Annotated in this window: 33 protein-coding genes and 1 tRNA gene (1 of these 34 only partly in view); 21 read left to right on the forward strand and 13 right to left on the reverse strand. The window is 37.8% G+C overall.

Annotation, left to right across the window (positions count from 1 at the left end; all coding sequences use genetic code 11):
* The 3 genes in view from HND50_19890 to HND50_19900 are tightly spaced (at most 20 nt apart) and all read left to right on the forward strand, a layout consistent with a single transcriptional unit that may run on beyond the window.
* Positions 1-588 carry the 3' portion of a hypothetical protein gene (locus HND50_19890; GenBank protein ID NOG47511.1) on the forward strand. Its footprint begins 69 nt before the window's first position, so 588 of the gene's 657 nt are visible here — the last part of the coding sequence; its start codon lies off the left edge, out of view; its stop codon occupies positions 586-588.
* A gap of 17 nt (positions 589-605) precedes the next feature.
* On the forward strand, positions 606-1,262 hold the full coding sequence (locus HND50_19895) for a class I SAM-dependent methyltransferase (GenBank protein ID NOG47512.1): 657 nt from the start codon (positions 606-608) through the stop codon (positions 1,260-1,262).
* A 20-nt stretch (positions 1,263-1,282) separates the two neighbouring features.
* On the forward strand, positions 1,283-1,969 hold the full coding sequence (locus HND50_19900) for a DUF1295 domain-containing protein (protein ID NOG47513.1): 687 nt from the start codon (positions 1,283-1,285) through the stop codon (positions 1,967-1,969).
* Positions 1,970-2,012: 43 nt separating this feature from the next.
* Here HND50_19900 and HND50_19905 read toward each other — a convergent pair whose 3' ends face one another.
* Both HND50_19905 and HND50_19910 read right to left on the reverse strand, forming a co-directional pair.
* Positions 2,013-2,375 carry a hypothetical protein gene (locus HND50_19905; protein ID NOG47514.1) on the reverse strand — a complete coding sequence of 121 codons (363 nt, stop codon included), beginning with the start codon at positions 2,373-2,375 and terminating at the stop codon, positions 2,013-2,015.
* Positions 2,376-2,641: 266 nt separating this feature from the next.
* A tRNA-Leu gene (locus HND50_19910) sits at positions 2,642-2,725 on the reverse strand.
* A gap of 235 nt (positions 2,726-2,960) precedes the next feature.
* Here HND50_19910 and HND50_19915 point away from each other — a divergent pair.
* The 16 genes from HND50_19915 to HND50_19990 all read left to right on the forward strand — a co-directional run bounded on the left by HND50_19915 (position 2,961) and on the right by HND50_19990 (position 22,694).
* Positions 2,961-4,286, forward strand: a complete 1,326-nt coding sequence (locus tag HND50_19915) for an NADH dehydrogenase subunit (GenBank protein NOG47515.1) — start codon at positions 2,961-2,963, stop codon at positions 4,284-4,286.
* A gap of 10 nt (positions 4,287-4,296) precedes the next feature.
* Complete coding sequence (locus HND50_19920; protein ID NOG47516.1) at positions 4,297-4,491, forward strand: hypothetical protein; 195 nt, start codon at positions 4,297-4,299, stop codon at positions 4,489-4,491.
* A 2-nt stretch (positions 4,492-4,493) separates the two neighbouring features.
* A complete protein-coding gene (locus HND50_19925) occupies positions 4,494-4,949 on the forward strand; it encodes a hypothetical protein (GenBank protein ID NOG47517.1) in 456 nt (151 codons plus the stop codon).
* A gap of 9 nt (positions 4,950-4,958) precedes the next feature.
* Positions 4,959-5,507, forward strand: coding sequence for a BMC domain-containing protein (locus tag HND50_19930; protein ID NOG47518.1), 549 nt, complete (start codon positions 4,959-4,961; stop codon positions 5,505-5,507).
* Positions 5,508-6,001: 494 nt separating this feature from the next.
* Complete coding sequence (locus HND50_19935) at positions 6,002-7,867, forward strand: 2-oxoacid:acceptor oxidoreductase subunit alpha (protein NOG47519.1); 1,866 nt, start codon at positions 6,002-6,004, stop codon at positions 7,865-7,867.
* Between the two features lie 66 nt (positions 7,868-7,933).
* Positions 7,934-8,899 carry a 2-oxoglutarate oxidoreductase gene (locus tag HND50_19940; GenBank protein NOG47520.1) on the forward strand — a complete coding sequence of 322 codons (966 nt, stop codon included), beginning with the start codon at positions 7,934-7,936 and terminating at the stop codon, positions 8,897-8,899.
* A gap of 13 nt (positions 8,900-8,912) precedes the next feature.
* Positions 8,913-11,462: a ferredoxin gene (locus HND50_19945; protein ID NOG47521.1), complete on the forward strand. Its 2,550-nt coding sequence runs from the start codon at positions 8,913-8,915 to the stop codon at positions 11,460-11,462.
* A 94-nt stretch (positions 11,463-11,556) separates the two neighbouring features.
* The gene (locus tag HND50_19950; protein ID NOG47522.1) at positions 11,557-12,387 is read left to right on the forward strand and encodes an RnfABCDGE type electron transport complex subunit B; all 831 of its coding nucleotides are present in this window, start codon (positions 11,557-11,559) and stop codon (positions 12,385-12,387) included.
* A 62-nt stretch (positions 12,388-12,449) separates the two neighbouring features.
* A complete protein-coding gene (locus tag HND50_19955; protein NOG47523.1) occupies positions 12,450-16,919 on the forward strand; it encodes a 4Fe-4S binding protein in 4,470 nt (1,489 codons plus the stop codon).
* 128 nt (positions 16,920-17,047) lie between these two features.
* Positions 17,048-18,400, forward strand: a complete 1,353-nt coding sequence (gene rsxC / locus HND50_19960) for an electron transport complex subunit RsxC (protein ID NOG47524.1) — start codon at positions 17,048-17,050, stop codon at positions 18,398-18,400.
* A gap of 158 nt (positions 18,401-18,558) precedes the next feature.
* Positions 18,559-19,569 carry an RnfABCDGE type electron transport complex subunit D gene (locus HND50_19965; GenBank protein ID NOG47525.1) on the forward strand — a complete coding sequence of 337 codons (1,011 nt, stop codon included), beginning with the start codon at positions 18,559-18,561 and terminating at the stop codon, positions 19,567-19,569.
* A 164-nt stretch (positions 19,570-19,733) separates the two neighbouring features.
* On the forward strand, positions 19,734-20,426 hold the full coding sequence (locus HND50_19970; protein NOG47526.1) for an FMN-binding protein: 693 nt from the start codon (positions 19,734-19,736) through the stop codon (positions 20,424-20,426).
* Between the two features lie 111 nt (positions 20,427-20,537).
* Positions 20,538-21,194 carry an electron transport complex subunit E gene (locus HND50_19975; GenBank protein NOG47527.1) on the forward strand — a complete coding sequence of 219 codons (657 nt, stop codon included), beginning with the start codon at positions 20,538-20,540 and terminating at the stop codon, positions 21,192-21,194.
* Positions 21,195-21,230: 36 nt separating this feature from the next.
* On the forward strand, positions 21,231-21,815 hold the full coding sequence (locus HND50_19980; GenBank protein NOG47528.1) for an RnfABCDGE type electron transport complex subunit A: 585 nt from the start codon (positions 21,231-21,233) through the stop codon (positions 21,813-21,815).
* Entirely contained in the window at positions 21,815-21,991 is a 177-nt protein-coding gene (locus HND50_19985; protein NOG47529.1) for a hypothetical protein, read from the forward strand. Before HND50_19980 ends, HND50_19985 begins: the two co-directional genes overlap by 1 nt.
* A 199-nt stretch (positions 21,992-22,190) precedes the next feature.
* Positions 22,191-22,694 carry a response regulator gene (locus tag HND50_19990; GenBank protein ID NOG47530.1) on the forward strand — a complete coding sequence of 168 codons (504 nt, stop codon included), beginning with the start codon at positions 22,191-22,193 and terminating at the stop codon, positions 22,692-22,694.
* A 4-nt stretch (positions 22,695-22,698) separates the two neighbouring features.
* Here HND50_19990 and HND50_19995 read toward each other — a convergent pair whose 3' ends face one another.
* From HND50_19995 to uvrA, 11 genes are all read right to left on the reverse strand, one after another.
* Positions 22,699-23,553 (reverse strand): PHP domain-containing protein, encoded by an 855-nt coding sequence (locus HND50_19995; GenBank protein ID NOG47531.1) that lies wholly within the window; start codon positions 23,551-23,553, stop codon positions 22,699-22,701.
* On the reverse strand, positions 23,553-23,747 hold the full coding sequence (locus HND50_20000) for a hypothetical protein (GenBank protein NOG47532.1): 195 nt from the start codon (positions 23,745-23,747) through the stop codon (positions 23,553-23,555). Before HND50_20000 ends, HND50_19995 begins: the two co-directional genes overlap by 1 nt.
* A gap of 128 nt (positions 23,748-23,875) precedes the next feature.
* On the reverse strand, positions 23,876-25,186 hold the full coding sequence (locus HND50_20005; GenBank protein ID NOG47533.1) for a nucleotide sugar dehydrogenase: 1,311 nt from the start codon (positions 25,184-25,186) through the stop codon (positions 23,876-23,878).
* Positions 25,187-25,198: 12 nt separating this feature from the next.
* Positions 25,199-26,524: a UDP-glucose/GDP-mannose dehydrogenase family protein gene (locus HND50_20010; protein NOG47534.1), complete on the reverse strand. Its 1,326-nt coding sequence runs from the start codon at positions 26,522-26,524 to the stop codon at positions 25,199-25,201.
* Between the two features lie 101 nt (positions 26,525-26,625).
* A complete protein-coding gene (locus tag HND50_20015) occupies positions 26,626-28,890 on the reverse strand; it encodes a polysaccharide biosynthesis tyrosine autokinase (GenBank protein ID NOG47535.1) in 2,265 nt (754 codons plus the stop codon).
* A gap of 224 nt (positions 28,891-29,114) precedes the next feature.
* Positions 29,115-29,747 carry an outer membrane lipoprotein carrier protein LolA gene (locus tag HND50_20020; GenBank protein NOG47536.1) on the reverse strand — a complete coding sequence of 211 codons (633 nt, stop codon included), beginning with the start codon at positions 29,745-29,747 and terminating at the stop codon, positions 29,115-29,117.
* Between the two features lie 70 nt (positions 29,748-29,817).
* On the reverse strand, positions 29,818-32,220 hold the full coding sequence (locus tag HND50_20025) for a DNA translocase FtsK (protein ID NOG47537.1): 2,403 nt from the start codon (positions 32,218-32,220) through the stop codon (positions 29,818-29,820).
* 110 nt (positions 32,221-32,330) lie between these two features.
* Complete coding sequence (locus HND50_20030) at positions 32,331-33,038, reverse strand: hypothetical protein (protein ID NOG47538.1); 708 nt, start codon at positions 33,036-33,038, stop codon at positions 32,331-32,333.
* Between the two features lie 10 nt (positions 33,039-33,048).
* Positions 33,049-34,119, reverse strand: a complete 1,071-nt coding sequence (gene gcvT / locus HND50_20035; GenBank protein ID NOG47539.1) for a glycine cleavage system aminomethyltransferase GcvT — start codon at positions 34,117-34,119, stop codon at positions 33,049-33,051.
* 42 nt (positions 34,120-34,161) lie between these two features.
* The gene (locus HND50_20040) at positions 34,162-34,719 is read right to left on the reverse strand and encodes a hypothetical protein (GenBank protein NOG47540.1); all 558 of its coding nucleotides are present in this window, start codon (positions 34,717-34,719) and stop codon (positions 34,162-34,164) included.
* Positions 34,720-34,784: 65 nt separating this feature from the next.
* Complete coding sequence (gene uvrA, locus HND50_20045) at positions 34,785-37,610, reverse strand: excinuclease ABC subunit UvrA (GenBank protein ID NOG47541.1); 2,826 nt, start codon at positions 37,608-37,610, stop codon at positions 34,785-34,787.
* A 371-nt stretch (positions 37,611-37,981) separates the two neighbouring features.
* Between uvrA and HND50_20050 the strand changes: the two genes are divergently transcribed.
* Positions 37,982-40,150, forward strand: coding sequence for a S8 family serine peptidase (locus HND50_20050; protein ID NOG47542.1), 2,169 nt, complete (start codon positions 37,982-37,984; stop codon positions 40,148-40,150).
* A 96-nt stretch (positions 40,151-40,246) separates the two neighbouring features.
* The coding region (locus HND50_20055; protein NOG47543.1) for a S8 family serine peptidase at positions 40,247-42,419 on the forward strand (2,173 nt) is incomplete at its 3' end.

A 42,419-nucleotide genomic window follows, 5' to 3' on the forward strand; every position in this document is an offset into this window, starting at 1 on the left:
GCTATCATTTTTCTACTTTTATATTCTTTGGCTTTTAGCCAAAATATTCAACTAGACTCTACTTCGGTCCAAACAGAAAAGAAGCATTTTATTGGAAGTTCGCTTTTTTTACTAGGCAATTTTGTACCGGGAGACCCGCCCAATTATTTTCAATTAAACTATGGATACCAAATCACACCAAAGGATTTTATTTTAGTTGAAGCAATTACCTGGACATATTATGAGCCTTTAGGGACATATGGCTCGTCAGATGATTTATATCCAGGGAAAATAAGGGCCATTGGAGTTGGTCTGGGTTATCAACATTTTTACTGGAAAGGCTTATACAATACTATTGAAGCGACTCCTTTTCTTCAACAATTTTATGATTCAGAAAACCAAAAAACCCAAAAAGGGTTTCAGTTATATCTTCAGCTAATCATGGGTTATCGATTTGAATTCTTTGAGAAACGCTTTTTTATCGAACCTGCTTATGCACTTAAATATTGGCCTGTTAACACCAACTTTCCAAAGACTTTTGCAGATATTGAACGAGGAAAACCAAAACACATATTTGAACCCAGTTTCCATTTTGGTTTTAGGTTTTAACAGGCCGGGTTGATAGAATGATCAAAATAAAATCTGAAAAGATAAAATATACGGATACTTCAAAAATTGAACCTGGCTATACTGAAAAAATGAACCATGCATATAACTGGATGGCCAAAGGATACGATGTATTTATGCTACTATTCCCCTTGTGGAAAAAATGGATCAAAAAAGTTATACCATATATCAAAGGCAGGAAAATATTAGAAGTCTCCTTTGGTAATGGTTATTTGATGACTCAATATGCAAAAAATGATTTTGATATTTACGGAATTGACTATAACAAAAAGATGCTGGAAATAACTACAAAAAAACTACTGTCAAAAAGCATAAATGCAAACCTATCCAAAGCAAATGTAGAAAAACTTCCATTTCCGGATAATACCTTTGATACAATAATAAATACTATGGCTTTTACCGGCTATCCGGATGGTGATAAAGCAATATTGGAAATAAAGAGAGTTTTAAAAAAAGGTGGCATGCTTCTTCTTGTTGATATTGATTATCCGAACGACAAAAATTTTATTGGATATCAAATCGTTAAGTTATGGGAGAAACTTGGTGACATAATTAAAGACATAAATTCTCTCCTGGCAAAATACGGTTTTGAATACCAAGATATTCCTGTAGGAGGATTTGGGAGTGTTCATTTGTTTATCGCAACAAAAAAATAAACCTATTAATGGAGTCACAAATGTTGTATGAAGATGATTATAAAAAATCGTTTTTACCCAAAATTGTGTTTATGGGCGCAATCTCTTTCGCGTCACTTTTAGCCGGCTACCTAATGTTCACAGACGAAGTAAACCTACTCTCCGGCCTTAAAGCTTTTTCTATCAATGGTGATTTTGTACGCCAGGTTATTGTTTTCTCATTCTGCCTGATTTATGTCCTACGTTTATTCATGACAGTATTTATTTTTATGAAACGAAAGTGGTATTGGCGTGAAGCGCTCTTTGTATCTTGCTTGATGTCTTTAGCGTTGTTTGCCTTTGCAAAAGCAGGCGGTAACAGCTTTCAGCCAGTCGGAGCTTTGGATTATTTTGCCATTTTTTTGTTTCTGCTTGGGTCTTGGCTTAATACTTATTCAGAATATCGGCGAAATGTGTGGAAAAAAAATGACTCTAATATGGGGCGTCCATACACTGAAGGATTGTTTAAACATTCGATGCACATCAATTTTTTTGGTGATATTGTCCTTTTTACAGGTTTTGCATTAATAACCAGAAGTTTTTCGCTCTTAATAGTTCCATTAGCCATGGCCTTAATTTTCATCTTTTTTATAATTCCAAGATTAGATAAATACCTGGCAGGTAAATACGGTACGGAATTTAAAGAGTATGCCGGAAGGACTAAGAAATTAATTCCCTGGATTTATTAAGACCCATTTGAATTAGCCGGAAAAATGTTTTGCAGGGCATCTTTTAATAAAGCACGTTTATTAAATATCTCCAAACTAAAAATACAATCACTAACAATATGTAAGTAGTAGGAATAAACAGGCTAAATATCTTAAATCCACCCAAACCCCAGGACACCCAACTTTTTTTATTTGGCCAATCTTTACGGAAAAGGTAAAAAGAAATATCCTCCATTAGTAACAATAATGGTAAATGATAAAACTCCTCACCAGCCAAATAAATCACATTAACAAAAGTACTCAACATCACTACATGGTACGTGGCGAAGTGTCCAAATATCCACTTTTTACCACTGGTACAGCATTCACCCTTTAACAATCTTTGTTCTATATAACCATACAAAACAGGAAATATATAAAGCATCATTTATGCCTCCTCCACATACAAACCCATTGCAAATTTGTAGCAGACAAACCAAAAGAAAAAAGTAAACAATGCAAAATGCCAGTGAATAAATAATTCAATAATTAAAGACAATGTAATCCGGGGATCAATACTAAAAAAAAATGATATTCATCATCAAAGGTTTCTGGCAGTTAAAATAATAGATGTTTTTTTGAATAAGATGGAATTTACTAGTAGCGATGGACAAAAAAAGCCCCGCAAACATTTAGTTCACGGGGCTATCAACGTACGAAGGGAGAGACTCGAACTCTCACGCCCGTAAGGGCACTAGATCCTAAGTCTAGCGCGTCTACCAATTCCGCCACCCTCGCAAGAGCTGAGAAATATAAATAGTTTTTTTTTGATAAGCAACATAACTTCACAATATTTTTTTCCGCCTTCGATTTGAAAAGTATTATTTATTTTTTGCCCAACTCTTTTTATCTTAATCACTTCTCAAACAAACTCATATTCATGTTGATTAAACCATTCTTCTTTTTAATAGAATTAATTTTGAGAATTTATTGTTAGAGAAAGAAGAACAGAGAATTCACTTTATTTGAAATTATGAAAAATCTAATTGAATTAGTTAAAAATGCCGGAGTTGTAGGTGCCGGTGGTGCCGGATTTCCCACTTATCAAAAAATAAGCACTGAGGTTGAAATTGTCATTGCAAATGGTGCGGAATGCGAACCACTTCTTTACAAAGATGTAACCTTGATGGAAAATTACCCACAGGAAATCATCAACGGTATGCTTGCAGTAATGAAACACGTAAAAGCAGAGCGCGGTATTTTTGCAGTAAAAGGAAAAAACAAAAAAGCCATTGAGGCGATCTCAAATTGGCTTCCTGCAAATATCAGCCTTTTTGAAATGGAAGATGTTTATCCTGCCGGTGATGAATATGAGGTTGTTTATCACAGTACCGGGCGGCGTATTCCTGCTGGTGGTTTTCCTTTTCAAATTGGTATTGTGGTTCAAAACGTAGAAACTTTTTTCAATATTTATCAGGCCCAAAAAGGCAATCCAGTTACCCATTCCATCTTAACAGTTCATGGCGACGTAAAAAAACCTATCACGGCATGGTTTCCGATTGGTATGTCTTATGCCGATGTTTTAGAGGCAGCCGGTGGCGCAACAATCGATGATTATGTTTTAATTGATGGAGGCCCGATGATGGGCAAGGTTGTGACAGATTTATCAACTCCTGTAACAAGAACTTCCGGTGGTTTTTTAGTCTTATCAAAAGAAACACACCTGGCAATGCGCAAATCGCAGAGTGAACAATCATATAAACGTGTTGGCAAATCGGCTTGCGACCAGTGCAGTCTGTGTACAGAAATGTGCCCACGTTATTTGATGGGATATCCTATAAAACCACATTTGGTAATGCGTTCATTACTTACTACCGGCGAGTTAAGTGAATCATTAACATATTGGGCTCAGGCTTGCTGCGAGTGCAACATTTGTTCTTTATGGGCCTGCCCGGAAGAACTAGATCCACGCAATATTTGTGTAACAACAAAACGCGATGCAAGAAAAAACAATATGTGGCTTTCAGCAGATCAGTTACAGGAATTGGCAACTGATCCTCACCCTTTAAAAGAATATCGTGGCGTTCCAACAAAAAGACTTGTAAGAAAACTGGGTTTACAGGGTTATACAAAACCGGCTGAATTTATCAAAAATATTTCCGAACCAAAATCAGTTTCAATCCCTTTACAGCAGCACATTGGCGCTTTACCCGAAATCATCGTGAAAAAAGGCGAGAAAGTACAAAAAGGACAAATCTTAGCAGAAGCAAAAAATGGTGAATTATCTGTACCTATCCATGCCAGTATTGATGGAGTTGTTACAGCTGTTGGAGAAAGTGTTGAGGTAACTAAGAAGTAGGAAGTGAGAAGTGAAAAATAAAACTGTAAAAATATTTTCTTCTTTTGAAGAGGAAAATGAAGCAGAACAAAAACGCCGAAGGCAAATGACGTCTGAGGAGAGAATGCGCGAGTTTTCTGTTTTGATGGATCGCAGATGGGGAAAAGACTGGCATTCAAAGCCCATTAAAAAAATCGTTTCTTATGAAAAAATAGAAAATGATTAATAATGTTTTTTTCTAATGACATGAAAGACCTGATTAACCTGTTTAGAAAACATGATGTAAAATATGCATTAGTCGGTGGATTTGCTGTAAATTATTATGGTTATGCCCGTACAACACAAGATATTGATTTTCTTCTTTATCCATCCAAACAAAATGCAAAAAAAATTATGAACGCCTTGACAGATTTTGGGTTTGGCAAAGCTGGAATCCCACAAAAATATTTTGAAGAATCTGGAAATGCAATTCATTTAGGAGCCGAGCCAAACCGGATTGACCTTCTGACTCATTTAGTTGGCATTAGCAATGACAAAATATTCGCTAATTTACAGCAAATAAACTTTGAAGGAATCGATATAAACATAATAGCATATTCTGATTTACTTGAAGCAAAACAAAAATCTAAACGGCTTCGGGACCAAGCAGATGCTGAAGAATTAAAAAACAAAAGAAATAAATAAGGAATATCAATGCAATCAGCTATAGGGCTTATCGAACTCACATCGATTGCCAAAGGATATGAAGTTGCCGACACAATGTTAAAAACTGCAAATGTGGATATCGTCTTTAACCGTTCCATTTGTCCTGGTAAATTTATGGTTATGGTTGGTGGTGATGTGGATGCTGTAACTTCCAGCGTTCAGGCAGGATTGGAAATTGGAGGACAGACAGTTGTTGATGAGTTAATTATCCCAAATGTCCATCCGGAAGTATTCCCTGCCATAAGTGGAACAAATATTATTGATTCTCCCGATGCTTTAGGCATTATAGAAACATTTTCTGTGGCTTCCATAATTGAAGCTGCTGACGCCGCTGTAAAAGCAGCAAATATTCAGCTGATTGAAATACATCTGGCGATGGCAATTGGTGGGAAAGGATATGTAACTCTGACCGGTGACGTAGCAGCTGTAACTGCTGCTGTTGAAGCAGGAGTTGAATATATTAAAGCAAAAGGCATTCTTGTAAGTAAAGTTGTAATTCCAAATCCGCGAAAAGAAATACTACGTGATAAAATCTAAAACTTGATCTAAAGACACATTTTTTAATCAAAAATATATTGTTTTTTTACAGGCTTCAATCTCAGAATTTTTACGAAAAATCAAATAGCCTTCTTCAAATTTCAATCCTGAAAAATCCCTCAACTAAACAGTTTTTAGCTCGATAATCATTTGATAAAAATAATGATTATTTTAGTATCAAATAAAAAGGTGAAACATCAAAATAATTGATGAATGGCAGGCCGGAGAAGAAAAAAACACAAATTCAGACCCAAAAAAACAAAACAATTAAAAAAAATCAAAATCACTTGAGATTATTGCAAAATTTTTTATTAAATTATGCTATTGGTTTAATTGATGATTACTCTTTTTATTTTAAAACGGTTAATGTAAATCCTGAATAAAAGGATTTAAAAACGAAAACAAATAAATTAAAAGTTTAGAAAAGCTATTTCGTTCCAGAATAGGAGAATTTTTTTATGGAAACAATTGAGACTACCAAATCCGAAAAGAAAATGGTAGCGGATTCCGAAAACCCCGTTCAGTTAAATGAACATATTGTAGAAATTGTAAGTGACTCCGGAGAAGGAGCTCAAACTGCAGGTCAGGCATTTGGAACTATATCAGCCCGAATGGGGAACGGGATTTGGACTGTTGAAATTATCCCGGCTGAAATTGAACCACCTCCAAGAACAGCTGCCGGTGCCAGTGGTATTCGTATACGTTTTGGCACTCACGATATCACCAATATGGGTGACGAAGCCGATTTGATGGTCGCTTTTAACGAACAAGCTCTTCTTGGCCGGGAGCAATCCGGCAATCTGAAAAAAGGTAGTACAATTTTTCTAGAAGATAAATGGCGTACTTCTTCCAATAATTTGATCCGTGATCAATACGTTAGTACTTATAATCACCTTATTGAAGAGGGTTATAAAGTAATTGAAATCCCTATGGAAGATGAAACACTAAAAGTAGTCAAAAATCCTCGTCGTGGAAAAAACATGTTTGTCCTGGGATTATTAATGTACGCTTATTCCAGGGATATGGAGCTTGCCAGAGAACAAGTTCGCTTTGCTTTCCGCAATAAAGGTGATAAGGTAATTGATTCTAATATGCGTCTGCTGGATTCCGGCTATAATTGGGCAAAGAAAAACCTTGATTTCCATTATGCTGTTCCGGCCGCACCGATGAAAGAATCTAAAATAGTTACAAATGGAAATATCGCAGTTGGCTTGGGCGTCATGGCTTCCGGTATGGATGTGTGCGCCATGTACCCGATTACACCTGCTACTTCTGCTTCTCATTACTTAAGCGAAGTTTTTGAAAATGCGGGTGGGATTGTACATCAGGCTGAAGATGAAATTGCTGCTGCCGGTTTTGCGATTGGTGCATCCTACGCCGGAAAGTGTGCAGTAACAATTACCTCTGGGCCAGGCCTGGCATTAAAAACTGAATTAATTGGTTTGGCATCCATGGCTGAAATACCGCTTGTAATTGTCAACGTTCAACGAGGTGGGCCAAGTACTGGTTTACCAACAAAAGTTGAACAGGGAGATTTATTGGCCGCCTTGTTTGGTTCCCCGGGAGATACACCAAAAATTGTTATGGCACCTGCAACTATCGAAGATTGTTTTTATAGTATAATTACAGCTCGCAAAATTGCCGAGACTTTTCGTATACCTGTTATGGTTTTAACCGATGCAAACCTTGCTACAGGCCAACAACCTTACCTGAGACCTAATTTCAAAAAAGAATGGTTGGCACCACCTATCGACCAGAGCCCTGTCCCTGAAAATGCCATTCCGTTCGATTGGGATGAAAAAACCGGATTGTCAAAAAGAATTTTACCCGGACAGGCCGGAGGTATGTATCGCGTAACCGGACTGGCGCATACACGTGAAGGTAAAGTTGCTTATGGTTCCGGTGTAAACCAGGAGGGTTGTGATTATCGAAGCCTTAAAATTGCAGCATTCCAAAAAACATTAAAAACACCAAAAGTTTTTGGTGATGAAGAAGGTGATCTGCTGGTTCTTGGTTGGGGAAGTACAAAAGGTTCCATAGAAGAAGCTGTGCAAATTACCCGAAAAGAAGGTTTAAAAGTTTCCAGCTTACACCTTAAGTTTTTGCAGCCAATGGCTTCTGGTTTAAAACCAATTATGGAAAAGTTTAAAAAAGTAATTACAGTGGAAATTAATTTTTCTGATGATAAAAAATATGAAATTATTAATGATGAAAATCGTCGATATTCAAACCTGGCCTGGTTATTACGTGCCCGATATCTTTTAGACATCGACAACTTTTCCAATGTTCATGGACAGCCGTTAAAACCAGGATCCATTGTTGAAATGATCCGCAAGGAAACAAAAAAGCTGAATAGCTGATGAAGTATCTATGGAATGCGGGAATGAAAAGCTCTTTAAATTTGAAATCAAAATGAGGTAAAAAATATGTTTGGTGTAAGTATAAACAACATTATTGATATCGACCAAAAACACTATTCGCTGGAAGATTATCAGGGCGATACACCTCGCTGGTGTCCGGGTTGTGGCGATAACGGAATTCTAACTGCGGCACAACGTATCTGTCGTGAAGAACAACTTCCACCTGAGAAAACAGTGTTTGTATCCGGGATTGGTTGCTCCAGTCGATTTCCACATTATATGAATACATATGGATTTCATGGCTTGCATGGTCGGGCCCTGCCAATTGCCCAGGGTATAAAAATACGGCGGCCAGATTTGCATGTATTTGTAAACATGGGTGATGGTGATTGCACAAGTATCGGAACAGCACATTGGATACACGCTATCCGTTATAACTTTAACATGACTGTTATGCTACATGACAATGGTATTTACGGGTTAACAAAAAAACAGGCCTCGCCAACATCTCCACTTGGTACAAAAAGTAATACCACTCCTGAAGGAACAGTATTAAATCCACTTAACCCAACAGTAACAACCCTTGGTGTGGAAAATGTTTCGTTTGTGGCCCAGGCAGTAGAATGGATACCTGAACTTCTTTATGATATTATCAGGCAAGCTTATCATCATAAAGGATTTGCTTTTGTACGCATTATGCAACGCTGCCCACATTATACTCCGGCAATGTTTGATCCATTAATGAGTACTCCCGAAAACCTTATGCTGCTAACACATGAAAATGGTATGCAGATTAGTGATCCTTTGAAAAAAGTATATAAAAATATCGTCACACACGATCCATCAGAAAAACTGCAGGCAAATTATTACGCAGAAAAGACAGATACATTACCTATTGGAATTTTATATAAAAATGAAAATCTGCCAACTTATGATGAATTAAGAGCTCCTGAAAGAACAGTTACAACACAAATGAAACAGGAAGCGCTTGATGTAGAGTTTGATAAGTTTGGAATTAATCCAAGAGATTGATGAGGAATCCAGAGTGAAAACTAAAGACCAAAAAGACCTTTCAAAAAAAAATATCTCAGATTCTGAAATTGATAGCAGCGATCTTTTAAACGAATTAGATAAAATCGCGAATCAATTTGAGGTAGAAGTAAATCAAGCTGCCACTGAGCAAACTACAAAACCTGCCAGCACAAAACTGCATTATGAAGAATCTAAAAAGAATGATTTGGGGCTGGACGATATTAAACACAATCATCTCAAATTTCACATTACAGGGCAATCTGAGAATACAAACAAACCTGATGTTACAAATTTGATCCCGGCATTAAGTGCTCCTTTTACCAATTTTGAGCAGTTTCACTATGATTTCCCGATGCTGATCAAAACCGGCTCTGAAAACAGCATACTTCCTTTAAAAGACTATTTGGAAAAACTGGTAATCGAAAGCGGGCTTAATAAAGACGAGAAAGAAAACTTGAGGCTTCTGTTTCTGAAATTGGAAATAATTTTAAAAACAAAGGCAAAAGAAAAAACCACTTTTGAGTTCAAACTAATCTGGGACATGGCTTTAAAAAACCTTATGCAAAACAAAAATTCGCATAAGCAAAAAAGTAATCCGGTTAAAGAATATTTAAAATCAGTTTCCGGTTCCATTGCCGACCAATGTGAAATTATTTCTTACAACAAAGGTGCAGAGCTGACATTGTTTAAAGTTGCCCGATTAAAGCAATGGCAAACTAAAATGGCGCCATTTGTCAATGAATTGGAAAGCCTTGTTCATGACTTGAAAAATATTATAAAAGTTTCCAAAAGATCTGCTGGTGAATCTTTTACCCCTAATGCTCTGGAAAGTACAATGGGGCAACCTGGCCAGGATGATCTTGATTTTAATTCACTTTCTGAAATTGTAACTAAATCTTTTGCAAACGATGCCCTGCCTCCACAGAGAATTGAACGTATTAAAGCAGTTATAAGCAAACTTAACCGCTGGTTCAAAATCATTTCTTCATCTGAGCAAAGTGAAAAGTTTTTAGATAAGCTTGTCGCAGATTCCACAGCTAAGGCACTAAAAATTTATCAACATCAAAAAGAAGAACTGATCAGCTTTTATAAAGCGATACGTATTGCAAAACTGGAAATTGAACATCGTTATGATGAAGGAAAGCATAATCCATTTTTTGATGGCTTTTCATCGCTTTTTTTATCTGAAGAAGACTGGTCTCATTTTCCACCAATAATCCTTTATTTTAAGGCAAGTGAAATAAAAAGTGCTGATAAAGCAGATTTGATTGACGTTCTCGCATCAAAAATGCCCATCAAAGTTTTAGTAACTGTAGACGATCTCTACAATAGCTCAACAGTTTTTGATGAATCATTTTACTCACCGGGCTGGTCTGCCGTGTTGGGTAAAATGGCTTTAAGTGTTAATACAACTTTTGTTCTGCAGTTTCCTTTATCACACATGGTTAAAGTGTTCGATGAAATTGAACAAGGACTTTCAGTTGACCGCCCTGCATTGTTTAGCGTTTTTGATGGATTTGACCAGGCTACTGAAAAAATATCTCCATTTCTTAGAAGCGCGGCAGCTTCAGAATCACGTGCTTTTCCACTTTTTTACTACAATCCAAAACAAGGCAATAGCTGGGCTGCACACTTTTCAATCGCCAAATCATCACAACACAAATCAGATTGGCCTGAAGCTGAAATTGAAATAATGGATGGTGATTCTGTTTTAAAAGAAAAACTGACTTTTAGCCTGGGTGATTTTTTGGCCGGTATTGAAAGATATAACAATCACTTTTTACCGATTCCGAGATCTGAATGGCATAGCGATTTGGTACCACTCACTGAGTACATTCATTTTGATTTTGAAAACACAAACAAAAGTATTCCCTACATTTTAATGTCCGGTGATGATGGATCTGTACAAAAAGTAATCGTCACAAAAACGATGTGCCGCCTTTGTGCAAATGCGCAAACCAGGTGGAACAGAATCCAGGAACTTAGCGGCATAAACAATTCACACGTTATTGAACAAGTTGAAAAAGAACGTGAAAAGCTTGCTTCTGAAATGCAGGAAAAACTAACAGAACAAGAAACCAAACATAAAAACGAAATGGAGCAATCATTAGAAGGATTAACTAATGACATAATCTCCAATATTGCGTCTGGCCTCCTTTCTGATGAAATGATAAGCATTGGTTCCGGAAATATCCCGGCAACCAGCCAGGCTTCGCCGGCACCAAAATCAATAAAAGAGCCAGAGGCAGATAAAGCTGTTGAGAAAGAGCCTGAAGCAGTAGCAACGGAAGAAGAAGAGGATGAAGATTTAAGTTTTAGCGATCCGTACATCGATACACCGTTGTGCACAAGCTGTAACGATTGTTGCAATGTAAACAGCCAAATGTTCGTTTACGACGAGAACAAGCAGGCTTTTATAAAAGATCCTAAAGCCGGAACATATAAAGATTTGGTTACCGCGGCAGAAAAATGCCCGGTGAAGATTATTCACCCTGGTAAACCATTAAACCCGGATGAACCGGGGCTTGAAGAATTAATTAAAGAAGCGGAAAAATATAATTAAAAAACTCGAGAGCGTAAAGCGTTGTGCGTTGGAAATTTAGAATCCCATGCTTTACGCACCTCGCAATTCGCCCCACGTTTTTAGAACAAAAAATATGAACCCACTCATTGCTATCGCCTTTATTGGCGGATTGAGTTTGATTTTGGCATTAATCCTGGCCATTGCAAATTCTAAGTTAAAAGTTTTTGAAGACCCACGCATTGGCAAAGTTGAAGAGATGCTTCCCGGAGCTAACTGTGGTGCATGCGGCCAACCCGGATGCCGTGCTTTTGCCGAGGATGTAATAGAGGGTAATAGCCAGCCCAGTGCCTGTACAGTTGGTGGGCCTGATACGGCGACAGGTGTCGCAAAATATCTCGGGATCGATCCGGGGTCGAGTATACGAAAAGTAGCCCGACTTTTATGTGCCGGTGGAACTGATGTGGCTGTGAAGTCAGCAGACTATGCAGGTTTTGAATCATGCCGTGGTGCAGCTGCTGTTTCCGGAGGACCAAAAGCCTGTACTTATGGCTGTATTGGTTTAGCTGATTGCGAAGTTGTTTGTGATTTTGACGCCATTCAAATGAGCCCGACCGGATTACCGTTTGTAAATGCAAGCAAATGTACAGCATGTGGTGACTGTGTTGATGTGTGTCCTAAAAACCTGTTTGAATTAATACCTATCAATCAACATTTACTAGTTCAGTGTAAATCTGCTTTAGAAGGTGATGAAATTCTGGAGATGTGCGAAGTTGCCTGTACAGCCTGTACAAGATGTGCTGCCGATGCACCCGAAGGATTGATTGAAATGAAAAACAATTTGCCGGTTATAAATCCAGAAAAAATAAAACTGGAAACAGATATTGCAACACTACGCTGCCCTACCGGCGCAATCACCTGGGTTGAAGAACAACAATTTTCTGCGAAAGAAGAGAAAATAGTCTAAGATTTATTTGATGATAAAATAAACATGATTAAAAGATAGACCATAAAAATAACGGATTAAAAATGTTTTTTAACAAGAAATCAAAAAAACAAGCGACACTTCCTTTCCCTGGCACAGCTCAGTTGATTGAGGGAAAAAGTTCCCTGGACAAAATATTAGCTGATTCAAATACAAAAAGTTTTAATAATGATGATTTTTCAGCAGCTGTTGGATATGCCATGGCCGGGAACAGAGCTGCAGCATTTATTGATGAGTTTAATCTGAACAGTTTTACATCCTACCTGGATAAGCCATTCTCTTTGGTCATATACTGCAATCAAAATAATTTATCCCAAAACAGCCATTTAAATTCTCTTGATAATTCATTTGTCCTTTTTCCAAAAAATGTGCAGGAATTATTAGATTATTCTCTTATTGCCAGAAAGATAAGTGAGCTGGCTCTCGTCCCAGGTGTTATTGTTTACGACTCAATCAATTTTACAACCGCATTGCAAACTGTTATTGCTCCGGATCTGAAATTAATTAGTTCGTTTTTAGGTAACGTAGACGATATAATTGACACGCCATCAGAATCGCAAAAAATTTTATTTGGCAAAAATCGATTGCGAACTCAGGCAATGGTGGACGTCAATAAACCTCTTGGAATTGGGGTTAATCATGATAGAGATGTAAATCTAAAATTATCTGCTGTAAAAGACTCTTATTTTAAAAATCACCTTTCAAAAATAATTAAGTTTGTTTTTACCGAATTTAAAGAACTTACAGGCCGCGTCTATTCAGGTATCAATTATTATGAAGTAGATGATTCGCAATATGTGATTGCTGCAAATGGGCCGATGGTAAATAAGCTTGTTGAATATGCAGATTGGTACCGCAAAAAACACTCAGTCAAATTAGGAATTATTGATTTATCCCTTGCAGGTCCTTTTAATGGCAGTCAATTATCCCACTATATAAAAAAGAAAAAAGGACTAACCGTTCTTTGCGATATTAAGCAACCCGTTTTTGAAAATTCTCTAACCGCTTCTATAAAGAACATGCTAAACAAGGCATGGGAAAATGGACGAAATAAAAATGATAATCTACCACACAAAGGTTATGCTGTTTTTAACTCTCCAAAAGATCAACCGCTAATCTTTGAAGGCTTTTATGATTCTACGTTGAATGAGATTGATGAAATCCACGCCATCGTTGAAAATATGATGCAAAATGAAAATGGTAGCAAACTTTTCTTCACCGGATTTGACGCAAGTATAGACCAGTCTCGCTTCCCTAAATTAGAGACGCTTCAACAAATCTTAAAAAAATCCTATCCTGAAATTGAGCAATTAGCCTTACCGGTAAAAAACATATCAACGGATGCACAGGCGGGAACATCGAGAAAAGCTTGTATTTTTGCATCTGTTTCACAGGATATAATTGATGTAGGAACTCCATTAGCAAAAGCATTTGAAAAAAGTGAACTCTACAATATTCAGACCAGTTTGAATGAACAGAAATCAGCCTTGATGCCGCTGCATGAGTTTACAATGCTCTATACTTCCTTAGAAAATGAGCCGCCCTTTTCTTTAAAAAATCCGGACATAATGCTTATGTCTGAACTTCAATTTAAAAATAATCTGAGCACTCTTGCTGAAAATGGCGCATTGGTAATTAATACCCACTTTTCTGATGAAAAATTATGGTTGGAACTTGGGGAAAAACACCGTAGGATTATTCGCGAAAAAAATCTGAGTTTGTTCACATTAAATACGGCAGAAATTGCCAAAGAAATTGACATTATTCCCGGCAGCATGGAACATCTCAAATTATGTGCTTTAATTGGCGCTTTGTATAAAGTGGATCCGTTATTAGGCAATTTGAAGTTTGGAGTGCACCTGAATAATTTTAAAAAGGTTCTCAAATCAGGCGAACTATTTGATTCTCAAATTTCAGAGAAAGTAAACGCCATCAAACGCGGATACAATTTTACCAGCCAAATTGAGTGGCAACAATTACCTGAGCTTAGCGGATTAAAAGCCCCGGAAACAGAAGCACCATGGACTGTAAAACAGGTTACTAAAAGCGATGGTAGCATTTTTGATTTGGCTCGCAGTTGGGACTCTGTAGGTTACCTTTTTAATAACAACCAACAAAACCACGCCTTAGCAGATCCTTTCCTGGCAAGTAATACTCTTCCTGCAAGAAGCAGCGCCTTTAGGGATATGTCGGAGATGAAAGAAAAGATTCCTGAGATTATCCCGGAAAAATGTACCGGATGTGGAATGTGCTGGTCACAATGCCCGGACTCAGCTCTACCTGTTCATGTTATGAATACAACAGATATAATCAGCACGGTTTTGACCAATGCAGCTTCAAATGGTACTAAACTAATTCAAATGCAACGCATGGCTGATAATTTGGCTAAACAGGCCTATAAGCTTTTTTCAACTGATGAAATGCGTAACTTTTTAACAACAAAAGATTTATTATCCGAGGCATTTAATCACTTGTCAAAAAAGATGGGATTAAAAGGCGAGGCGCTGGAAAAAGTTGAGGCTGAGTTTGAATTATTTCTTGCTGAGCTGAATGCAATGCCGCTTATAAAAACACATTCATTTTTTGATCAGGCCCATAATGACCAAAAAGGATCGGGGCAACTTCTCTCTATTGTTGTAAATGCCAATGCATGCAAGGGCTGTGGTTCGTGTGCCAATGTTTGCCCGGACAATGCAATAGAAATGCTTGATAACAATGCCGATATCCTTGCCTTATACCGTAAAAATTTCAGCTTTATGCAAACCATGCCCGATGTTACAACTGAAAAAATCGAAAAATTTATTTCGGCTGAAAACCAAAAATCTATTTTAAATAAACTTATAAACAAGCGCGCCTATTTTACTTTGCCCGGCGGTGATAATGCTTATCCCGGTAGTGGTGTTAAGGCGGCCGTACATTTAATGACGGCAACAATCGAATCCACAATGAACGCTCGTTTTGAATTATTTATTAACAAACTGGATCAACTTATCTCACAGCTGGAATCAAAAATCCAGGGAGATTTAATCAGCACAGTTCAAATAAATGAATTTGAAGATTTTGGACAAAGGCTGTCTGAATTAAATGAAAATGATATTACCGAAGAGACACTAATCGGCCTGACAAAATCAGATCAAACAAATAACAAGATTGATGCCCGGCAAATAAAAAAGTTAACCGGTTTTGTGCAAAAATTAACTGCCATTAAAAATGAGTACTCTTCTGCTTCTAACGGAAATGGCAGTGCCAGGATGAGCATGGTTGTAAATAGCGAAAGGCTGCTTGAGTGGAGCGCAGTTTATCCTTATAACCCTTTTTCACATCCGTGGCTAAATGCTTCCGGAAATAATTTGGCGACAACTGTTGAAGGGCTTTTTGAAGGTATAACAGAAAAACTGCAGCAAAGTTTTAAATTAATTCGCATTGCCGAACTTGAGTTAAATGACAAATATTCTCCGAGAGATCATGATGCATTTTTTAAATCATTTAGCTGGAATGATTTTTCAATTGAAGAACGCGAACTATGCCCACCGGCGATTTTATTGTTAGACCAGCAGGCACTTGAGCAGCAATCATTTAAATCAATCTCCAGCCTGCTTAATAGTGAAAAACCACTTTATATTTCGGTTATAAATAACATGGTTGGCTCCACATCAGAAATTGGCCATGAAATTGCGCTTTGGGCACTTAGCCAGCATAATAGTTTTGTTCTGCAAAGTACACCGGCAAATCCCGGACACCTTATGGATGGCATCACACAATTAATGTCATCCAATAAACCGGGCTTTATGCACCTGTACGCTTGTGAGCCTTATGTGCAAGGTATTGAAAAAGATCAGGCGTATACCCACGAACAACGTGCAATCAACTCAAGAGTCTTTCCACTTTTTAAATATAATCCATATTCATCGGATTATTTTATCGAGCGGTTTGATCTTTCCGGCAATCCCGATTTAGAGTTGGATTGGCAAAGCGAAGATAAAAATCGCAGCAAACAATCCATTACGATCGCCGAATGGGCAATCCATGAAAAATTTTATAAAGATGAATTTCACACGTTGGCAAAAAGGTCATGGAATGAAAAAATGGTTCCGCTTGAGGAATATCTTGAAATAGACAGTTCCGAGGCAAAAACATTTATTCCTTACATAAATATTACTGATTCGAAAAATGCATTACACCGGATTCAGGTTAGTAATAAAATTGCAAAAATGGCCAGGAAGCATCTCAATACCTGGAATTTACTTCAGGAACTTGCCGGTATCCGCGTTCATGATCGTGAATATCAACAGCAAAAATTTGATCAGAAATTAGAAGCTGAACTTAGCCGGCAAAAAACAAATCTTGAAGCAGAATACAATGCGCAAATTATGCAGGTTCAACAGGATCACTGGCAAACATATCATGGACGCCTGCGGGATAAATTAACGGCCATTTATAATTCAAATAAAGGTGAGGATACTGTTAGTAAAACCCTTGCTGAATATGCGAAGAGCGAGAAGCGTGAGGCGTGACACAATAAACCAGATCGTAGTTAAATAACTAAAAAAAGACTAATTAATTACAACAATTGTACAAATAATTTCATAAACAAGGGGATGCTTCGTTCCTCAGCATGACACTACAATTGATGTCTAAATATATGTTATCATTTTTATCAAATACACTAAAAACATTTCGTCATGGAATCCATCCCGGGGATTATAAAGACTTAACCCGGAATTTATCAATTGAACGTCTGCCCTTTTCAGAGGAACTGACAATTCCTCTTAGCCAACATTTAGGTGCGCCATCAAAGTGCATTGTAAAAGTAGGCGATGAAGTAAAGCGAGGACAGATTATCGCCAAACCTTCAGGATTTGTCTCAATTGGCCAGCATGCACCTATGAGCGGAACAGTTAAATCTATTGAGATGCGTCATCACCCAAATGGAAAAATGGTTGAATCTGTCATCATCAAAAAAGATCTCTTTTCCCCACAGACTTTTTACAACGAGCATGCCATGGATTGGGAAAATTTGTCGGCGGATGAATTGATTTCGCTGATCCAGCACGGTGGATTTGTTGGTCTTGGCGGGGCAGCATTTCCAACACATGTAAAACTGAAAACACCAGAGGGAAAAAATGCACGCTTCCTGATTGTGAACGGGGTTGAATGTGAACCATACCTTACCAGCGATCACCGTGTTATGCTGGAACAATCTGAAGATATTTTCCTGGGAATCCGCATTTTGCTAAAAATCCTGGGTGCTGAAAAATTTTATATTGGTATAGAAAATAACAAACAGGACGCCATTGATTTTCTTGGGGAAAATATTCCGGAAGATATGAATGGTGAAGTGGTTGCACTGCAGACAAAATATCCGCAAGGTGCTGAAAAGATGCTTATTGAAGCTGTGTTAAAACGGGAAGTTCCCAGCGGTAAATTACCGATTGATGTGGAAGTTGTTGTCCAAAATTCAGGAACAATTGCCGGGATTGGAATGATGTTTCGTTTTGGCCAACCACTTATCGAAAGGGTTGTGACTATTACCGGACCTGGAATTGAAAATCCTGCAAATCTGCTTGTGCCAATCGGAACACCGCTCACAGATGTTTTAGAGCATTGTGGTGGATTAAAGGAAAATACGCGTCAGGTTTTATTTGGTGGACCAATGATGGGTGCGCCGCAATCTGATCTGGATGTGCCAATACTAAAAGGGACTTCCGGAATTTTGTGCCTGACCGATGAAGAGGTCACCATAAAAGAAGAATTTCCGTGTATCCGTTGTTTGCGTTGTGTGGATGCTTGTCCTGTATATCTTAACCCAAGCCGATTAGGAGCTTTGGCCAAAACCCGTGAATATGAAGGCATGTTGGATTTTCACATAATGGACTGTGTAGAATGTGGTTCATGCTCATATGTATGCCCATCCAATATTCCATTGGTACAAAGATTTAGAGTATCGAAAGCATTGTTAAGAGAACAGCAGGCAAAACAAAAGAAAGCGGGTTAATAAAAGGAACAAACCCACCCCTTACCCCTCCAAGGAGGGGAATTGGTGCATTCTCATCATTGGAAAGATGTGAATTGAGAGAAATCAAACTTCCTCTCTCGGGAGGGGATTGAGGGGTGGGTAAGAGAATATTATATTAATAGAAGCTAACAGAAAATATGAAAACAGCACCAAAATTATTACTAACCTCTTCGCCTTTTTTAAAACAGCAGGAAGATACTCCGGCTGTTATGCGCCAGGTTATTTATGCTCTTATTCCTGCCCTTATAGCAGCTATATACTTTTTTGGTATTAGCGCCCTGTTGGTGATAGTGGCTTCAGTTTTCGGGGCGGTTGGCACAGAATGGGTATTTAACATTTCGACAAAGAAAAAGTTTAACAGCTTAAAAGATTATACAGCCTTGCTTACGGGTATTCTCCTTGCAATGACACTACCACCCGGAATTCCTCTGTGGATGGCTTTCCTTGGTGGTGTAGTTGCAATAGCTCTTGGCAAACTTATTTTTGGTGGAACCGGCTCAAATATATTTAATCCTGCATTGGTTGGTCGTGCTTTTCTTCAGTCATCATTTCCCGTCGCAATAACCACCTGGTCACCTTATGCTGATTTTAACAGCTTTATGATGTTTCGGGGTAATACGTTTACAATCCCCTTTGTTAAAGCTAATACAGATGCGGTTACAGCGGCTACACCATTGGCCCAAATGAAATTTGATGGTAAGTTAACTGAAACACAAAATCTCTTCTTTGGGTCATCAGCAGGATCGTTGGGTGAAACCACAGCTCTATTATTATTGCTCGGTGGAGTCTACTTAACAGTTCGTAACTATATTAACTGGCGAATCCCGACAGGCATTTTTATTGCGGTATTTCTATTTGCTTCAGGATTGCAATTAATTGATGCGGAAAAATTTGCATCACCCATGTTTCACTTATTTTCGGGCGGATTAATGCTTGGTGCTATTTTTATGGCCACAGATCCTGTTTCATCACCGATAACGCATAAAGGCTGCTGGATTTTTGGATTGGGAATTGGGTTTCTGGTAGTACTGATCCGTACATTTGGTGGTTTGCCGGAAGGTGTTATGTATGCAATTTTACTTATGAATAGTGTGACACCTCTCCTTAACAGTGTTACACAGCCGCGGATTTATGGTGCAGCTAAATAATTTATTATTGAAAGATTGTAGATTGAATAATGAAGATAAAAGAATACGCAGGGTGCTGAGTTAACTGTCATGCTGAGGCACGAAAGCATCCTAATGTTTAAAAAAAAGAAGTGCAAATAATACATTTTCCCAGTACACAGTATCAGAATACGGAGTTTTAGAAGTTGTCAAAAAAAGTTCAACCCAAAATTGAAGAAACCGAAAAGCCTGTCAGCAGTGTCAAAATGCTCTTTTCTATGGGAACGATTGGTTTGTTAGCAGGAATGCTGATCGTTTTTACTTTTACATATACGCTGCCCTATATAAAGGCCAATGAAGCCGCTTTTCTGGAAAAATCAATCTTTGATGTTGTACCGGGAGCTTTTACAAAAACTGTTGTTACCGTCGATGAAAATAATAAAATTATTCCAGTTGAAAAACCGGAAGAAACAGCTTTTAAACTTTACCCGTGTTATGATGAAGCAGATTCGCTGGTAGGAATTGCCATAGAAGCAAGAGAACAAGGTTTCCAGGATGTGATAAAAATTATTTATGGCTATTCACCAAAAAACGAAGCCATTGTAGGAATGAAAGTTCTTCAAAGTACAGAAACTCCGGGCCTGGGCGATAAAATTGAAACAGATAAAGACTTTATAGAAAACTTTGTAAAACTTGATGCCAGATTGAATGAAGATCGGACAAAGCTTATTGAGCCGATAAAAATGGTAAAAGCCGGAGAAAAAACAAAGCCGAGCGAGATAAGTGCAATAACCGGTGCGACTATTTCATCAAAAGCAATTGCAAAAATGATGGCCAGAAGCGCTGATTTGAATGTGCCTTTAATTTATAAAAATTTGAAAATATTGAAAAAACAGTAAACAAGAAATGTCATGCTGAGGAACGAAGCATCCACTGAAAAAAACAAAGATTCTTCGCTCCACTGCGTTTCACTCTGAATGACAATCGCTTCATTAATGGAGTTATAAGAAATGCCCGAAACAAAAAAAAATATGCCTTCAAATATGGAAACATTTGTAAAAGGTGTTTGGAAAGACAATCCTGTTTTTGTGATGCTGTTAGGGATGTGCCCTGTACTTGCTGTTACAAATTCCGTAATGAATGCACTGGTTATGGGCATCGCCACAACATTTGTGCTGCTACTTTCCAATATTCTTGTTTCATCTTTGCGTAACTTTATTCCAAAACAAGTAAGGATAGCAACCTATATCCTTATCATTGCTACATTTGTTACAGTGGCAGATTATGCAATAAAAGCCGTAAGCCTGGAAGTCCATAAAAGCCTCGGTGCTTTTATATCATTGATAGTTGTAAATTGTATGATTCTTGGCCGGGCTGAAGCATTTGCATCAAAAAGCACCATCGGCAAATCAATTCTCGATGCTCTCGGACAAGGGGCCGGTTTTACAATTGCTGTTTTGGCGCTTGGCATTGTAAGGGAAGTTTTAGGAAATGGTACATTTTTAGGGTTTTCATTATTTGGAGAAAACTTTCAACCTTTAGTAATAATGATTTTACCTGGTGGAGCTTTCTTTGTATTAGGTGCCTATTTACTTTTTTTCAATTGGTTAAAAGAACGGAAGGAAAAACAAGAAAAGGTAGACGGCACATTAGAGCAAGTTGCATAACTTTTAAGTAAACACTTATCAATTTGAGTTAGAAACATGGTAACAGAACAATACTGGTTTATATTTTTAAATGCGGCACTTATTAATAATTTTGTGCTTAGCTCCTTTTTAGGCATTTGCCCCTTCCTAGGGGTTTCCAATAAAGTAGAAACCGCATCCCGTATGGGCGCAGCTGTGGCATTTGTAATGTTTATCGCGTCGCTGGCGGCCTATGGCATTCATCACTTGTTGGTTTTAATTGATGCACAATTTTTACAGCTCATTTCTTATATTGTTGTCATTGCATCTACAGTGCAACTGGTAGAAATGATTATCAAAAAATTTAGCCCGGCATTGTTTAAGGCTCTAGGAATTTTTCTACCACTTATTACAACAAATTGTGCTATACTTGGCCTGGCCCTTTTCCAGACAAACAGAAGTTATGATTTTTTTCAATCTATCTCTTTTGCATTGGGTGCCGGTCTTGGATTTACGATAGCTCTGGTAATCATGGCAGGTATTCGCGAAGAACTGCAACTTTCCGAAGTTCCAAATGTTGTAAAGGGCGCTGCACTAACTTTAATGGTGGCAGGAATCTTATCAATGGCCTTTATGGGCTTTGCTGGTTTAGGAGGAAATTAATGTTATTTCAAATGTTAAAAGCGGCTTTTATAATTGCCTTTCTTATGATTGGCTGGGTTAGCCTGCAATATATTATCCGCAAGAAAAAAAATCTCTCTGTTGATTGTGACCTGTTAGAAGATAAAAGAGGTTGCATGGGTTGTACCGATGATAGCTGTAGCCATAAGCATGCATAGCAACCACATTTAAAAGCCATTCCTTAGCTACAAATACTTCTTAAAAAATAGCTTTTTTGAAGGAACATACCTCATTAAATTACGTCTAATATTCTTTAAAAAATACAATGATCATCTATCATCCATTAGGAAATAATAAAATAAAAGTAGACCTAAATAAACCGAGAATATATAGACCGAATTTTTTATAAGGAGAATAATGTCACAACTATCCGACCCTCTAAATTATAAGGATTCCCTAATTTTAATTGCTGAAGATAATGCCATTACGTTGCAGTTATTATGCCGATTTTTGGATAAAGAAGGTCTAAAGTATATAACATGTAATAATGGTTCCGCAGCCATTAATCTTGCAAATAAAAAATTACCCGATCTGATTTTACTTGACGTAACAATGCCGCAAATAGATGGATTCGATACTTGCCGAATATTAAAAGATAATACTGCCACAAAGAATATTCCGGTTATATTTTTATCCTCTAAAAGTGATTCTTTTAATAAGCTAAAAGGGTTTAGTGCCGGAGCCATCGACTTTATCACAAAACCATTCGAGAAGGTAGAAATAATGGTTCGTATAAAAACCCAATTAAAACTAAAAAAGGCTCTCGACAAACTTAGTGATTATTCCAATGAGCTGGAAAAAACCTTAAATGAAGAAACTGAAAAAGAAAGTTTTTTAAGTAAACATATTCATCAAAACTGAAAATCTATTTAGAAACAGCATTTTTTAAATCAAAAAATACCTGATCGGGAACTGAAAGGTTTCCACGCCCGATGCCAAGTTCCGTATCGGGTTTTATACTTCCATGAAAATCAGATCCACCGGAAATAAGCAAATTATTTCTCTTTGCAGCATTTAGAAGGTACGAGGTAAAGTTTCTTGTATGGGATGCATAATAAGCCTCAACACCATCGAGACCAATAGACTTTAATTCTTTTAAGAATGCTTCAGTATCTTTGTATGTTCTTTGTTTTAAACTAATCGGGTGTGCCAAAATTGCTAATCCTTTTGCTTTGTGGATTAGATCTATGGCAGTTTGTAATTTTAATTTCTTTTTAGGTACATAGCCCGGTCTGTCTTTTGACAAAAATTTATGAAACGCTTCCCAGACAGAGTCAACTACATTTTTGTCCATCAATAATTGGGCTACATGCGGCCGCCCTGCGCTTCCCTGGCCCACAATAACATCAAGTTCATTTTCCGATACATCCAGCCCATAATCCTGTAGTTTTTTTATGATTGTACCGGCACGGGTTTGACGCGCATTTCTCAAATCATTCAAAACTGATTTCAGTTCATCATTTTCAATTTCGAGGAACAAACCCAATAAATGTAAATGTGCTGTTCCGGGAAGTGCAATATCAATACTAAATTCTACTCCCGATACGAACTCTAATTTTAAACTCTGCGCATACTGCTGTGCAATATAATTTGCACCAATTTCATCATGGTCTGTCACGGCAAGGGCTGTCAGACTTTCATTTTCAGCTTTTTGTAGCAGGTCCTCAGGACTCATCGTCCCATCAGAAAAATAAGTATGTGTGTGTAGATCAACTGGCATCAGAGATATCCTAAATCTTTCAAACGCTGGTTTATTTCAGCCGGCATTGTATGCGGTCCATCGCTTTTATCTTTATTTTTGTTGAGATATTCTTCCAGAATATATTCAATTAATTCTTCCAGATTTTTAAAGCTGGTATTCTTTTGATATTCTTTCAGCCTATCTAAAATTTCATCGTTTATTTTACATTCCATTTTATGACTTTCAAAATCTACTTCTTCTCTTAAATTTAGCTTTAATTAATAGTTTTTAATTTATGAAAAGAATCAGACAAAAAAAAAGGCGGATTTAAAATCCGCCCAATTTAAAAGAACTATTTTTGTTATGCTTTTACGATTTTATCTCTGTTACTCAAAACCTCATTTGTGGCATTTCGAGTATCAACAATAAGGTTAGAATGCTCAACAATAAAATCCCACTCATATGCAGAGTGATCGGTTGAAATTAAAACACAATCGTATTTGCCAAGATTTTCCGGTGTAAGGTCAATACTTTTCTTCATGATATCATAATGACGCATATTCGGTAGTTCAGGTACATGAGGATCGTTATAATCAACATCAGCACCTTTTCCTAAAAGAATCTCCATCAATTTAAAAGATGGTGATTCGCGCGGATCATCTATATCTTTTTTGTATGCAGCTCCTAAAACAAGAACTTTTGATCCTTTTAAGCTTTTCCCATGGTCATTCAAAGCATCCATCACCTTGTTAACAACCCAGAAAGGCATATTTGTGTTAACTTCTCCAGCAAGCTCAATGAAACGGGTATTCATCTCATATTCACGCGCTTTCCAGGTAAGGTAAAATGGATCGATTGGAATACAATGTCCGCCAAGACCCGGTCCGGGATAAAACGCCATATAGCCGAAAGGTTTGGTTTTAGCAGCGTTTATTACTTCCCAAACATCAATTCCCATTTTATCAAATATCATTTTCATTTCATTTACAAGTGCAATATTTACACTTCGGAAGATGTTCTCAAGCAATTTTGTCGCTTCTGCTGCCTGGCTGCTGGAAACAGGAACAGTGCTCACAATTACCTGATTGTATAATGCCGCTGCCAATTGACGCGCATATTCTGTATTAGCGCCGACAACTTTAGGTATTGTGTGTGTATTAAAGTTTGGATTGTTAGGATCTTCTCTTTCAGGAGAAAATGCTACCCAGAAATCCGTATCCGCTTTTAAGCCCGACTCTTCAAGAATTGGTTTTAAAACTTCCTCTGTTGTGCCCGGATAGGTTGAACTTTCCAATACAATCAATTGTCCTTTACGAATATTGGGTGCTAAGTTTTTTGCAGTACCAATGATGTAGGACATATCTGGTTCACGGTGTTTTGTCAATGGCGTTGGCACAGCAATAAGGATACAATCTACTTCTTTTATGCGGCTAAAATCAGTAGTAGCTTCAAAAAGATTCGTGTCTCGCACAGCCTTTACTCTGTTTTCATCAATATGCTTTATATAGGATTTTCCATCATTAAGCATAACCACTTTGCGGTCATCAATATCAAAACCAATTGTTTTAATATCACGCTCAACAAACTCCATTAGTAGAGGCAGGCCTACATAACCCAAACCTACAACGCCAACTACAGCTTTTTTATCTTTAATATTGTTTAACAATTCCATGTTTTCCTCTTTTTAGTTATTTTTTTCCGGCCTACCAATTGAAAAATAATCAATTCCGTATTTCTTCATTCTTTTTGGATCATAAATATTACGCCCATCAAAAATGGCTGCTGAGCTCAAAGTTTCCTTTATTAAAAAGAAATCCGGCTCCCGGAATTCGTTCCATTCAGTCATAATAATCAATGCATCAGTTCCATCTAGTGCATCATAACGTTTCTTAAATAATTCCACACCTTTACCAAGGCGGTCTTCATATACGCGATTTGCTTCATTCATGGCTTCAGGATCGTGTGCATGAACTGTTGCGCCTGCCTCATTCAAAGCTTTAATCATTTCTGTTGCCGGGGCTTCGCGCATGTCATCAGTTTTAGGTTTAAATGCTAAACCCCACATGGCAAACTTTTTACCTTTAAGATCGCCGTTAAAATATTCTTTTATTTTATTAAACATTATTGTTTTTTGGCTGGCATTAACTTCTTCAACAGATTTTAAAATGTTTAAGTCTATTCCATTTTCACCTGCAGTTTTAATCAATGCTTTTACATCTTTTGGAAAACAAGAACCACCGTATCCTGTACCAGGAAATATAAAATATGGCCCGATACGCACATCGCTACCAATTCCTTTTCTAACCATTTCCACGTTTGCGCCCACCGTATCACACAAATTTGCTATTTCATTAATAAATGAGATTTTAGTAGCTAGCAATGCATTTGCGGCATACTTGGTCAATTCAGCACTTTTTTCATCCATCACAATAATCGGTTTACCTGTGCGGACAAATGGGGAATATAAATTACGCATAATTTCAGCAGCTTCTTCATTGCTTGTCCCGATAACTACTCGATCAGGCTTCATAAAGTCAGCAATTGCGGCGCCTTCTTTTAAAAACTCAGGATTTGAAACTACAGCAAAGTCAAGATCTGTATATTTAGAGATTTCTGCTGTAACCTTTTCAGCCGTTCCCACCGGAACCGTACTCTTGTCTACAACAACTTTAAAACCATTCATGTTTTGGCCAATACTTTTTGCAACAGCCAGAACATATTGTAAATCGGCAGAACCATCTTCATCAGGCGGAGTTCCGACCGCAATAAAAATTATTTGAGATGACTTAACAGCTGCCTCAATTTCTGTTGTAAAGCTAAGCCTTTCTTCACGCACATTGCGTTTTATCATTTCCTCAAGGCCAGGTTCATAAATAGGCACTTTACCTTTTTTTAAACCATCTATTTTTTCTTTATCAACATCTACACAAACAACTTCATTTCCAGTATCAGAAAAACAAGTGCCCGCCACAAGGCCGACATAACCTGTTCCAACAACCGCAACTTTCATTTAACACTCCTTGCATTTAACTTTTGATTTGATCTGTATTCGGATTCCTCAACCTTTAGTTGAGTCCATTTTGATTTTTTGTCAACTTTTTTATTTGATTTTTAATAAGCTCTTTTACGTCCTTTTTTACCCGGCCTTGAATAGTAATTATGATAGTAATAATAATAGTATGTTCCGTACATTCCACCTACTTCAACACCATTTAACAACGCTCCAAGGATGCGGGCATCAACATTTTCCATAAGCGATTTAGCCCGAACAACTGCATCATAATTTGTCTGTCCGGATTTCACGACCAAAAGAGTGCCATCTACTTTGGTACTTAAAATAGCAGCATCCGTCACAGCAATAATCGGAGGTGTATCAAAAACAACCAGGTCAAAATCACCTTTTAAGCGTTCAATAAGGTCTTCCATATTTTTTGATGAAATCAACTCGGAAGGATTTGGCGGTAATACACCACTTGGAATAATGTATAAATTATCCATAATGGATTTTTTTATCATCTTGTCATAACTAATGTCATTCATAAGATAATTTGTAATACCATCTTCTTTTTCCAATCCAAATATCGAATGCACAACTGGTCGTCTTAAATCTGCATCAATCAAAACAACGCGCTTACCCGATTGAGCCATTGCGATTGCCAGGTTTGCAGAAGTTGTAGACTTCCCTTCCTTTGGACCGGAGCTTGTAACAAGCATTGTGTGAACAGCTTTATCAATCTTACTAAATTGTAGATTTGTTCGCAGGGTTCTGTAAGCTTCAGAAACCGGTGATTTCGGATCAAGGTGTGTAATCAGTCTTGCTTCAATTCTCTTGCCTTCAATTGGGCCAAGTTTGCTCAATTTATGCTCAAGTTTTTCTTCCACTTTGCTCATTTCAATCTGTGGGATATTTGCAAGAACATTGTAACCCAAGGCTTCTAAATCTTCATGAGTCTTAATTGTATTATCAAAATATTCACGTAAAAATGTAATACCGATACCAAGGCCCAATCCTAACACCAATCCTAAAGCGAGGTTTAGTTTTTTCTTTGGCTTTGTAGGAAAAATTGGTTCAATGGCCTCATCTACAACGCGAACGTTTTTGCGTTGACCGGCTTCCTGGATTTTTGTTTCTTCCAGTTTTTTGGTCATCATTATATAAGTTTGTTCATCAACCAACCTTCTGCGTTCCAAACGGGCCAGTCCTAAAACTTTTACCGGAAGCGTTTCCAACTCAGAACTATATTCCGATACAACATCCTGAAGAATATTGATTTTTGCTGTATTAGATTTTATTTCTGCATCCAAAGTTATTAGAGAAGTAACAACATCCTGGGTTACCTGGTATGGATCTTTTACCAGGCTGGACGATGAGATTTTTTGGGCTTCCTCTTTTAACTGCTCTTTCAGGGCATTAATTTTATCATCATACTGGGCAACACCTCTTTGAAAAAATTGCTTGTTTACACCTTGAGCTTCCACTTCAACAGCAGTAGTATATTTTGTTTTTTCTGCAACCAGGGTGGCTAATTCTGTTTGTAAAGTGGTTATATAAGGAGTAGAAATATCAGCAATTTGAGTTTTAAATGTTTCGCGTCTGTCATCAAGCTGGCTTTCAAGCGAAGATTTCATCTCAAGATTTGCTTCAAGCAATACACGCGTTTGTTCCAGTTCTGCTTCCACCTCAGAAAGGCGGGTTACAAGTTCAGTCGTCTCTTCGTCCAGGCTGGCAACTTTTTCTTTTTCAAGATAGGCGCGCAAAGCCTCTTCTGAGTCTTTCAATTCATCCGATTTTCGACCTAACTGATCTTCAAGAAAATTTCGTAAGTCCCTTATTTCTCCCTGGTTAAATTCGCTGCTGGCTTCTTCATATTCACCAGCCAGAGTGTTTGTAACAAAAGCCGCCTCAAATGCACTTGGTGCCTGAATAGTAATTTCAATTATATCGGTATCTTTTTTGTTAATTACTTCCATTCGTTCACTGATTATCGCAACCATATCCCTCAAAGTTTTGTATTCACCTTCTTTATTGGGATGAAAAAGCGTCAGAGAGTCACGAACATTTGAAAGCTCCATTGTCTTAATAACACGTTCTGCTAAACTTCGACTTTTAATAATCTCAATCTGATTGGCAATGTGTGTATTTTGGTTACCAAAAGAATTGAAATCGAACAAAGCATTTCCCATGCCTTTATTGCTTTCAATAATTATTGTGGTAGATGATTCATAAACAGGGTTAGTAGTAAATGTGTAATAAACAGTTGCCGTAAATACAACGAGAAAAGAAAATAATATTAACCAGCGTCCGCGGTAAACAATGCGCAAATAATCTGTTAATGTAACATTTTGATTTTGTTGATCTTGAACTGGGTTTATCACCGGTGTTTCTCCTAAAAAATATTTCTTATTTTGGATTTCGGGTTAAAAAAAGAGGCTGACAATGTAAGCTTTTCGGTAAGATTTTAGATATTGTAAATTTTTTTTAGTTTTAAAGACGCTAAATTACTGTTTTTTTTGATTGTATCGTTTGTTTTCAGGAATTAATTCCATGTATATAAGATAAACGTGCTTTTTGTTTATTCAGCGAAAGCATTATATCAGGACTAGCGCATATCAACAACATTCATTTCATCACTTGCTTGCAAAACAAAAAAATCATCTTTTAAATCTTCATCGATCAGAATTTTAGAAATTTCATAAGTGCTTTTATTATCTGTTAAATCTGTAATTTCAATTCGGCGGATCAGCCATTCATCATCTTCCACCCAAATTTTCATGCTCTTTACAAAACCATGTACATTCTCGCGCGGATCGAGCTTAATTATAAAAACATCTTTGCCGTCTACTTCGGCTTCGCCCAGCAAAGTTGAATAATACTCTTTTGGATATTTGAATAACATATCACGCGGTAATAAAGCACCGGAATTTTTTCGAACATTATCAATAATAAATTGCTTAGAAATTGAATTGTAAGTCCAAACAGTTTTTCCATCAGTAGCAATCGATTGATCGTCAGACTCAAATCTGTATTTTACACCATCTTTAATATAGATTTTCCCAACAGTTTCGCTAACCGTTCCGGTTAATTTAAACGATTCGATTCTTTTAAATGTAGCCGATATATCTTCAATTTCATCATATCTTTCCTGGACATCTTCAATTATGTCTTCAACATCCTGTGCAAAAGAAAACTGCAATGCAGCAAAGATTAAAATAATATTTATAAGAAACTTCATATCTATCCTTTTTTTTGATCAGGTAATTTAAGGAGAAAAGAATTAAGAAACTTGCTCCAGAACACGTAACTCAGGATATGCTGCCAAGTTCCTGCAAAGTCATTAAAACTTCTCGTGGTTTCCCACCAATTGCAGCCCCAACAATGCCTTCTTCTTCCATCTGGTCAATTAAACGCGCTGCCCGGGAGTAGCCAATTTTTAGCCTGCGCTGCAGTAGAGAAATTGACCCCGACTGTGATTGAACAACTATTGCGCGCGCATCTTCATAAAGTGAATCGCGGTCATCACCCATGGCATCATCAAAAGAATCCCTGCGAGACTCGGTTGGTTGAGGTAAGCTGTAGTAAGGTAATTTTGGTTGTTTTTTTATGTGATTTATTATCTGCTCAACTTCTTCCGTAGCCACAAATGGATTTTGTAAACGAACAGCTTTAGCTGTACCAGTTAATTTAAAAAGTAAATCGCCATTACCTAAAAGTTGCTCTGCCCCATTTGCATCTAAAATGGTTCTGGAATCGACTTTTGTTGCAACCTGGTATGCCAATCTTGCCGGCAGGTTGGCCTTAATCAATCCGGTAATTACATCAACACTTGGCCGCTGTGTAGCAACAATCATGTGGATGCCCCCTGCTCTGGCCATTTGAGCCAAACGGGCAATCGGTAATTCCACATCCTTGGATGCAACCATCATCAAATCAGCAAGCTCATCAATCAAAACAACAATATAAGGCATTTGCTGGTGTTCAGTATTCTTATAGATTTTTGGACTGGCCAAGACTTTAGCATTATACTCGCGGATATTTCGAACAGATAGGGTATGCATTCTGTTCATGCGCCGTTCCATTTCCAGCACCATGGTATTAAGCATGCTAACAGCGTTATTTGGTTTGGTAATTACATCTTCATCAAGATCGGGGCGCCATAGCAAATAATGTTCTTTCATTTCGGCATATAATGAAAGCTCCAACTTTTTAGGATCGACCATCACAAATTTTACCTTGCCCGGATCAACCGAATAAAGAAGCGAACATATAATTGTATTAATCCCCACACTTTTACCGGCTCCGGTTGCCCCGGCAATTAACAGGTGAGGCATTTTAACCAAGTCCACCACAAATGATTCTCCATTAATTGCTTTCCCAACGGCAAGAGGTAATTCAAATTCTTTATGGCTAAATTTCTCGGATCTGATTAATGATTTAAGGTAAACTGTTTGCGGGTGTTTATTTGGAATCTCTATTCCAACAGCTGCTTTGCCCGGTATTGGTGCAATTATACGGATACCGCGTGCTTCCATGGCAAGGGCAAGATCATTTTCCAGATTAACTATTGAATTTACTTTTACTCCCGGTGCAGGCTGTAACTCGTACAAAGTGATAACCGGTCCTGCCGTTACGCGAACAACTTTTGCCTTTACACCATAATCCAATAATTTATATTCCAGCAATTCCGCATTGGATTTTAATTCTTCTTTTGTAATAGTTTTCCTGTCCGCAGGTGGGTTATTAAGCAAATCTATAGATGGAAATTTAAATCTCGCGATACTTTCTTTTACCAGATCATCATAATCAAGCTGTTCTTCCTGAACTGCTTCCTTCAATTCAAAATCCGTTTCAGATGATATTTCTTCTGTTTCTTCAGGCTCGAAGGAAGTTTGGCTATTATTCTCCTCCCCGTCTATACTACTAAATAAATCTTCCTGATTTGAAAAGAGCTCCGGCTCAACATGCGGAACAGGATCCTCAATTTCCAATTCTACAGGCGGCTCCGGTTTCTCCTCAATGGAAAACTCGGGTTCTTTACTTTCTTCAATTACTTTTTTCTTTTCTGCTTTCTTTAAAACACGGTTTTCTTTCCAGATCTTAAATCTGCTTGTTAAGGATTGTACCAATTCTGAAATAAATTGAGACACGGCTACAAATGAATCTTGAAAATATTTTACAATTGAACTTATGCCACTTCTCATGGAAACAAATAACATCAAAACTGTCATAAGTAAAAGCAGTAATGAGCTGCCAATTTTACCGAGATATAAAACAAAATTTGATGCAAGCCAACCACCAATCAAACCACTTGGGTAGTATTCAATGAGATTACCTTGTGTTTTCAATGCATCGGGGAAAGCTAAAAAGATTGAGACCAAAATAGACCAGGCAGAGAGTTTGACGATTATATGGCCATAGTCTAAGATTGGCTCATTTTTAAAAACTGAAATCCCTACCAGGAACATTAGAACCGGGAAAATTAAGGCCGCATATCCAAATGTCCATTGCATAAGGAAATGCGAAAATGCTGCACCAACCTGACCAAACCAGTTATGCGTTACCACCGGGTTATCAGCAATATTCATATTAACCGGATCATCCAGGTTAAACGAAACAATTGCCAAAAACATAAATATGGCAATCCCCATCAAAAGGAGCCCAAAAAGCTGAAAACCGATTGAATCTTTTTTATTTTTCTTCTTTTTCATACCTGCAATTTTCAATAAAGTGAGTGACGAAAATATAATTAAACTAAAAATCTTAAACAAATCGCTGCTGCAAAAGAAGCTTCGTGTGAAGTATCTAAGAGGATATCAAACTACAATATTATTTGAATTAAATTAATGGCCTTTTGCTGATCGATAAAAAAAGGACTGGTGGCAATTGTAATAAACTTCGCCTGCTCAATATATTCTTTGATTTTTTCAATTTTTAACTGTTCCGGGATATAGTTCATATCGGAACTGAAAACATCCATATCCAGATCCAGAACAATTTCATCCTCAAAAGATTTTTCGAAAGAAACACTGCTGTCAATAATTTCAACTGAATCGAATAATCCAATTTTTATTGCAGGCTGAATAAAGTTACCGACATTTAATTCATAGTTTGTATAATCAAATATTTTTTGAACATCTAAAAAATCATTTTTAGAAATCCATTTATCAGGCCCGCGCATATCCGTATGCTGATCCACATGCACGAGATTTTCACCAAAATCAATCAAACCTTTTTGTAAAGCATAAGCCCAAAAGAAAATGGCATGATTGTGATTATCAAAAATAAATATTTCAGTTTGGTTATGTAAAAAGTGAATAAAATTTTTAAGACCCGGATAATTTAGCTCTTTGCCATCAACAATTTCAGAAAAGGCAATCTGATCACCAATTTGTAGATCAGCATGAGTTCCCTTAATTAATGGTGGAACATGTATCTCTTTTTTCTTTCTTTTTTCAAAAGAGAATGCATTGTTTCCAACAGGGTTTGAAATTTTAAATCCGGGATAAAATCCCTCAGGGTTAAACATTTTATCCTAATCAAACAAACGGTGGTTTAATTATCTCGGCCTTAACCATTTTATTACGGACTTCTATTTCAATCTCAGTGCCGATTTTTGTAAAACCTTTTTTTACATAACCGAGACCAATTCCTTTTTCCAACATCGGGGAAACTGTACCGCTGGTTACAACTCCTAATTCTTCACCATCTTTAAAAATTTTATATCCTTTGCGCGGAAAACCGGGAGCATTTAATACAAAAGCGACAAGCCGCCTGTTTAATCCATCTTCCTTTACTTTGCGTAAAACATCCGATCCAATGAAATCGCCTTTATCCAGTTTTGTTATCCAGCCTAACCCAGCTTCTAAAGGATTTGTCGTTTGGTCAATATCGTTTCCGTAGAGACACATTTTCTTTTCCAGACGCAAAGAATCACGCGCAGCCAGACCAATGGGTTCAATATCAAACTTCTTACCGGCTTCAAAAACAGCATCCCAAACCTGTAGCGCATATTGGTTTTCAAAATAAAGTTCAAATCCCGGTTCCCCTGTATAACCTGTTCTTGAAATAAGCATTGGTGCATCAGCTAAAACACCCTCTTCGAACCAATAAAATTTAATGGCCGATAAATCTACTTTTGTAAGCTGTTGCAAAGTTTCTTCTGCTTTCTGTCCCTGAACTGCCAATTGGGTAATTTGCTCACTTGTGTCCGTAACAACGCATCCATCCAGTTTGTTTTTTAAAATCCATGCCAGGTCTTTTTCCTTATTGGCAGCATTTACAACAAGCAAAAATTTATCCTCATAGCGATAAACAAGAAGATCATCCACTATGCCGCCATCTTCGTAACACATTGCTGTATAATGCGCCTGGCCAATTTCCAACCCGGCAACATTGTTAACAGTAAGCCGCTCAATCATTGCCAGTGCGTTTTCTCCGGAAACTTCTATCTCGCCCATATGCGAAACATCAAAAACACCAACAGATTCGCGTACTTTCCTGTGTTCATCGCGGATGCCCTTGTATTGAATTGGCATTGAAAACCCGGCAAATTCCACCATTTTTGCACCATAGCTAATATGTTTATCATATAATGCAGTTTTTTTCATTTTTCATTTCTCCATCAATTTAAATATAATCTAATTATTTTACTAGAAGAACCAAAACTCAAACATGTTACTTAGCGGAACTTTATAAGAATAATAAAATCCCCATATCGGAGGTTCAGTATATTTCTTGTGATAAATTCCTCTGTCTATTAGCAATGAATCTTCCTTTTGTAAATATTTTGTATACATAGTGTCAATCCACATTGAATTTGAATCAGGCAGAAAAATCAAATATTCATTATCTAAGATAATCCTTGAATTATAGCTTAAACATCTTTTTTCTTCATAAGGTAATAAGCTTGCCCATGAATATGGCTGAGTATCACCAACGATTATTTTTGAATGAGATTTTTTTATGAAGCAATGACCTGTACTGTCATCATTTACAACTAATTTCCACTTTTCATTAGTATCGATTAAATGGTCGAAGGAATCCACACTCAACTCCCACGTTCCAAAAATATTGGTATTTGATCCTAGTGTTTTTTTTAAACCCTTTGCTCCATGATTATAGGTACTGTATAGAATAAGGTTTTTAGTTATTATTAGAATTATCAGTACAATAAAAATATTTGAAGCAGATTTTAAGATTTTACCCAATGAATTCCCTAATCATGCTCTATTATTAATATTCAATTTTTCAAAAGTATTAATACAGATCTTGACTACATACTTAATTCCTCAACTAAAAATTGCCCGGTATACGAGCCCTCAACTTTGGCAACTTGTTCCGGAGTTCCTTTGGCAACTATCTTTCCGCCGCCATCGCCACCTTCCGGACCAATGTCAATTACCCAGTCTGCGGTTTTTATTACATCAAGATTGTGTTCAATTACAACCACAGTATTACCCTTTTCCACCAGGCTGTTCAAAACACCAAGTAACATCCGGATATCTTCAAAATGTAATCCTGTTGTTGGTTCATCAAGTATATAAAATGTGCGGCCTGTCCCAACTTTTGATAGCTCAGTGGCCAGTTTTACCCGTTGGGCTTCCCCGCCAGAAAGTGTTGTTGCTGCCTGGCCAAGGTGGATATAACCAAGTCCAACTTCTGATAATGTTTTTAGCCTTCGCTTCACTGGCGGAATATTTTCCATAAATTCCAATGCCTGGTCAACCGTCATTTCCAAAACATCGGCAATGGTTTTGCTTTTGTATTTTATCTGCAAAGTTTCACGATTATAACGTCGTCCTTTACAATCTTCGCATTGCACATACACATCGGGTAAAAAATGCATTTCAATTTTCTTAACACCATCTCCCTCGCAGGCTTCGCATCGTCCGCCTTTAACGTTAAAGCTAAACCGTCCGGGTTTATAACCACGTATTTTAGATTCTGCCAACTGGCTGAACAAATCACGGATTGGCCCAAATAAGCCTGTATATGTTGCAGGATTTGAGCGCGGTGTCCGCCCAATGGGTGATTGGTCCAAATCAATTACTTTATCAACATTTTCCAGGCCGATAATTTTGCTATGCTGCAAAGGGTTTTTCTTAGACCCGTAAAAATGACGGCTTAATGCTGCGTAAAGCGTTTCATTTACTAAAGAGCTTTTACCGGAACCGGAAACGCCTGTCACACAAATAAATTTCCCTAATGGAAATTTTGCATTTACTCCTGTCAGATTATTTCCCAGGGCACCTTTTACTTCAATTGCCTTTCCATTGCCCTTTCGCCGGTTGGCAGGTATTTCAATATTTTCAATTCCCGCCAAAAATTTCCCAGTAAGGCTTTTCGATGATTTTTTAATTTTATCCGCATTTCCGGTTGCCACAATCTCACCACCATGCCTTCCCGCACGAGGACCTAAATCGATAATATGGTCTGCCGTTTCCATGGTTTCTTTGTCATGCTCAACAACCAGCACAGTATTACCTAAATCACGCAAATGCTGTAAAGTATGGATCAATTTTTGATTATCTCGCTGATGCAAACCAATACTCGGTTCATCCAAAATGTATAAAACACCAACCAGCTGCGATCCAATCTGCGTAGCCAAACGAATGCGCTGGGCTTCTCCACCGGAAAGTGTTCCTGATGCCCGGCTTAAACTTAGATATTCCAGCCCGACATTATTTAAAAACTGCAGCCGTTGCCGAACTTCCTTTAAGATTTGATGAGCAATTTCTTCATCCTGGCCTGACAGTTTTATATTTTCAAAAAATCGTGTGTTTTCTTTAATGGAAAGTACGGTTAAGTCAGAAATACTTTTATCATCGATTGTAACCGCAAGGGCTTCCGGTCTTAGGCGAGCACCATTACATTCCTCACAGGGAATATTATTCATAAACCCTTCAATCCACCGCCGGATGTGCATTGAGGAGGTTTGTTTGTAACGCCGTTTTAAGTTGTTGACAACGCCCTCATATTGGCTTTCCCATTCCACGTAGGCATTTTTACGTTTATAAATAAATTTTATTTTCTCATCGCCCAGTCCGTAAAGCAGAATTTCCTTTGATTTTTCAGGCAGCTTTTTCCAAGGGGTTTGCAGTGAAAAGTTAAATTGTTTCCCCAGAGTTTCAACCATTTCATAATTCCAGCCCTCATTGCGTGGAGTTAAAACTTTTATGGCGCCTTCACTAATTGACAAATTTTCATCCGGAACAATCAACCGTGGATCAAGCTCGGTTAAAACACCAAGCCCATCGCATTTAGGGCAAGCGCCAAATGGGCTGTTAAAGGAAAACATTCTTGGTTGCGGTTCTTCATAAGATTTTTGCGTGGCCGGGTCAAAATAGTTTTCGCTGAATAGAACATCCTCCCCACTATCAGCTTTATTAATAAACAAAATTCTATCAGATTGCTTCAAGGCCAGTTCAACAGATTCTGTCAGCCTTTTTAACATGGAAGGTTCCACCACCAGCCTGTCTATCACAAGGTCAATATCATGTTTTTTCTTTTTATCAAGATCGATATCATCATCCAGTGAATATAGATTTCCATCTACGCGTACACGGACAAACCCATCACGGCGAAACTGGCTGAATAGTTCTTTGTATTCACCTTTTCGTGCACGGACAACCGGTGCAATAATCTGGATGCGTGTTCCCTTTTCCCACTCCAAAATGGAATCACATATTTGCTGAACAGTTTGCTTTTCCAGCAGCTTTCCAGTAACCGGTGAGTGAAGTTTTCCGATGCGCGCAAAAAGCAGCCTGTAATAATCGTAAATTTCTGTAACGGTGCCCACGGTAGAACGGGGGTTACGCGATGTTGATTTTTGCTCAATTGAAACGGCCGGTGAAAGGCCATCGATATAGTCCACATCAGGCTTTTCCATTAAACCCAAAAATTGCCTCGCATATGCAGATAATGATTCTACATAGCGCCGTTGTCCTTCCGCATAAATTGTATCGAATGCAAGGCTGGATTTACCTGACCCTGAAAGCCCGGTAATAACAACCAGTTTATTTCGTGGTATCGTTACATTGATGTTTTTTAAATTGTGTTCGCGCGCACCTTTTACAGTTATTACATTTTTTATTGCCATAAATTACTTTCGCCTGCTAATAAATGTGTCTAAGAAACTGATAAATTTCTGAATTATTGAATCAATGGAGTATTGGAGCGATAGAAAATTTGATAATACTTCAATCTTCAAAATACAATCTGTCAATCAACAAATATATAAGATTCTAATTTAATATCTATTCATTTTTGAGCCAAATTAGAAAAAAAAAATAAAACAAAAAAAGTTAAAAAATAATTAATGCTTTTTATCACAACTGCCGAGTAAAGCGCGCCTTATAATTTACTCCATCTAAAAATAAGAGGAAAAATACCTATTCTTAAAAATTGATTCTCTTATTAACACACCTGAAAAAACAAACGGAATTGTCAACTAACAAAATGGAGACACTTATGCGTATATTTACTATTCTAATTTTCCTTTTATTTCTGGGTACACAAATTTTTGCATCTGGTGCATCACGCATCAAAAATAATGAGATTGTTGTAAAATTTAGTCCTGGCCAATTAGCTCAAATTGATATTCAACGTGCACTTAGTGAAGGGCTTACGGGAGTTGCTGCATTTGATGCCCTGCAAAGTACCTATAACATCGCCTCCTTAAAACAAAGATACCCATTTGCAAAGACCAAAGATATTTATGGCGAACCAATGAATTTACGTGGATGGTTTAAGGTTTATTTTAGCGATAGCGTTAATGTTGAAGAAGTTGTTCAGGCTTACAAACTTATTACCGGTGTTGAAAATGCCCAAACAATCGGAATTCACAGAATTGATGTTGTAACTCCAAATGACCCTAACTTTACAGGTGGAGATATGTGGTATTTGGATCAGGTAAGTGACCACGATGTGGATGCACCTGAAGCCTGGGATGTGGCTATGGGCAACACAAGTATTATTGTTGCGGATATGGATAGCGGCTTTCGTTATTACCACAAAGATCTTGGTGGTGCCAACGCTTCTTCTTCCAATCCTGAAAACTCCAGAGGAAATATGTGGACCAACAGCGGAGAAATGGGTGCACTTTCCACAAATGGAATTGATGATGATGGCAACGGCTACATAGACGATTGGATCGGCTGGGATTTTGTAACTGGCAATCCTAATAATTTTGATGTTGGCGATGACTATGATGTGGAAGATAATGATCCACGCGATCACAATGGCCATGGAACCCACACAGCCGGAACAATTGGAGCGATCACAAATAATGGATATGCTGTTTCATCCATTGCAGGTGGAAATGGCGAGACCAGCGGAGTTGGAAATGGTGTTAAAATTATGGGCTTACGCAATGGTTGGAATGATATCTTAAATCTTGGTTTTGTAGGAATGGATTTTTCTGCAAACGCTTTTATTTATGCCCGTGACAATGGGGCACATATTGCATCATGTAGTTGGGGTTCATCAAATACCGGTGGACTTGAAGATGCAATCAACTATTTTCTTTACGGGACAACAACCCCATCTGGCGGAGAGCCTCAACTTGGATTAATTTTTAAAGCCGCAGGAAATGATGATAACGAAGATTCCGATTATATGCTCGACAGAACCGATGTTATCGGGGTTGCGTCTACAGATCAAAATGATGTTAAGTCCGATTTTTCAACCTACGGAACTTTTGTGGATATTTCCGCGCCGGGAACAGATATCATGAGTACTTATCATGATAACAGTGATGCTGCCAATGATTATGTAGCCAGTGTAAGCGGCACCTCTATGGCAACACCATGTATGGCTTCCGTTGCCGCCCTCGTTTGGTCTCATAATAATGCGCTTACCCCTGGTGAAGTAGAGCAAATACTTTATGATACAGCTGATGATATTTCAGGTATTCCCGGTAATGCTGCATACGCAGGGAAATTAGGTGCAGGACGGGTGAATGCTTTTGCAGCAATTCAAGCTGCAGATCAAGCTCTACCTGTAGAATTAGCATCATTTTCAGCATCTGTTAATGACGGTAATGTTATTTTAAACTGGAATACTGCAAGCGAATTGGAAAACCTTGGTTTTGAGGTTTTGAGAAGCAAAAGAGAAAATGATGGTTATATAAAACTTGCTGACTTTGAAGACTCTGAAGAACTAAAAGGTTTGGGCACTTCTTCTTTTGGTAAAGATTATTCATTTATAGATTACACAGCTCTAGGTGAAAACACATATTGGTACAAGATTGTTGATGTTGATTTTAATGGAGTACCAACTGAGCATGGACCAATTTCCATCACAGTAAATTATAAAAAAGATATCGCGATTGAAAAAGGTGTTTTTCCAAAAGAGTTTAGCTTAAAGCAAAATTTCCCAAATCCTTTTAATCCTACTACAGTATTCAAACTGAACATTCCTAAGCTTCAAAATGAATCAACCCAATTATCCGTAAACATTTTTGATCTTTTAGGAAAGAAAGTTAAAACACTTTATGATGGGCAGATTGAAGCCGGAGTTTATACGTTTCAATGGAACGGTTTAGACCAATCAGGAAAAGCAATGCCTTCAGGTATGTATATCTACTCAGTTAATTCAGCTGAATTTTCACAAGCTAATAAAATGATTTTGATGAAATAAATATTACTTTCCGGTCTTCTCTTTTAATTTGAAGACCGGTTTTTTCGTCCCATTTTCCGGGCATTTCCTTTTTTATCAACCTTTTTTGGAGATATAATGCAGAAGCTAACAATACTTCTAATTCTTTTAATCGCGGGTTTAGGCCTTAGTCAGGAACACACAAATATCGAGCGTTTAAATCGTCTAAAAGAAAAATACCATCAACGCTACACAGAACAAAGAGCAATTGCAGAACAATGGGCTCTGGATAATGGCTACCCAATCCGCGAAGTTCATGATGATGGCACTATAATTGAAATTCAAAAAATCATAAATGGAAAGCCACTTTATCTTTCAACCGAAAATAGCGATGCAGCAGAAACAATCTCCACAGATGAAGTGTGGAGTGGCGGAAGCGCTGGCTTGAACCTCGATGGAACAGGAATCGCGATTGGCGAATGGGATGGCGGTTCTGTTTTGGGAACACACCAGGAATTAACCGGCCGGGTTACGCAGGAAGATTCACCATCCGGAACCAGTACGCACGCCACACACGTTGCCGGAACAATGATTGCGTCAGGTGTTGATGCAGCCGCCCAAGGCATGGCAGAAGGGGCAACATTAAGAGCCTGGGATTATACGGACGACACATCAGAAATGGCAGGAGCTGCTTCTTCCTTGCTCATGTCAAACCATTCATACGGATTTCTTACCGGCTGGTACCTACAATTTGGAATTTTCTGGACTTGGGCTGGTGATGATGGTATTGACTCCAATGAAGATTGGAAGTTTGGTTATTATACAGCCGACACTCAAGAACATGATCAAATTGCTTATGACGCACCTTATTACCTCATTTGCAAATCTTCCGGAAATGACCGTGGACAAGGTCCAACCAGCGGCGCTTATCCGCAAGATGGTTCACCGGATGGTTATGATACGTGCGGACCCGTTAAAGTAGCGAAAAATATTTTAACCGTTGGCGCAGTAGAAGATATTCCTGGAGGATGGACCCAAACCTCGGACGTTGTGATGTCTAGTTTTAGTAGTTGGGGGCCAGCGGATGATGGCCGGATTAAACCCGATGTTGTAGGTAATGGCGTTGGTCTTTATTCTTCAAGTGATGCTGGAAATACTGACTATACCACATACAGCGGGACATCAATGGCTACACCAAATGTAACTGGCTCACTTGCCTTGCTTGCACAGCATTACCAAGCCCTAAGTAGTGGTTCGAATATGCGCTCAGCAACACTAAAAGCATTGGCAATCCATACTGCAGATGAAGCTGGAAATACAGGCCCAGATTATACCTATGGATGGGGACTGGTAAATGTTAAAAGTGCAGCTGAACTTATCAGCGAAGTTTTTGTTGATCAGACAAACCACACGATGCAGGAACAAACTTTAAATAATAGTGGGACCTATTCTATTCAGGTCACTTCTAGCGGTGCTCCATTGAAGGTAACAATAGTTTGGACCGATGTACCCGGAACACCTGTTACTCCAGTTACACAAGCGGATCCAACTGATTTGATGCTGGTTAATGATTTAGACTTAAGGATAACCGGAAACAGTACAACATATAATCCCTGGATTCTTGATCCAACAAACCCATCAAACGCAGCAACAACCGGAGATAATTTCCGTGATAATGTTGAGCAAGTTTATATTGCCAGCCCGGTTGCCGGAACATATACAATTACAGTAAACCATAAAGGTACTCTTTCATCTGGTTCTCAAGCTTTTTCACTTATAATGAGTGGAGCTCATTTTTCTGATAACTCTTTGCCTGTTGAATTATCAAGTTTTGCTGCTACTCAAATTGAAACCGGAATTAAACTTTCATGGAGCACTGAAAGTGAAAACAAGAATATGGGCTTTGAAATATACAAAGCAGAAGAAGATGGAGAATTTGAGCTGATTGCTGATTATAATACCAACCCGCAACTTAGAGGTGCTGGAAATTCTTCAACTAAAAATGACTATAAGTTTATTGATTCAGATATTAATCTTGGAAAAATTTATCGTTATAAACTAGCCGATATGGATTACTCTGGTAGAAGAACTTTTCATGATGCGATTTCGATTTTGGCCAGCAAAACAAAATTTGGTTTAAATAAGAATGAACTCCTTGCGGATGAATATATTCTGTTAGATAACTATCCAAATCCTTTTAACCCGGCGACAACATTGTCCTTTAATATTCCAAATCAGGAAAAGGTTAATTTGTCAATCTACAATGCCCTGGGGCAGCTTGTGACAACTCTTGTAAACAAAGAGTTAAGCC

This window comes from Calditrichota bacterium (assembly GCA_013112635.1).
Taxonomy (GTDB): domain Bacteria; phylum Calditrichota; class Calditrichia; order Calditrichales; family J004; genus JABFGF01.

What these genes read in the sequence shown, in the direction of transcription:
- HND50_19895 (NOG47512.1), top strand. Translation starts at nt 606, where the DNA reads ATGATCAAAATAAAATCTGAAAAGATAAAATATACGGATACTTCAAAA.
- HND50_19900 (NOG47513.1), top strand. Translation starts at nt 1,283, where the DNA reads ATGTTGTATGAAGATGATTATAAAAAATCGTTTTTACCCAAAATTGTG.
- HND50_19905 (NOG47514.1), bottom strand. Translation starts at nt 2,375, where the DNA reads ATGATGCTTTATATATTTCCTGTTTTGTATGGTTATATAGAACAAAGA.
- HND50_19915 (NOG47515.1), top strand. Translation starts at nt 2,961, where the DNA reads ATGAAAAATCTAATTGAATTAGTTAAAAATGCCGGAGTTGTAGGTGCC.
- HND50_19925 (NOG47517.1), top strand. Translation starts at nt 4,494, where the DNA reads ATGTTTTTTTCTAATGACATGAAAGACCTGATTAACCTGTTTAGAAAA.
- HND50_19930 (NOG47518.1), top strand. Translation starts at nt 4,959, where the DNA reads ATGCAATCAGCTATAGGGCTTATCGAACTCACATCGATTGCCAAAGGA.
- HND50_19935 (NOG47519.1), top strand. Translation starts at nt 6,002, where the DNA reads ATGGTAGCGGATTCCGAAAACCCCGTTCAGTTAAATGAACATATTGTA.
- HND50_19940 (NOG47520.1), top strand. Translation starts at nt 7,934, where the DNA reads ATGTTTGGTGTAAGTATAAACAACATTATTGATATCGACCAAAAACAC.
- HND50_19950 (NOG47522.1), top strand. Translation starts at nt 11,557, where the DNA reads ATGAACCCACTCATTGCTATCGCCTTTATTGGCGGATTGAGTTTGATT.
- HND50_19955 (NOG47523.1), top strand. Translation starts at nt 12,450, where the DNA reads ATGTTTTTTAACAAGAAATCAAAAAAACAAGCGACACTTCCTTTCCCT.
- rsxC (NOG47524.1), top strand. Translation starts at nt 17,048, where the DNA reads ATGTTATCATTTTTATCAAATACACTAAAAACATTTCGTCATGGAATC.
- HND50_19965 (NOG47525.1), top strand. Translation starts at nt 18,559, where the DNA reads ATGAAAACAGCACCAAAATTATTACTAACCTCTTCGCCTTTTTTAAAA.
- HND50_19975 (NOG47527.1), top strand. Translation starts at nt 20,538, where the DNA reads ATGCCCGAAACAAAAAAAAATATGCCTTCAAATATGGAAACATTTGTA.
- HND50_19980 (NOG47528.1), top strand. Translation starts at nt 21,231, where the DNA reads ATGGTAACAGAACAATACTGGTTTATATTTTTAAATGCGGCACTTATT.
- HND50_19985 (NOG47529.1), top strand. Translation starts at nt 21,815, where the DNA reads ATGTTATTTCAAATGTTAAAAGCGGCTTTTATAATTGCCTTTCTTATG.
- HND50_19990 (NOG47530.1), top strand. Translation starts at nt 22,191, where the DNA reads ATGTCACAACTATCCGACCCTCTAAATTATAAGGATTCCCTAATTTTA.
- HND50_19995 (NOG47531.1), bottom strand. Translation starts at nt 23,553, where the DNA reads ATGCCAGTTGATCTACACACACATACTTATTTTTCTGATGGGACGATG.
- HND50_20000 (NOG47532.1), bottom strand. Translation starts at nt 23,747, where the DNA reads ATGGAATGTAAAATAAACGATGAAATTTTAGATAGGCTGAAAGAATAT.
- HND50_20005 (NOG47533.1), bottom strand. Translation starts at nt 25,186, where the DNA reads ATGGAATTGTTAAACAATATTAAAGATAAAAAAGCTGTAGTTGGCGTT.
- HND50_20010 (NOG47534.1), bottom strand. Translation starts at nt 26,524, where the DNA reads ATGAAAGTTGCGGTTGTTGGAACAGGTTATGTCGGCCTTGTGGCGGGC.
- HND50_20020 (NOG47536.1), bottom strand. Translation starts at nt 29,747, where the DNA reads ATGAAGTTTCTTATAAATATTATTTTAATCTTTGCTGCATTGCAGTTT.
- HND50_20025 (NOG47537.1), bottom strand. Translation starts at nt 32,220, where the DNA reads ATGAAAAAGAAGAAAAATAAAAAAGATTCAATCGGTTTTCAGCTTTTT.
- HND50_20030 (NOG47538.1), bottom strand. Translation starts at nt 33,038, where the DNA reads ATGTTTAACCCTGAGGGATTTTATCCCGGATTTAAAATTTCAAACCCT.
- gcvT (NOG47539.1), bottom strand. Translation starts at nt 34,119, where the DNA reads ATGAAAAAAACTGCATTATATGATAAACATATTAGCTATGGTGCAAAA.
- uvrA (NOG47541.1), bottom strand. Translation starts at nt 37,610, where the DNA reads ATGGCAATAAAAAATGTAATAACTGTAAAAGGTGCGCGCGAACACAAT.
- HND50_20050 (NOG47542.1), top strand. Translation starts at nt 37,982, where the DNA reads ATGCGTATATTTACTATTCTAATTTTCCTTTTATTTCTGGGTACACAA.